This is a genomic window from Treponema berlinense (assembly GCF_052273165.1).
Classification (GTDB): Bacteria; Spirochaetota; Spirochaetia; order Treponematales; family Treponemataceae; genus Treponema_D; species Treponema_D berlinense_A.
The window spans coordinates 1-43531 of the sequence record NZ_DAVZIU010000003.1 but is presented as its reverse complement, the minus strand read 5'-3'; the positions used below and the strand labels follow the sequence as shown (position 1 = coordinate 43531).

Genomic DNA, 43531 nt, shown 5'->3' with positions numbered 1-43531 from the left:
CCCTGGTTTACACCCAGGTTGTCGGGAGTTCGAGTCTCTCAGTGCCCACTCTTTTTATCAAATGACAGCGATTTTATTCGGGCATTTAGCTCAGTTGGTAGAGCCCCTGGTTTACACCCAGGTTGTCGGGAGTTCGAGTCTCTCAGTGCCCACTCTTTTATAATTACGGGATGTAGCGCAGCTGGTAGCGCGCTTGGTTTGGGACCAAGATGTCGCAGGTTCGAATCCTGTCATCCCGATTACAGCTCACTCAAGAGAGTGAGTTTTTTTATTTTAAACGGAAACATAGAAAAAAACGTAAAGGATTCAAAGCGTAATGAGCGCGCTGGCAGGCGAAAAAGTGGCAAGAATGCCACCGTCAGCGAATACAGCCGCCTGCATAAAAAAAGGGCTATCCTGAAAAGTATGAAACTAAAACAAGGACAGCCCTATGATTTTTTATTATTTATTGCTAGCGTTTGAGCGAAAGAACTGTTTCGAGCAAGGTGTCAGCAGTCTGAATAGTTTTTGCGTTTGACTGGAAACCACGCTGTGTAACAATCATATCTGTAAACTGTTCTGAAAGGTCTACGTTAGACATTTCGAGCGCACCAGCAAGAAGACTTCCTTTTCCAGCAATTCCCGAAATACCGATGTTAGCGAGACCAGAGTTATTGCTTTCTACATAAGTATTTTCACCTGCTTTTTCAAGTCCGTTTTGGTTTGAAAAAGTTGCCAATGCAAGCTGTCCTATTGTGCGACTAGAACCGTTTGAATAAACTCCTGTAATAATTCCTGACGAATCAATTTTGAAGTTTTCAAGATACCCCATTGTGTATCCGTCCTGAAAGAAAGCCTTTGTTGATGAAGGAGAAGCGCTCTGCGTAATGGTATTTTTCTGGCTACCAATTGTTCCAAGATTGATATCCATCGTCTGACGGTATGGAGTTCCATCTTCGTTTGGATTTGCTCCAGGTACAGTGTAGCTTGCCTGAAGAATTACTTCTCCCATAGGATTTGTAAGATTTCCAGCTTCGTCTGTTACTGATTGGAGAGTTCCAGTATTATCAAAATTTACAAGAAAAGTATTACCCACTCCGTCTGTTGTTCCAAGTCCAACGCGAGTCTGGGTAAAGTCAGCATTATTTGCATCAACATTTACTTCCGCACGCCACTGGTTTGGCACTCCAGGAACGCGGGTAAGATTGATTGTAAGAAGGTGTGTGTTTCCGAAACTGTCATAAACTTTTTCTTCAATTGACCAGGTTCCCTTTGCAACATCAGCTGCATTAGCTCCTTCCTGAATTTCAGGTGTATTCTTATTAAGGTTGCAGGCATATTTTACAGAAGCAGTTGCTTTTGCAGGATCTTTTGAGCCTACAGGAATTACAAGGTCTTCTGGTGTAGCAGATGTCTGAAGAACCATTTCGCCGTTAATCTCGCGAGCCATATATCCCTGTACTTTAAAACCGTTTGCTGGATTTACGAGAGTTCCATCACTGTCGAGAGAAAAAGCTCCGGCACGAGTGTAGTATGATTTTTCACCGTTTTTTTCGAGGAAGAAGCCGTTTCCCTGAATTGCAAGGTCTGTTGCAATTCCTGTTGACTGAAGATTTCCCTGTGTAAATACGGTGTCGATTGAAGCAACTGTCATTCCAAGACCAACTTCCTTAGGATTTACACCACCCTTTTCTTCTGTCGGTTTTGCAGCTCCGGCCATCTGCTGGCTTATCATGTCCTGAAAATTAACACGGCCGCGTTTAAAACCTGTTGTGTTTACGTTGGAAACGTTGTTACCGATTACATCCATTCTCGTCTGGTGGTTCTGAAGACCAGAAACGCCAGAATAAAGTGATCTCATCATATATCTACCCTCGTTCAATGTACCGTCAAAGGTTGGTACAGTTATTTAAATTTTTATTGGTGCTACCGCAAAATGGCATTAAATGCCGTAAATTGCTTTTATTTTATCCATGCTATAATACATGCCGTTTACAAGAACCTGTGGCTGCGCTCCTCTTGTTGCCGCCTCAACCTGTCCTTTTACCGCAACATCGCCCGCTTCAATTTCAACTGTCTTTCCAAGCATTGACTGAGCTTCGCTTGAATTGATAAGTCCTGCCATTTTTTCAAAGCCCTGACTCATATTCGTCATCTGTTCCAAAGAGCTGAACTGCGCCATCTGGGCAATGAAGTCTGTATTTTCAAGAGGATTTGTCGGATCCTGATTTGAAAGCTGAGCAATCAGAATCTTCAAAAAATCATCTTTTCCCAATTCGTTACTGGTTTTACGACCGTTTACTGTCAAAGTTTTGTTAAATGAATCAACTGCATTTTGAGTATGAAACTTTTCTGTCGCATTCATTGTTGTTGTAAAACTCATTTTTTTCTCCCAGCTTTCTGCAAGCACTTATAAAATTTTTCGGCAAAATTTTTCTTCAGTTTAGTTTTTTGTTAAAATCCGTAGCAATTATGCAACAATATTCACAGCATAACTGTTATTCTCGACATAGCGGGCAACTTTTTCATCTGCTAGTGCTCCTCCGTCCGTTGTATATTCTGAATAAACCTGGTTTGCAAAAAACTGCGACTGTCCGTTTTGTGAATTTTGTTCGTGATGTTGTGCAAACTGACCGCCCTGATTTGCAAAATTCAAATTGAATTCTCCTGTTTCAAAACCACTGCCAGTAAAAGCATTTTTAAGAGCGGCAATGCTATCTTTTACGGCATTATACGCTTCCTGCGAGTGAACGGTTATCGAAGCCGAAACTGTTTTGTCCGAAAGGTTCAAGGCAATTTTTACGTTTCCGAGTTTTTCCGGATGCATTACAAGATTTATGCTTCCAGTGTTATTGTCGCGCAAAACTATATTTCCTGCTTTTACAAAATCCGGCGCATTTGCCTGAATTGCATTTGAAAGCATATTCTGAAAAGTTGAACCGTTTGCAGCGGCACTCTGAGTGTCAGAAGCCGTTATGTTCTGGCTTACAGAATTTGAAAAATCCATTGTAAATTGAACAGTATTTTCGTTCTGTTTTTTATAAGCAAGATTAAAATCCTTGCGCTCCTTTGTTTTTTCAACCTGAATTTCAGCAGATCTTGAATCGATTTTTTCTGTCCGTAAATCAGTCACCTGAATTTTTGCAGATTTTTTTGTCTGTTTTAATTTTTCTTCGTTTTCATCAGAAAGTTTTGAATTATTTTTGGAGAATTTTAATTCTTCGTTCAAAACAACCGTTTCGCCCTGAGTTTCTGAAAGATTTTCCGCATTTTTAAGAAATATTTCAGGATCTTTTAAGGCAAGATTCTGAGCTTTTTCCAAAAGTTCCTCATCGCTTGCTTGTCCCGGAATAAATTCAATGGCGCTGTCAATAAGTTCCGCAAAATCCCCAGAAGAAACTTCTTCCATTTCGTCTGTTTCTGAAACATTTTTTACAACAGGAGTTTTTAGCCATTTTAACTGTGCCTGAGAAATTTGAGTTTTTTCAAATTCAAGAGAATCTTCAAGCGAAAGATTTTTTAGTTCGTCAGTTGAATCTATTTTTTCGGCAGGAATTTCTTCTCGCTGGCCGTTTTTTAGCAAAGCCAGAACTGCATTTTCTGCATTTTCTGCATTTTTGTTTTCTGACGGAGATTTTTCAGATTTTTCAGATTTTTCGAGTTTTTCGTCTTTTTCAAAATCAGAATCCGCCCTCACACCTAAGTTTTTTTCTTTTGAAGTTTCTTCGATTTTGCTCTGCTGAGAATGAACCATTTCTAAAAACGATTCGCCTTCTTCAGAAAATTTTTGGGCAGAAATTTGCTTTGTCTGAATTTGAGGCACAAAAGAATCAAGTTGAACGCCCTGCATAATCAGAACCTCCGGTCGTAAATCAAACACCTAAAAAGTTCCGATTTTTTGCATTTTGGGCTAAAAAGGCAGGCTCAGTCGAGTTTTTCCGGCTTGCTCGCCATTTTTCGCTGAATTACCGCCGCTCTTTCCGAAGGCATATTCATAAGCCATACAGAAGTCATAGAAGCAGTGTTTGAAGCCAAAGCCTGGGCATCGGTTTTTCGGAAAATGTCGATTATATCCTGATCGTCCATTCCGAGAAGCTGCTCAACTGCCGTTTTTGGTGGCATATTCTGCAAATAGGTCGAAATTTGTTCGATGTTTGTACTTCTATCATCGTACTTTTTGACCTCATTGTTGAATGTTTTTTCTCTTTCTTCCTGAGATTTTTGCCTGTCTTCCAATTCGCGCGCAATCGCCTCATTCGCATTTTCAGAGCGCGCAATGTCCGATTCCCTCTTGTCGAGTTCCTGACTGCGAATTTCGAGGGCTTCGAGCCGTTTTGCAAGCCTGTCGTCTTCTAAATTTGCCTGCAATGGCTTTGATGAAGTTGCAGAAACAGAAGTTTGAGGTTGAAGTCCAAAAAGTTTATAAACTGGAGCAAAAATCGACTTTGCCTTGATTATTCCAAGATAATCAAACCATAAAAGTCCGCCAAGAATAATTGCCAAAATTAAAAAAAGCAATGCTATTGACTTTCCAACTCCACGACTTCTTGCCATTTTTCCCGCCCAAAATCACTTATTTTGATTCTTTTTAAAATATAAAAATGTTGCTGCCAAATAAAATAAATTCGCTTTGCATATTTTTTAGACAGCAACTCCAATGGTTTAAGTTTAACTTATTTTTTATTACCACGCAATATTTGAAAAAACCGCATAAAAACCGGCTTTCCATTTTGAATTTTTATCCGTCCTCAATAAATAATTTAAGTAAGCGCCGAGAGTAAAATTACTTGAAGATGAAGCAAAATAGCTCGTATTTGGAGCAAATGTAATTTCTCCGGAAAACCCCAGACTATCCGAAAAATCTTCGTATTTAAGTTTTTCTGCAATTTTAAATGTACGTTTTAAAGCAAAAAACTCTTCCGGTTCATATTTTACGTTTGCAGAATATGACATTTTTAAGGCAAAATGCTGGACATAAACCGAAACTGCCGGAATTCCTTTTTGAATTTCATGCGAAAAAAGCTCAACGCTGGCGTCTCCAGAAGCAAAATATTTTTTTGAAGGAAAAATTGAAGCCTTCAACTTAACAGGAAGAAAAAATGGAACAAAAATTTGAGTTTCCGCCCCGCAATTCAAATATTTTTCATTTTCATCGTAAATTTTTCCAAAAGAATCAAAATCGTACGAAATTGCAGTTTTTTCAAAATCGAAAAAGGGCTTAAAATAAAATCCTGTTTTTTGAGAATGCTTAGGTCCAAAACTTCGGACAGTCGAAAAATTCAGGAATATTTTTCCGTCAAATGAATTTCCAGTGCGACGATATTCATCTGTTTCTGTTTTTCCGTCAACCAGAATTTTTCCTTTGGAAGCTGTTTTTTCAGTTCCAGAAACCCAGGTAAAACTAAGCCCAGACGAAAAATTTGAATAAAATCCCTGCCAAAAAACCTTTGTGACAGCAGAATTTAAATACGAATTCTTAAATCCAAAAGAATCAAAACAAACATCTCCGCAAAAAGCATAATTAAAACAGTCGTTTCCTCCGGAAATTGAACCTTCAAGGGCAAAATGCTGCAAAAGCAAATCAAAACCTGCCGACAAAACCGTAATTTTATCTGTCCACGGAGTCGAAGTTATAAAAGTTGCGCCCCAAATAAAGTCATCGTCAATTTCAAAATCGTGATTATAAATTTTTGCAGTTCCAACAGGAAGAAAAGCACCGTTAAAAAAATATTTTACTGGACTGTATTTTGTTTTTTTGAAGTTTTCTTCTGTCACAAAATTTTCACGGCTTTCCAGTTCAAAAGGTTCTGCTTTTTCAGAAAAATCTGTCTTTTCAAAAAAAGTGTTTTTCTCAGAAAATATTTTACTCTCAACTGGAACAAATTCCTGCCAGTCATTTTCGTCAACTTTTACAAGGCGCAGCGGATTTGAATCGTATTCTTCGTTTATGACAAAAAAACCGTCTTTGCAGGGCACAGCCTCGATAAAAAACGCAACGCTGTCTTTTGAAACTAACTCAATTTTTGCATTCAGGGTATTTTTATCAATAAAAATTTTTCCAAGCCGTGCAAGACTCTGGCTTTGCATTTTTGCCCAGACAAAGACAAAACTCAAGATACCGTTTTCTTCTTTTTCGAAATGAATGTTGTGAATAATTCTGTCTCCGAACGTCCATTCCGCCTTTCTGCCTTTTGAATCCTCGTACAAAAGACTCCAGGAAAGACCGTTTTTTACAGGAATAAGACCGTGCGTTTTTTCAAAATTTTCACGGTTGTGTTCGATTTTCCGTTTTTTTTTGGATTTTAAATCATACTCAAAATCTTCTATTTTTATGTTTGAACGGCTGACAAACCTGTTTACAAAAATTTTCGTTCCGTCATCTGAAAAACGCAATTTTTGAACATTTTTTGCAGTAAAAAGCTTTTTTGAATCAAGATAAACCGTATTTGAAAAAAAATCGAACCAGACAGTTTTCCACTCGCCAATTTGTCTGTCAAAAAAAGAATCCAGCGTTTTTACAAGAGATTTTTTTCTGCTTTTAAAAAAAACAGAATTTTCCGCAGAAATGAATTCATTGTATTCGTCAAAGTCAATTTTTGGAACCCAAAGTTCTTCATAAAAATCGTTCCAGGCTTCATCAAGTTTTATTCCAAAAGTTTTATAAAAAATACCAGCACAAAAAGAAAAATCGGTTTTGCTTCCAGCGTTTTTCCAAAACTGCGCATATTTTTCTTTTCCGTATTTTTGAATCAGATATCCGGCAAAATGAGAGCCAAAAATATAAGCATCGTTTCCGTACGGGAAAATGTCCCTTGCTCCGCTAACATCGCGCCACGAAGGAAATTTTTTTTTGCCCGAAAGGGATTTTAATTTTGCCGCAGTAATTTTTTGAGAAAAGAACGGATCGTTCAGTCTTCCGCCCTTTTTCTGGCTTTCAAATGCAACAGCTGCTCCTTCAAACCAAAAAGAAGTAAGTGAAATTCCTGCTGGAGTAAAAAAATCCGCAAAAACCGACATTCCACGCCAAAACGGAGATTTTGAATTGAGCGAAACCGCATGAACCAATTCATGATAAAACATTGATTCCACGCTTTTTTCGTTCATATCAAGTTCGTAATTCATTTCTGTGTCGTAAAGAACAATCTGGTTGTACGGTGCCATTGAAAAATATGCATTTACCAATTCAACCTGATCCGTTATCGAAACAGGAAACCTCTGGTAAGGCTCGTAACCAAAATCCGAAGCGATTTCTTCGTAATACAAATCACAGACAGTGGCGATTTTTTGAGCAGTCTGCATACAACTGTCAGGAAAAATAATATCAAAATACTGCGTCTGGATTTCATTCAAACCGCCCTTCGTTCCGCTCATGCTTCCGCCTCTGGCAAAGAGAGAAAAACAGAAAACAAAAACGCAGATTAAGGCAAAAAAAAGTCTTTTCATTTTTCGATTTTGCAGAAAGACCTTAAATTAAAGCGGCGACCGCAGTTCCTAAAGTAATATCGTTTTCAACGCAAACTGTTTTGTAAGAAATTCCGCATTTTTTGTATGCATAATCAAAAAGATATTTTTCAATCCGCTCCTTAAGCCTGTGAGTTTTGTAAAAAGTTGTTCCGTTGCAGACGATACATACTTCTTTTGCAGGAGAATTTCCTTCGCTTTTTCCTTTTTCTGTTGCAATAAGGTTTGCCGCTAAAATCGAAGCCGCATAATGCGCGCATCTGTCCACGGCAGAATCCAAAAGCTTAAAGACAATTTTTCTGTCCTTTTCGGTAAAACAGCATTTTTCGACAGGATTTTCGTTTTTGTTCTGCAAATTTTTATCAAAGCCGTTTAAAAAATTATCCGCATCAATTGTAGAAAGCAAAGCCAGGTTTTTAAAATTTTCAGCCGCTTTTTTAGAAAAAAGATTTTCGTTTGCTGCAAATTTCAAAAAAGAAAGGCAGGTGTTTCCCAAATATGCGCCACTACAACATTTTTCCAAAGGAAACTGAACAGGAATCGCAGTTCTTTTGTCTGCATCAACGTCAAAATCGCTGAGTTTAAAACTGTTGCACTTTCCGCTTTCGCAGACAATAATCTGATTCTGCCCTTTTTCGTCCCAGATATTTCCTTCAGGAGCAACAAAGGCCGCGTTCATTCCAGTCCCAAGAATAAAGCCGATGTAAGAACCAGCATCCTTTTCCTTTACCTTTCCGGCAAGAAGAGCGCCGACAGTATCGTTTATTACAGAAATTTTGCTGACTTTCCAGCCGCGTTTTTCAAGTTCATCTTTAAGGCATTTTCCGACAGGACAGCCAAGAACGCTCCTCGCCTTAAACTCTTTGCTAAAGGCATTTGGAATTGCGTCGTGGTCTGGAGTCATATCAAGCGAATACGAAAAACAAAAACCGATTTTTTCAGCCTTACCTTTCAAATATTCAATTCTGTCAGCAATCGCGCTAAAAAATTCATCTTTAGAATATTCTTTTTCGGTCGCAGGCATAAAAGTTTTCTTAAAGTCCGAAATTTCCGCATTTTCAGAACAATCAAAACTAACAAGGCAACTTCTAAAATTCGTTCCGCCGGCATCAATTACAATAACCTTCTCATTTTCGGGATTTTTCGAAGGCGGAAGCATCCAAGTCCGGCTCATATCCATTCCGCGGTTTTCGGATTTTGGACGCCTCATATCAGTCAAAATCTCATCAACAATCATCTTCGACACAAAATTATGTCTTTTAAAAAAAAGTTTTAATTTCAAATCAGTAAACATAATTCAATTATAAACCCAAAATAAATTTTTACAAAATGGATTTACAATAACCATTATTTATTTCAAGGCAAAAATAAAAAATAAGGAGCGCAAGCCACCCTCTTATCCGGCTAACCGCCCTTTCGCTTACGCTCCATTGCTTCGCAACTTCGGGGCTAATATCCGGGCTAAGATTTTTTGTCAATAAAATTCAACTTTCCGTCTTATAAAAAAAACTTTAAGCAATACCCAAAAATCAAAAAAAATACTAAACTTCATATTCCTATGGCTACAGATTTATCAGACCTCAAAAACGAATTAAACCCGGAACAATACGAAGCTGTAATGACTATAAACGGTCCAATTTTGATTATTGCCGGAGCAGGTTCAGGAAAAACCCGCGTAATAACATTTAGAATTGCTCACATGCTCGATTCTGGAGTTCCTCAAAGCCAGATTCTTGCGCTCACCTTTACAAACAAGGCCGCAAAAGAAATGGTTGAACGTATCAAGGAACTTACTGGAAAAAAACTTCCGTTTCTTACGATTTCGACATTTCACGCATTCGGAGTAAAAGTTTTAAGGCAGGACATTGCAAAACTCGGCTGGCGCGAAAATTTTTCAATTTATGACGAAACAGACCGCAATGCGCTCATAAAAGAAACTGGCCGGGAACTACGCTATTCGCCAGAAGCGCTCGACATTTATAAAATCGGAATTTTGATTTCGGACATAAAAACTGGACGAAAACAGTGGAACGCAGAAAACGAAATGTACCGCGAACTCTACGAAGGCTATCAGGAAGGCCTAAAACTTTACAATGCCGTTGATTTTGACGATTTGATTGTACTTCCAATCCGCCTTTTTAAGGAATTTCCAGAAATTCTTGCAAGCTACAAACAGCGCTACAAATACATAATGGTAGATGAATTTCAGGACACGAGCCACCAGCAGTACGAAATGATGCATCTTCTTGCAGACCAGAATGTTGCAGTCGTCGGAGATGACGACCAGAGCATTTATTCATGGCGCGGAGCAGACTACCAAAATATAGTCAATTTTGAAAAAGACTTTCCTAATGTAAAAGAAATCCGCCTAGAGCAAAATTACCGCTCGACAGGAACAATTCTTGCAGCGGCAAACGGAGTAATCAAGCACAACACAAACCGCAAGGACAAGCAGCTCTGGTCTGGAAAAGGTGAAGGAAAACCTATTGAAGTTTATAGTCCAGACAACGAAACAGCCGAAGCCGACTTTGTCGTAGAAACAATTCAGGCAATTTCAGTCGAAGAAAAGCGAAAATATGACGACTTTTGCGTCTTATTGAGGGCAAACACTCAGTCGAGAGCAATCGAAGAAGCCTTCTTACAGGAAAACATTCCCTACACGATGAGTGGTGGAACTTCATTCTTTCAACGAAAAGAAATAAAAGACATAATCTCTTATCTCCGCGTAATTTCTAACCACGACGATGATGTAAATCTTTTAAGGATTATAAATGCGCCAAGACGGGGAATCGGTCGCGCAACAATTGAAAAATTAAATCAAATTGCAAAAAATTTAAGTTGCTCTCTTTACGAAGCCATAAACTCCCTTCTAGAAATTCCAGAAGACGAAGCAGACCTTTTTATGCAAACTTCTCCGTCAAAATATGGAATAGACGATGGTCTTGATTTTTCTGAAGGAACTAAAGATTCTCTCAAAGATTTTATAGATATTATAGATTCAAACAAAAGCATGCTCGGCGGACACGGACTTTCAAAAAAAGTGCGGAAAATGGTCGAAGACATCCACTATTTTGACTATCTTATTTCAGAAAATCCAAAATCAGAAAAAGCAGCCAGATTCAAGTTTCTAAATATCGAATCCTTAATTAATTCAATCGAAATGTGGGAAAACAACCCCGAAACTCAAGATCCGACTCTTTACAATTATTTAAACAGAATCACACTTTTGTCGCGCGACGACATGGACGACGAAGAGGATCACGGAAAAGTCAACCTTATGACGATTCACGCTTCAAAAGGACTTGAATTTCCAGTCGTTTTTATAATCGGTTGCGAAGAAGGACTTATTCCTCACGGACGCGCAGTTGACGAAGGCGGGAATGCGGCCGTCGAAGAAGAAAGAAGGCTTTTTTATGTTGCAATTACGCGTGCAAGAGACAAACTTTACATTTCTTCATGCTTAAAGCGAAGGCATATGCAGTCTGTCGTTGAATGTGCACCTAGCCGATTTCTTGAGGAAATTCCTTCAAGCCTTGTAAAATACTATGAACCTCCAGCGCCAGTTGATGATAAAACCGCTGATGAGTTTTTCGCGCAGATGAAAAGAAGGTTTTCTGCCCCGATTGTACCAGGCTTTAACAATATGCAACGTTAAAAAACAGTAAAATATCGTAATTTTACAAAATAAAGACAGGAAAAATTGTTAAAGGACGATTAGAATATAAATATCTCAATTAAGGAGGAGATATAAAAATGAAATTAGTTACAAAAGTAACAACAGCTATCGCAGCACTTGCAGCAGTTGCAATGCTCGCATCTTGTGGATCTACATCAGGAGCTTCTTCAGAGGCTTCAGCTCCAGCAGCTGCACCAGCAGCTTCAGGAAGTGCTTCTGTATGGGAATGGAAATCAATTCCACTTTCAGATATTGGTGTAAACGATACAGTAATCGATGATCGTTTCGTTCTTGACCCAGTTTCTAATCCATGTGACGCAGAATTTGCCGCAGTTGCAGGAAAAGCAAAATTCAAGACAGAAGACCTCGGAACAGCTATCTACCTTCAGAACAAAGCAGCTTCTAACAAAGACAACATCAAAGATGTTTTCCAGGCTGCATTCGAAGTAGTTGTAAAAGCTCCTGCAAAAGTTACTTTGACAATCTCTGGAAACGGCGATGCTACTCCAGCTCGTGTATTTGGTGTATTTGATCCAAGCGGAGCTATGATTGCTTCTGTAGACAATCTCGGTGGTGGTGAAAAATCAGAACTCGCATTCGATGCAGCAGCAGCTGGTGCTTACACAATTAAAGCTTCTGGTACACGTATCTACGGTGTAAAAATTGAAGCTAAATAAGTTTAGTATGTAAACTTACCGAAAGACCGGGTTTATTGAAACCTGGTCTTTTTTTTTGCATAAAAAATAGAAGGCGTTGTAAAAAAAATGATTTACATCAACCTTATTTTTAAATTTTTTGGAGAAAAAAAATGGAATTGATTTATGGAATCAAGGACAAGCCAAGTTTAGGAAAAGTAATTCTTTTTGCGCTTCAGCAGTTACTTGCAATAATGGCAGCGACAATTGCGGTTCCTGCAATCGTTGGAAACGGACTCAGTGCCTCCGCAGCCCTTTTTGGCGCCGGCGTTGGAACTTTTGTTTACCTTTTGTTTACAAAAAGTTCAAGTCCCGTATTTTTAGGAAGTTCGTTTGCTTTTATCGGCTCAATGTTCAGCGCTTTCGGCGGAGCTGCCTCTGTTACAGTCGGTTATTGGGGACTTATCATCGGTGCTGTAATGGCAGGTCTGGTTTATGTAATTATTGCAATAATCGTAAAATGCTGCGGTGTAAAATGGATTGACCGGCTTATGCCACCAGTAATCATCGGTCCAACAGTTTCTATAATCGGACTAAGTCTTTCTGCAAATGCTGTCAGCGACCTTATGAAAACTTCGGTCGAAGGCGGAAGCACCTACGTTGCGCTCATCTGCGGACTTATCACCCTTGCCGTTACAATGATGTGTTCATCTTACGGAAAAAAAATTGGCCGTCTTATTCCTTTTATCATTGGAATTCTTGCGGGTTACCTTACAGCATCAATTTTTGCGCTTATCGGCTATACAACCTCAAACCCAGCACTCATCGTAATAAATTATCAGGCTTTGCTCGGAGTAAAAAGTTTTTTTGCAATTCCTAAATTTACTTTTTTAGCAGGAGGAATCGAAGGCTTAAAGGGAATAACTCCAACTTACCTTCTTACAATTTTTGCAGCCTACGTTCCAGTTGCATTTGTAGTCTTTGCAGAACATCTTGCAGACCACAAAAACCTTTCTGCAATAATTGGCGTAGACCTTCTTAAAACGCCAGGACTTACACGCACTCTTTTAGGAGATGGAATTGGAACAATTGTTTCTACTGCATTTGGTGGCTGTCCTAACACAACCTACGGTGAGTCAATTGGCTGTGTTGCAATCACTCGCAACGCTTCGACAGTTTCTATCTGGGGTTGCGCAATTTTGTGTATTCTTTTTTCTCTTATAAGTCCGCTTGTTGCATTCCTCGAAACAATTCCAAACTGCGTAATGGGCGGCGTCTGCGTTGCACTTTACGGTTTTATTGCTGTTTCCGGATTTAAAATGTTCCAGAAAGTTGACCTGAGCATAAACAGAAATCTTTTTGTAGCTTCGGTAATCTTTATTACAGGTGTCGGCGGAATGGTCGTAAAAATCGGAGCCGTAGAAATCCGTACGGTTGCCTGCGCCCTTATTTTAGGAATTTTAACAAACCTTCTTCTCGGAGGAAATGCAAAACCTAAAAAAGATGAATCTGAAAACTAATTTGTAAAAAAAACCGCACAAAGCAAAATCTGTGCGGTTTTATTTTTTCATCACCTTGCAAAAAGCAATCCGTTCAAAATCCTGCACAATTCCATTGTCAGTTTCTACATCCTCATAATAATAGCAGTGTCCGCAGTAAATATATCCGTTTTTTTCGACTAAATGCTGCATAGGAAGATTATTGCGATGAGTATCAATTTTTATACATTTTACGCCAGGCTGATTTTCACACCAGCTAAAAATAAACGAAGCGATCCCTTTTACTTTCATTCCAGACGCAACAGAATGAATACACCAATAATCTTCTGTGTTTTCTGGCCATTTTCCGTCTTTTAAATCGTCATATGAAGGTTCTTTTTCGTGCATGAACAAAAATGTGCCTGCAACTTCCTCTGTTCCATTTTCGTTTTTATAACAGCAGATAAATTGAATTTTTTTACTGATGTTCGATTCAATATTTTCTTTGTGAGGACGGTCATTTCCCCACTGAGTAGAATTTCCATTCGTCTTCATAAAATCCCGTGCAGACTTATAGATTTTTTGAATAGAATTCAAATCTGACAATTCTGCATTTCGGATATAAAATTCAATCTGCTGTTTTTGCATTTTATGCCCCGTAATAATTTATGAGTGTCGTTACAGGAGTCGGCGACAAAACCTTTTCGTAATTCAAATCAGGAAGACCAATTACGACTGCAATTTCCGCAACTGCCGCTCCAGTCATTGCAAAAAGTTTTTTAGCAGCATTTAAAGTTCCGCCAGTTGCAATCAAATCATCAACCAAAAGAATGCGGTCAGAAGTTTTAACATCGCTTTTATGTATTTCGATTTCTGCAGAACCGTATTCAAGCTCATAAGACTGACTGTAAACTTCGCCTGGAAGTTTTCCTTTTTTGCGAATTAAAATAAGCGGAATCGAAAGTCTGTCGGCAAGAGGAGCTGCAAACAAAAATCCTCGACTTTCCGCTCCTGCAACAGCCGTGATTTCGCCTTTTTCCACAAGCGGACGATATTTTTCTTCAAAACAATCAAGGCAAAACTTAAATGCCTGAGGATTTGTAAAAATACTTGTCACATCATAAAAAAGGATTCCAGGTTTAGGAAAATCTGGAACACGACGGATTGCACGGTCTAAAACTGAATTGTCTTTCATAAAAAAAGTCCTCTATTTTTTTGCTACGGTTCTGATAGAACCCATTTTTATTCTTTTTTCGCGACTCTCTTCCATCAATTTCATAAGGCTGTCTTTGTCTTCATTTTTTATTGCATTCTTGAATTTGTTGATTTGATTTTCAAAATTTTCAATATGCTCAACAAGCTTTTCTTTATTTGAAACAAAAAGTTCAGTCCAAAGAGGAGCATTTATCATGGCAATTCTCGTTAAATCTTCAAAACTTCCTCCTCCAAAAGCTGTAATTTGTTCGTCTTTTGCGCTGTCAACAAGAGAACAGGCAATTACGTGGCAAAGCTGGCTTGTAAAACCGATTTTGTAATCATGAATATCGCAGGTCGTTTCTGTAATACGGGTAAAACCGATTTCTGAAATGAAATTTCGCATTATTTCAAGATTCTCAGCCTTGTTTTCAGGAAGCGGACACAAAATGTAATTGTGATTTATGAACATTTTTGCAGTCGAATTGACATAGCCTTCTTTTTCACCACCAGCCATCGGATGACCGATTATAAAATCAACGTCAGGACGCAAAATTTCTGGAAGTGATTTTTCAAAGATGCCTTTTACACCTGAAATATCCGTAACAATTGCTCCGCTTTTAAAAAAATTTTTGTTTTGTTCCAAAAAATCAATCGTCGCATGCGGATAAAGACAGACATAGACAAAATCACATTCAGGAAGCATTTTTTCGTATTCGTTTGAAGTAAACGCTTTGTCAGCAACTCCTTCGTTTAAAGCCTGAGTAAGACAGGAAGTGCTTCTGTTGCAAACATAAATTTTTCCTGTCGAACCGCTTTGGCACAAAATGTTTTCACGGATTGCTTTTGCGATTGATCCGCCCATTATTCCCAAACCGACAATTCCGTATGTCAAATCTTTTAAATTCCGCATTTTTTCCTCTTTTTGGCATTTTTTGTTTCGTTTTACTGAACGTTATTCCGCTAGCGTCTCCCAAAAAATTCCAGGTTCTTTAATCCGCGCTTAAACTGCGGAATTCTGGCGCTCGCAGTCGTATCAATCGGGCTTGTGTCACCGCGTTTTAAGAAATGATACGCAACACCTGCAATCATCGCTCCGTTATCGCCACAAAGTTTTAACGGTGGAAATATGCAGTTTAAATCCGTGCGTTCTGCAAGCATTGAGCGCAATCTTGAATTTGCAGCAACTCCGCCTCCAGCAACGACAGTTTTTATTCCGGTGTCGTCAACAGCACGCAAAAGCCGCGAAACAATCGTCTTACAGGCAGTCTCCTGAAAAGCGGCACATATATTTTCGTTTGTTTTTTCATATCCTGGCTTTAAAAATAAATCCGCCTGATGAATTACTGCTGTCTTTAGTCCGCTAAACGAAACGTCATAACGGTGGTCGTCGCCCTTGTCGAGTTTTGGAACAGGAAAACTAAACGCCTTAGGTTCACCGTTCTGAGCAAGACGGTCGATAATCACTCCGCCAGGATAACCAAGCCCATAAAATTTTGAAACCTTGTCAAAGGCTTCGCCAATCGAATCGTCAATTGTAGTTCCCAGAACCTCAAGGTCATCAAAACCGTTTACTTTAGCAATAATCGAATGTCCACCACTAACCAAAAGTCCAATATAAGGATAAGGAATATCATTTACAAGATGAGCAGCATACATATGTCCGAGCATGTGGTTTATAGCAATAAAAGGTTTATTTATTGCCCAGGCAAGAGTTTTTCCAAAAGTAAGGCCGACCAAAAGAGCACCCATAAGGCCAGGACGATTTGTCGAAGCAATTGCGTCAATTTCGTCCAAGGTTAAATTCGCTTCTTTTAAAGCCTGTTTTACAACCGGCAAAATCCACTCTGCGTGCTTGCGGCTTGCAATTTCTGGCACAACACCCTTATAAACCTGGTGAAAAGGAATCTGAGTAGCCACAACATTGCTCAAGATTGTTTTTCCGTCTTCAACGACGGCACAAGCTGTTTCATCACAAGAACTTTCAATTCCAAGAACCTTCATTTATTTTCTCCAATAATAGCAAAATAGCAATTCTTCATGTTAATTTTAACGAAGCGTTGAAGGAGTTGCAAACCTATAGCCTGCTTTAAGCAGGTAAGGATACATCTGTTCAAGAAGTTTTGGCAAAATTTCTGCGCTTTTATCAACATGAGCAATCACAATCACACTTCCATTTTTGTTTGCCACTTCCAAAGATTTATAGATTTCTTTGAGCATAGCTTCGCGAGAAACAATATTGTCAATATAAGGTCCTGATTTTTCAAAAATCGTCATATCCCGCTCAAGGGCAGCCTGAGGAGCCTTTGTATTGGCAGTCGTTCTGCTGTCCAAAAAATAAATTTTATTTTCAAGACAAACATCTAAAACATCCCCGATTCTCAAAACATCTTCGGTAACTTCGCTTCCCTCGTGGTTATTCAAACCTTTTACGCCAGGTCCGATTTCCGCAAGATTTTCATTTATGATTGAGCGGATTTGCGAAAAACTCATATCAACGCTGATTTTTCCAAGTCCTGGGTCAAGATTATGGTTTAAGGACTGCATCGGTTGATGCAAAATAAGTTCTTTTCCAAAAGAACGTACAATGTATGCACAATCTTTTGAATGCAAAAGTTTCGGCAAAACAGCAATTGTAAGAGGAAATGGCAACGAAGCGTATCTTTTTGTGTATTCTGCGTTCATTCCGGCATCGTCAATTACAAAAACCAAAGTCGCTCCGTTTTGCGCTGGAGGAATTAAAAACGGCAACTCCTGTTTGTTTTCTTTGTTTTGAATCTGCTCATTTTTTTTGAATTTTTCAAGATTTTCTACAGTCTTGTTTTTATTTTCGATTTTAGACTTCGTTTTTTGAATATTTTTATTTTCCGTTTGAATGTTATTTGTATTTTCTATAGATTTTGCGCAATTTTTTTTATAACCATCATTTTGTTTTTGAGAAGTTTTATTTACGTTTTTAGAATTTTCGACTTTTTTAGCAGAATCTACCGATTTTTTTAACGTTTTTGAATCAGAAACTTCCTTCTTTTTTTGAGTTTTGCCTAATTCATCTGAGTTTTGATGCCTTTGTTCTGTTTTTTTTTCGCTTTTTACAATTTCCACAACATTTTTTGACTTTGCGCTTTGAACCAAAACATTTACAGCAATACAAACACAACAAATTAAAAAAATAATTCCGCATAAAAGAGTTACTTTGTTTTTGTCGAGTTTAACCTTTTTAACTTTTCTGCGACGCACAGAAGTTTTTCTTGTTTTTTTTGAAGATGTTTTTTTTTGAGTTTTCATTGGAACAAAGATGAATTTATATCTTCGTTCATAATAAGCAATTTTTTCATCTTATGGAATACTTTAGGCAAAACTGAATTCATTCAACGAATCTGCATATTTTCTCATCTTCTTTATGGCCCTCAATTCCATCTGCCGGATAGTTTCTGCGCTCACTCCCAAATCCGCGCTTAATTCGCGCAAAGTCGGAACATGCAGCTCGTTTTTAAAATTATATCTTCCATAAATAACTTTGCGCTCAAAATCAGGAAGTGAATCAACCATCTTTTTTATCTGATTTTTTTCATGAAGACGCAGATATTCTATTTCCGGATTATAACTGTTGTCCACGATTAAATCTCCGATCGTCACATTTCCGTCTTCAGAGGCTTCAATGTCAATGCTTGTAATTGTATAAGAATACGAAAGAGCTGATTCAATCTCTTCAGGAGTTGTTCCGCAGATTTCGGCAAGTTCTAAAACAGAAAGCTCGCGATTTAAATTCTGCTTATATTCGTTTTTTGCAGCAACAATCTTACGCAAAAGCTCTTCTTTTCGATGAGGAATAGCAATCATTGATGTTTTGTTGTAAACATAGCGAAGCATATACTGCAAAATCCAACTGTATGCGTAAGTCGAAAATCTTGTATTAAAAGAATAATGATACTTAGAAGCCGCCGCCATAAGACCTAAATTTCCTTCTTGAATCAAATCCATTATCGAATTTTTTGAATTACATAAAAATTTTCTGGCAATGCTTATAACAAGTCTCAAATTTGAATTTACAAGTTGATTTACAGCTTGAGCGCTTCCTTTTTCAATCTGTTCAGAAAGTTTTTTCTCCTGCTCTGCATTTAAAAGAGGATATTTTCCAATCTGCTTTATATATGTTTCAAGAATTTCCATTTTTGGCCTCCCGTAAAAAGTCAAGATTTAAACTTCAGTTTTAGGATTGACTTTTTAAGTTGTTTCGCAACGAAGTGAGAACAACAGATGATAAGAAAGTTTACAACACAAACTTTTAAAACAAATGTCGTCATTTTATATAATGCAATAATCGTGCCAACTTTTAATCCGTTTCTAAAAACAAAAGATGTTTTTTATATTTCTCTGTAATACAAGCAATTATTTAGTTTTTTTATTCTTTGCCCTTATAACACAAAAAATAAAAATGTCCACTTTTTTACAAAAAAAATTAACAATCGTTCATTTTTTTATACAGTTTTTCAAAACCGTACACTTTTTTATACAGCAGGGAATTAACATTTTTTTTATATTTTTTTTATCTAAAACAGAAAATATGATTTATAATTAAAGAGATTTTTAGATTGTAATAAAAAATAAAAGGAGAAAAATTTATGAGTGAAGAATTGAATGCTTCTCAGAAAGAAATCAACTCTCTTGTCGAACGTGCACAAAAAGCGTTAGAAGAATACGCAAACTTTGACCAGAAAAAAATTGACTATATTGTAGCAAAAGCTTCAGTTGCGGCTCTTGACCACCACGGAACTCTTGCAAAACTTGCCGTAGAAGAAACTAAGCGTGGCGTTTTTGAAGATAAGGCAACAAAAAACTTGTTTGCCTGCGAATACGTTGTAAACCATATGCGTCACCTAAAGACAGTTGGCATTGTCGAAGACGATGATGTTACAGGAATCGTAAAAATCGCAGAGCCTGTCGGTGTTGTGGCGGGCCTTACACCAGTTACTAACCCTACTTCTACGGCGATTTTCAAGTCGCTCATCTGTCTTAAAACACGAAATCCAATTATTTTTTCGTTCCATCCAAGTGCAATAAACTGTTCAATTGCCGCAGCAAAAATCTGTTACGAAGCAGCAGTTGCCGCAGGCGCTCCAAAAGACTGTATTCAGTGGATTGAAGAGCCTTCAATGGAAAAAACTTCGCTTTTAATGAACCATCCTGGAGTTGCAACAATTCTTGCAACTGGCGGAAATGCAATGGTTAAGGCTGCATATTCGTGCGGAAAACCGGCATTAGGAGTTGGCGCAGGAAACGTTCCAGCTTATGTTGAAAAAACTTGTAATCTTCGTCAGGCAGTAAACGACATTGTAATGTCAAAGGCTTTTGACAACGGAATGGTTTGCGCTTCTGAGCAGAGTGCAATTATCGACAAAGAAATTTATTCAGATGCGCTCAAGTTATTCAAGGAATACAAGGCTTACCTTTGTTCTGCCGACGAAAAAAAGAAACTCGAAAAATATATGTTCGGTGTTGACGGTGATCCTGGCGTTGCAAAACTCAATCCAGACATTGTAGGTATGAATCCAAGAGTTCTTGCAAAAAATGCCGGATTCGAAATTCCTGCCGAAACGAGCATCATCCTTGCAGAATGTAAAGACATCGGTGTTGCAGAATGCCTTACCCGCGAAAAACTTTCTCCTGTTCTTGCAATCGTAAAGTCTAACTCGACAGAAGATGGCATTAAAAAGGCGGAAAATTCAGTAAGGTTTAACGGACTTGGACATTCTGCCGCAATTCATACAACTGATAAAAAAATTGCCGAACATTTTGGGGATGTGGTTCCTGCAATCCGCATAATTTGGAATTCACCTTCTACATTTGGCGGAATCGGAAACGTTTACAACTCGTTTATTCCTTCTTTAACCTTGGGCTGTGGCTCTTATGGACACAATTCTACAGACGACAATATCAGCGCCGTAAACCTTTTGAACATCAAAAAACTTGGACGGAGAAGAAACAATATGCAATGGTTTAAAATTCCTTCAAAAATATACTTTGAACGCGACTCTATTGAATATCTCCACCAAATGAAGGAGATCCACAAGGCGATTATCGTAACTGACCGCTCAATGGTTCAGCTCGGCTATGTTGACAAAATTACCGACCAGCTCAAACTTAACCGCAACGAAATTCAGTATCAGCTTTTCTGCGATGTTGAGCCAGATCCTTCAATCCAGACAGTTCGCAAGGGTGTTGAGCTTATGCGTTCGTTTGAGCCAGACACAATCATTGCTTTGGGTGGAGGCTCTTCAATGGACTGCGCAAAAGGAATGTGGCTCTTCTACGAAAATCCAGACGTTGACTTTAACGACCTCAAACAAAAATTTATGGACATCCGAAAACGCGCCTTCCGTTATCCAGCACTCGGAAAAAAAGCGCTCCTCGTATGTATTCCAACAACTTCAGGAACAGGCTCAGAAGTAACTCCATTTGCCGTAATTACCGACAAAGAAGAGCACAAAAAATATCCTCTTACCGACTATTCTTTGACTCCGAATGTTGCAATCATCGATCCAACATTTACTTATGGACTGCCACCAAAAATCGTTGCCGACACAGGAATGGACGTTCTGACACACGCAACAGAAGCTTACGTTTCTACGCTTGCAAACGACTTTACAGACGGACTTTGTATTCAGGCAATCAAAATGGTATTCCAATATCTTGAACGCTCTTACAAAAACGGCGCAGACGATGTAGAAGCAAAAGAAAAAATGCACAACGCTTCCTGTCTTGCAGGAATGGCCTTTGCAAACGCATTCCTCGGAATGAACCACTCAATGGCTCACAAAGTCGGAGGCGAATTTCATGTTCCACACGGACGCGCAAATGCAATCCTGCTTCCGTTTACAATCCGCTACAACGGAACTCAGCCAGAAAAACTTTCAACCTGGCCAAAATACAACTACTACAAGGCTGCAGAACGCTATGCTGAACTTGCCCGCCTGCTCGGTCTTCCAGCAAAAACAACGGCAGAAGGCGTAGAATCTTACGCAAAAGCTTGCGGAGAACTGGGAATGAAGCTCGGAATCCAGATGAACTTCAAGAGCCAGGGAATCGATGAAAAAGAATGGATGAACGCAGTTGAAAAACTCGCTTATCTTGCCTACGAAGACCAGTGTTCACCAGCAAATCCACGCGTTCCAATGGTAGAAGATATGAAAAAAATTCTGACAGAAGCATATTCTACGACAGAATTTCTAGAAAAATAAAAAAGAGGAAACGACACCTTTTTTCAAAAGTTTTCTTTTCCTCTTTCAAACTCTTTTTCTTCCAAAAAAATGGTCATTTGTCTGTCTTTTATTCAGATTTAATGACCATTTTTATTGTTTTAGAATATCTTTCAAAAACTACAGAGTTGCAATAGTTCTTTCGATTCTCTTAAGGCTACGCTCTTTTCCAAGGACGTGGATTGAACCAATAAGTGGTGGAGAAACACGGCTTCCTGTAACTGCCATACGAATCGGCATCATAAAGTCGCCAAGTTTAATGCCAAGCTCTTCTGCTTTTGCCTTTGCAAAATTTTCTGCGCCTTCGTGGTCTGTTTCAAAAACTGCTGCAACAAATTCTTTAGCAGCTTCCAAAACTTCCTTAGTTTTTGCAACATCGATTCTTTTTGGAATAATCTGGTCTGCAGGAGGAACTGCTGGTTCAGTAAACATAAAATGAACCATTTCTGCAGCTTCGGTCAAAAACTTTAATCTTTCCTGAATAAGTGGCATAAGTCCCATCAAAGTTTCTTTTACATCTGCGCTCGTCATATTCATCGACTTGTCAACGCAGTAAGGCTCGCCGTCTTCTCCCAGCGCAACTCCAGAGAATTTAGGACCAACATTTGGTTTTGGCTGCGGATTTTCAGGATTGATTTCGAGAGTTGCATCTCCTGTTCCAGTAATAAACGGCAATGTCCATTTGTAAAGGTCTTCTGTCGAAAGCTGGCGAATGTAGTTTGCATTGTAGAATTCGAGTTTTTTGTAATCAAAAACAGCGGGAGCCTTATTTAAGTGTTCAAGGCTGAATTTTTCTGCAAGTTCCTTGAGAGTGTAAAACTCTTTTCCTTCTTCGTAAGAACATCCCAAAAGAGCAACATAGTTTATAATTGCCTGAGGAAGATAACCGCGCGCACGGAATTCGTTGAGAGAAGTTGAACCGTGGCGTTTAGAAAGTTTTTTTCCGTCAGAACCGTTTACCATTGGAAGATGGCAGAATTCAGGGTGTTCCCAGCCAAAAGCCTTGTACATCTGAACGTGGAGAGGAGTTGAAGGAATCCATTCCTGTGCACGCATTACATGCGAAATCTGCATCAAATGGTCATCAACAATATTTGCAAGGTGGTAAGTCGGAAAACCGTCTGACTTGAGCAAAATCGGGTCAGGAGAAATATCCTCGTTCTTCCATACAATGTCGCCCAAAATATGATCGTGGAATTTCGTTTCGCCTTCCATCGGAACCTTTAAGCGAATTACGTGAGGAATTCCAGAAGCAAGTTTTTCTTTAACTTCTTCTTCTGTCAAATGGCGGCAGTTTCTGTCATAGCCAGGAGCCATTTTATTTTCAGTCTGGATTTTGCGGATTCTTTCAAGGCGTTCAGCGTCGCAGAAACAATAATAAGCCTCGCCTTTTTCAATCAGTTCATTTGCATATTTTTTATAAAGTTCAAAACGTTCGCTCTGAACATAAGGACCGTATTCACCGCCCTTATCGCCACCTTCGTCCCAGTCAATTCCTAGCCAGGCAAGAGTATCATAAAGATTTTTTACGTATTTTTCGTCGTAACGTGTGCGGTCAGTGTCTTCAAGACGCAAAATAAATTTTCCGCCCTTTGAACGTGCAAAAAGATAATTGAACAGCGCAGTCCTTACACCACCAATATGCTGCATTCCAGTCGGAGACGGAGCGTAGCGAACACGAACTTCTTTAATGTTTTCCATGTTATTCCTCTTAGATTCAATAAACGAATTTTATAATCGCCTGAATTCTAAATTCAAAATCCAGCATTCAGACTGTTAAAAAAAACAATTTTATCTTTTTATTATACTGAAAATAAGAACTTCTGGGCAACCACAACAAAAAAATCTACTTTTTCTTTAATTTTTTGCAGCACCAGAAAAAAACAGGAATCAAAAAACTGTCCGCCAAAAGCCAAGCCAACGGACTTGCAGCACAGGCAGCGGCAAAACCAAACATCGGAATAAAAACAATTCCGATTACGCCTCGCCCAACAAGTTCAAATGCTCCAGCAAATATAGCAACTGTCGAAAATCCCATTCCTTGAATCATAAACCTGACGACATTCACAAGAACTAAAAGAACGTAACAGGCGCTATTCACAAGCAAAAACAAACGCACATTTTTGCAGACAAGCGCTACAACTTCAGGCGCTTCATTTTTGTTCATAAAAAGATTGGTCAACGCTTCGCTTCCAAAAAACATTACGACAAATGCAAAGGCAGAATAAATAAAACCGATAATACAGGCACTAAAAAGCCCGCTGTTCAAACGTTCAGTTCTTCCTGCACCGACATTCTGTCCACCATAAGTCGCCATTGTTGTTCCCAAGGCATCAAAAGGCGTCGCAAAAAAAATATTTATTTTAGCTCCGGTTGCAATCGAAGCAACATAAACCGATCCAAGAACATTGACCGCAGCCTGCAAAATTACAGAGCCGATTGCAGTAATTGAGTATTGAAGCCCCATCGGAACTCCTGTTCCAAGAAGGCCAAGGCTCCTCTTTGAACTAAAAACTCTGTCTTCTTTATTCAATCTCAAAATTTCAAATTTTCTGTGCATATAAAAAAAACAGATTATTCCAGCGACACCCTGGCTTATTACAGTTGCATAGGCAGCACCAGGAATTCCCCAGCCAAAGCAGGCAATAAAAATCAAATCGAGAATAATATTTAAAATCGCAGAAAAAATCAAAAAATAGAGAGGAGTCTTGCTGTCGCCAACAGAACGGATTATTCCAGAAAGAAGGTCGTAGAGAATTACAACAGGAATTCCAGCCAGAATAACCACAAAATAATCATAAGCGCCATCAATAACGTCAGCAGGAGTTTTTAAAAGCAACAGAAGTGGTCTGCAAAAAATCACAGTAACCGCAGTCAGGACAATTGCAAAAATTCCGCCCAGAACAGCAGAATTAAAGACAAACTGTCTCATTCCGCAAAAATCTTTTGCACCAAACTTTTGAGCGACAGGAATTGCAAAACCCGAACAAAGCCCCATGCAAAAACCAATAATCATAAAATTGAGCGAACCTGTAGAACCAACAGCAGCCAGAGCCGAAACTCCCAAAAACTGACCGACAATAATCGTATCTACAAGGTTATAAAACTGCTGAAACAAATATCCCAAAAAAACAGGAACCGCAAAATCAAAAATAACTTTTAGTGGCCGTCCAACCGTCAAATCCTTTGTCATAACAGCAATATTATGAATAAAATTCGCGTTTTACAATCTCAAACACTTCTTTTTCGTTTCCTTCAAACAAAAAATTAGCAGATTTTTTAAAACAAAGTTCCCATTTTTTTTCTCGCTCACAAAAATACGGAAAATAATCACGGCAATTTTTTTCAAAATACAACCACAGAAAAAGCCAGATAAACTGTCCGCCGACCGTATAACAGGATTTCTCGGCTAAAGGCGAAGCAATTTCAACTTTCGAAATATAAGTCACGGCGTTTTTTCCTTCATTTTTTTTATTGAGTTCCATTGCGCCAACAAAAAGCGAATAAGCTTTAAAAAGAGCCTGCTCGTCCTCTTCAATCGAAGCCGCCCGACTCGAATTTTTACCGAGGGCAGCAAAAGGCGATTTATAAATTCTATAAGTATTTACAACGTTCGACCGCAACGCCTGCGCACTGTGCCGGATTTTTTCTTCAAGAATCTCATCTTCCGAAATATCTTTTTTTAGTCTGGCATCCGAAAAACCCGAAATTCTCTTTAATTTGTCCGAAAAAGCCGAAATAGCATCCTGAATATTTTCCGTCATAAAAATCCACCCAATTTTTAAAGATAAATTTATGCAAATTTGGAGCATAAATTTCGGTCAAACCCGCTTTTCATGGTGCTCATTCGGCAAAGCCGAACGCCTTCGGCGCCATTCCAATCGGGGCTATAATCTTATATTATAAATATAACACGATATTCGTCTTGGAGGAACAAATGAAAAAAACACTTGCTGCTATAACTGCAATTTTACTTTGCAGTTCAATTTTTGCTCAGGAAAAAGTCTGGCTCTGGCCTAAAAAAACAGGTCCAGGTTCAGAAAAATTAAAAATCGAACAAACTGTCGAAGAACGCGGAGGGGGAAATACTCACGACAGAATAATTTCCGGCGTAACCCAACCTTATTTCGAAGTCTACAAGCCGTCAAAAGAAACTCAGAATAAAAAAACAGGAATTTTAATTATTCCAGGAGGCTCGTATCAGCGTGTAGTTTACGACAAAGAAGGTGTTCACTATGTAAAAGCATACAACGACGCCGGATACACTTGTTTTGTTCTTGTTTACCGCACACCAAACGATCAGCACAAAGACAGTTCTACAGTCTCACTTGCTGACGCACAAAGAGCAATGCGCGTAATCCGCTCTCGTGCCCAAGAATTCGGTATAAATCCTGACAAACTCGGAGTAATGGGCTCTTCAGCAGGCGGACACGTCGCAGGAAGCCTTGCAGAACGCTATAACGACGAAGTTTATAAAATGCAGGACAAAGCAGACAAACTGCCAGACGGTTCATGGACAAATGCAAAACCAGCATTTCAAATGCTTATGTATCCAGTAATTACAATGCAGGACGGTCTTACCCATTCTGGAAGCCAAAAAAATCTGCTTGGAGAATCGGCAACTCAAGCTCAAAAAGACGCAGTTTCCTGCGAAAAAAACGTCAGCAAGGACAATCCTATTGCCTGGCTTTGCTGTGCAATCAACGACAAATCAGTAAATCCAGAAACCAACATCATTCCTTACTGGACAGCTCTTCGCAACGCAGGAGTCCGCACAGAACTTCACGTATTTCCAGCAAGCGGTCATGGTTTTGGAATTATGGGGGCATCAGGAACGGCAAAAAAGTGGCAGGCTATTTCAATTGAATGGCTCGACACTTATATAAAATAACAAAAAAAAACGGACAAAATTGACAGCCAAAAATTGACCTCAATTTTGTCCGCATTAAAATTTTAGAGGGCCTTGCTTTCAAGCATCATTCTGTCGTTCATTTCTCCGGCAGCACCGAATTTTGCAAGCAAGTCGTCAACCTTTAGATTCTTTTTTTCTTCACCACGAACGTCGTAAACAATTTTTCCGTTCATCATCATAATAAGGCGGTTTCCGTATTCAATTGCGTGCATCATGTTGTGTGTAACCATAAACGCAGTCAAATGATCTTCTTCGATAAATTTTTTAGTCAGTTCAAGAACGCGAGAAGCAGTTTTTGGGTCAAGAGCAGCGGTATGTTCGTCCAAAAGCAACAAATCTGGCTTTTGCAAAGTTGACATCAAGAGAGTAAGAGCCTGTCTTTGACCGCCAGAAAGAAGGCCGACCTTGCTGTGCATACGTTTTTCAAGGCCAAGTCCCAAAAGCTCAAGTTTTTCGTAATAAAGGTTGCGTTCAGAATTTTTTATTCCCCAGGCAAGAGAACGTGTTTTTCCGCGCCTAAAAGCCATTGCAAGGTTTTCTTCAATTTCCATATTTGCGGCAGTACCAAGCATCGGATCCTGAAAAACTCGTCCTAGATATTTTGCACGGCGATACTCAGGCATATTCGTCAGGTTAATACCATTCAGTTCGATTTTTCCAGTATCGCAAGAATGAACTCCAGCAATCAGATTTAAGAGAGTTGATTTTCCAGCTCCATTTCCACCAATTACAGTCACAAAATCGCCGTCTTCGAGCGTAAGATCTATTCCAAGAAGAGCTTTTTTTTCTGTAATTGTTCCTGGATTAAAAGTTTTTGTTACATTTGTAATTTTAAGCATTTTATGCTACCTACCTGTTATGCAATCTTCCAGAAAATTTTATACTCTGCTGCTTTATGATTGGAATTGCAAGCGCAATCGTGATGATGATGGAAGTCAAAAGTTTTAAATCGCTTGATTTTAATCCAAGCTGAAGAACAACAGCAATTACAATTCTGTAGACAATTGACCCCAAAACTACAGAGATAAGAGTAAACCAGAACGGCAATTTTTTTGAGAACCAGCCAAAAATCGCTTCTCCAAGGACGATAGAAGCAAGACCTATAACCAAAGTTCCTGTTCCCATTCCAACATCACCGTAACCCTGAGACTGAGCAACAAGACCGCCGCTCAAGGCAATAAGTCCGTTAGAAAGCATAAGTCCCAAAATCTTCATCTTGTCGGTATCAACGCCCATGGCACGAACCATGTTGCCGTTATTTCCGGTAGCACGGAGGGCAGAGCCAATTTCTGTCCCACAAAACCAGTAAAGAGCGAGAATCAATACAGTACAGAACAAAAGCCCAGAAATAAGGGAAGCCATATTTGGTGTCATTTTATTAAATAAATTTTGAATACGGTTCATTACAGTTTCTGCGCCGAGCAAAGGTGTATTTGAACGACCCATAATTCTGATATTAACAGAATACAAAGCTGTCATTGAGAGGATTCCTGCAAGGAGTTCCTGAATCTTCAACTTTGTGTGAAGAAAACCAGTTACGCCACCAGCCAAAAGTCCAAGAAAAAATGCAGCAAAAAGTGCAAAATACGGATTAAAATTATTCATTACCATAACGGCACATACTGAACCGCCAAGAGCAAAAGTACCGTCACATGTCATATCTGCAATGTTTAAAACCCTAAAAGTAAGGTAAACACCCAAAGTCATAACGCCCCATAAAACGCCCTGGGCAACGGCACCCTGCATAGCCATAAAGATGCTTATAATATTCATAATTATTCATTATAACTTTTAAACAAAGCCTTGCAAGGCGAAAAAACAATAATTTTAGTAAAAAACAATGGAAAAAACGCCATATTCGTTTTAAAATAACATTGTATGTTTCTAATTAAAGAAGGAAAAATAATTTTTCCGGTAAAAGTAACATTTACTCTCTTAGTGGTTTCTGCATTTTTTATAGTTTCATACGTTCATAATACAAAAATCACTCACCTGCACCAGCAGTGTGAACTAATAAGTAAAACCGCCGCAACATTATTCACTTTCTCACTAGACAAGGCTCTTCCCATAAACGAAAATATCAAAGGAATGATAATGGCAACCAACGGAGACGTAAGCGGTTTTGAAAATATTATTCCAGCATTTATTCCTCAAAGCCCTTCAATAATGTGCATTCAACTGGCACCAAAAGGAAAACCAAGCCAGTTTTTTCCGCAAATGTCAGAAGACAAGATTATTACTGATTTATACAATTCCCCGTACACAAAAAAAATTTCCTCTTTTGCAGAGATTAACAGAAAATCCTATTTAACAGGACCTTACTTTTTCGACAAAGACCAGCCCATTCTAATTCTTCAAGATCCAATCTTTCTGAGGACAAAAAAAATTCAGGGAGAATTCTGGGGTTTTTGTACAGCTTACATAAAGATAAAAGACCTGTTTGATCAGGACACATTGAATTACTTAAATTATTCAAATCCGCCATGCAGCTACAAACTTTACAAATTTGATCCGTATGTCGATGAAGAAGTTTTACTTTCTTCAAACACAAACGAAAAGTTAATCGAACCTGTAATAACAAGATTCAACGTAAAAGAATCTTCCTGGGCGCTTTATGTTGTTCCAAAAAACGGCTGGTATTCGCCTTCAAGACTCTTTATAATTAGCATAATACTCTTTTTTATATGCGTAATCATTTCAATTTTGATTGGATTCTTAGTCACAACAAAGGACAGAAACGAAAACCTTGAAAAACTGACATTTATGGATCCTCTCACAAATCTCTACAATGCACGCAAATTCTCTTTAATTTTAAAGCAATATCAAAAATTGGCATTGCAATACACGATTGTCTATCTTGATTTAAACAATTTTAAGATGATAAATGACAATTTGGGACACGACACTGGAGATAAAATTCTTACAATCGTCGCACGAAAAATTTCAAACTGTATTCGAAAAGGCGACCTTGCGTTCAGACTCGGTGGTGATGAATTTGCAATTATTTTGCCAGGCGAACATGATGAAAATTTTGTAAAAACAGTTATAGAGCGCCTGAAAGAATCCATAAAGCGCGAAACTGTCTTGGAAACAGCAAGAATGCAGGTTACGGCGAGTGTAGGTTTTGCAAGATGTCCTCAGGACAGCAGCGACTATGAAGAGGTCGTAAAAATTGCAGACAAAAATATGTACAAAGACAAAAGGCTTGCGCATTCAAAAGAAAAGCTGTAACTGTTTTCTAAAAAAAAGGTTATTTTTTTAATTATGGAAAAAATTCTAATCGTAGAAGATGATACAGGAATTTCTGACTTTGTAAACGCAGAACTCAAACACGAAGGTTACACTACCTGCACAGCATTTGACGGACGCTCAGCTCTCGAAGTTTTTAAAAAAGAAAAACCAGATCTTATTCTTTTAGACATTATGCTTCCTCAATTGAGCGGACTTGAAGTTTTAAGACGAATCAGAAAAACTTCAAACATTCCAGCCATAATTCTAACTGCCCGCGGAGAAACTTACGACAAAGTAAACGGTCTAAACGCAGGAGCAGACGACTACATTGCAAAGCCTTTTGAAATTGAAGAACTTCTTGCAAGAATGAATGCGGTTTTGCGCCGGTCAATTACTCCAAATTCAAAAAATTCTCAATTAAAAAACGGAAAACTTCTCCTCGTTCCTGACAGCATGAAAGTAACTCTTTCGGGCGCAGACTTAAATCTTTCAAAAACCGAATATTTAATGCTCAAACTTTTTATGGAAAATCAGGAAAAAGTCCTGTCACGACCTCAAATTCTTGATTCGGTATGGGGCGAAGGACATTTTATTGACGAAAATACAGTCGATGTTTACGTTGGCTATCTCCGCTCAAAAATCGACCAGACAGCTGGCACAGAATACATAAAAACAATACGCGGAATTGGCTATAAAATGCTCAAATTGGAATAAAAAATGAAAAACTCCGTTGTTTTCCGGCTTTCGATTAAATTCTCTGCAATATTAACGGCAACTGTCTTTATAATAATTTTATTGTTCTTTATGCTTTTAAGACAGTTTTCGCATCAACAAGAATACAAAGGTTTTTCGAGAACAAGCGAAATCATAGTTCAGGCACTTTCAACTGGAAATTTTAAATTTTTAGACCGCAAACTTTCTGAACTGCCATTTTTCGTTTCATATATTATTTACGACACAGAATCGGGAGAAATTTTCCGTCAAAAAAACAGCATCTTCGGAAAACTCCCAGAAACAAAAGGAAGACCCGTACGTTTTTCAACAAAAAAAGCAGCTGGTTTTGAACCAATAAGTATAATCTATATGACAACCAGATATAATTTTATCGGCGGAACAACATTTACCATACAAATCGCGCAAAAAACAAACGGTGGCGCAGGACACAGGTTTTTCCGGGAAATGTTTTCTTTAATCGCAGTTGCAACAATTCCGCTCTTAATAATCTCGTTCTTCATTTCAAGATTTTTTATACGGCAGACAATGCATCCAGTCGTAAAAATAACAAAAACTGCGGCGACAATCAGTTCAACAAATTTAAATCAGCGACTTCCAGAAACAGGAAAAAAAGATGAACTCGACAACCTCGCAAAAACATTCAACAGCCTTTTTGAACGGCTAAAGGCGGATTTTGACCGCGAACGCAGTTTTACAAGCAACGTAAGCCACGAACTAAAAACTCCAGTCGCAGTAATTTTAGGACAGGCAAATCTTCTAAGACGCTGGGGAAAAAATGACAGCGAACAGCTTGAAAAAAGCCTTAACACAATTCTTCAGGAAACCCATTCAATGGATTCTATAATTTCAAATCTTTTGCAGCTGAGCAGAATTGAAAGCGGAAAAATTATACCTGCAACCGAAAAAGTCAGTATTCAAAAAATGTTTTTTCGCTTAAAAGAAGAATTCAAGGCTATAAACAAAAATATGACAATTCAATTTGAAGAAAAACCTCTTCAAGAAATATACACCGACAACGAACTTTTACATCAAGTTTTTGTCGCAATAATTTCAAACAGCAATAAATTCATAAAGCAAAATCCGCTAATTAAACTAAAATGCACGCAAACTGAAAATCAAACAACAATCGAGATTCTGGACAACGGCCCGGGTTTTGAAGAAACCGTACTTCCCCACGTGTTTGAACGCTTTTATCGCGGAGATTCGAGCCACAACCGCTCTGCAGGAGGAAGCGGCTTAGGACTGAGCATTGCTCAGGCGATTATAAAAAGTTTAAATGGAAAAATCATAGCCTCGAACGGCAAGAATGGCGGAGCATTGATTACAATCACGCTAAAAAATTTTACATAACATAAAAACCGGCCACTCTGGGTTCGCTATACGCTCATCGTCTGCATGGCAGACGACTAAAGCCCGGCGTGTCCGGCGTAAGTTTTCCGGGAATTGCAAAAAAAACAACAATCCCAAAACTATATTTTACATATTTTCTGGAAGAGTAAGTCCAAGTGCTTTTTCAGTATTTGAGTTTTTAGAAAAGTCACATTTTTCAAGATACTGAATTGGCATGTCGGCAGGATTTGCGCCGTTCTTAAGAATTTCAACAGCCATTGCGCCAGTCTGTTTTCCAAGTTCGTAGTAATTTACACCGTAAGTACAAAGTCCACCAGACTGAACCATTCCATCTTCTCCAACGATTGTCGGAATTTTTGCCTGATTTGCCACCATTGCAACGTTTGCCATACCTGCAGCAAGCATATTATCTGTTGGAATGTAAATTGCATCAACTTTTCCAACAAGACTCTGTGTAACCTGCTGAATTTCGTTTGAATTAGAAACAGAACCTTCAACAAATTCAAGTTTCTCAGCCTTGCAAGCTTCTTTTGCAAGGTTAATCTGGAAAATTGAATTCTGCTCGCTTGAACAGTACATAAGTCCAACTTTTTTTGCAGACGGAACAATTTTTTTAAGAAGTTTAATCTGCTGAGCAACTGGTGTAAGGTCAGAAGTACCTGTTACGTTTGTTTCAGGTTTTTCGTTAGATTTTACAAGTTTAGCAGATTCTGGATCTGTTACGGCAGAAATAAGGATTGGAATATTTTTTGTAAGGTTAGCAACAGCTTGGGCAGCAGGAGTTGCGATTGCAAAAATCAAGTCATCTTTATCGTTTACAAGTTTATTTGCAATTGTTACGCAGTTTCCCTGATCGCCTTGTGCGTTGTGCATATCAATAGAAATGTTTTTTCCATCTGCATATCCGGCTTCGGCAAGGGCATCGACAAAACCTTTGCATGTTTTGTCGAGAGCAGGATGCTCAACCAACTGAATTATGCCAATTTTAATAACTTTGTCCGAAGAACCAGCCTTCTTTGAACAACCTGTAAGTGCAAGTCCTGCAACAGCAATTGCAGCCATTATACAAGCAACTTTTTTCATTTTTTTCACTCCTTTTAAAAAGTTTGCAATGCAAACAAAAAAATATAACGCTTATTATAAAATTGTAACGGCATTGCGTCAAACAATAATCACGTTTACTTTTCCGTTTGTTGCATCAAAAAGTTTGTTTTTTAGGCTTTCTGCGTCTGTTTTTGAAATTTTTCCACTTACAGATACGCCTTCTGCAAACTTTTCTTCAACATCAAAAAGAGTCCAACCTTCCAGAATTTTCTTAACAACCTGATAAGACTGATAATCCGCACTAAAACTAAATTCAGACTTTTCAACAAGTTCTTCAAAAACAGTAGTTTCAAGAGCCGCCTTTGTGCAATCTTTGTAGGCATGAACAAGACCACCCGTTCCAAGCAAAGTTCCGCCAAACCATCTGGTTACAGTTACCAAAATGTTTGTCGAGCCACTGCCTTTTAAAACATCGAGCATAGGTCTTCCAGCAGTTCCTCCAGGTTCTCCGTCATCGCTCATTCCCATAATTTCTGCATTTTTTCCAAAAACAAAAGCATGGCAAACGTGTGTCGAATCCGAATATTTTTGTTTTTGAGATTTTAATATTGACCGAACCTGGTTCTGCTCTTCAAGAATAAAAGTTTCGCCTAAAAAACGAGACCCCTTTATCAAAAGCTGGGCAGAAGAAGCTTTTACAGGAATTTTCAATTATTGACCGTCCGAATTAGTTTTATCAGGATTTTTCTTTTCCAGCAAAATTTCATCATCATTTTTTTTAAGACTTAAAACAATTTCCACAGCTGGCTGACGCAAATTTTCGTAAAAAAACGGAACAGCAAGGCTCATTAAAGAAAGCGCCTTATAAAAATTTATAAAATACAAAAAATCAAAAATCAGTGAAAAAAACTGAACCGCTCCGCCCTTCTGCGCCGCAGAAAAAGACAATGTTATTCCAAAATAAAATGCCGCAAGAATCAAATTTCTTCCACCAACCATAAAAACAAAACCGATAAGTTTAAAAATATTTTTGAACAGAAGTCTTGAACTCAAAAAAGCAAGCGAAAAAACAGGACGTTTCGGATTATCATATTTTAAGAAAAAAAGAAAAACCTGAGGAAATATCAGCAGGAAAACCAATATAAATGAAAAAATAATCAGAAGATAGAGAAAAGCGTTTTCTCCAAATTTTGACTGCAAATTTACTATAAAATCAGGATTTGACTTTGTTATAAAATACATAGTTCCAGCAACTACAGCCGCAGAAATTCCTGTAAGCAGAGTATAGAAAAACGCTGCTGGAGCAAACTGCTTAAATCGCCTGAATCCGTAAAACAAAAAACCAATTGTCACAAATTCATCTCTTGCCATACGCAAGAGCATTGTAGCAAAACCACTTAAAATCAAAAACCAGAAAAAAACTCCGCAAAACATAAGCGCGTAACTAAAAAAAGTTACGGCAAATGAATCCTGCATTGAATTTAACAGAAGCGAAGTTCCGACAAAAAGCGCCGAACACAAAGATTCGAGAATTACGATTATAAAAAGCGTAAAAAATGTCTTATTTAAATTTTTTCTTGCAACAGGTGCGAATTTTACAATAAGTTCTTTGTTTTTCAATTATTTAAACAGCTCCATCTGCGTACCGTCAACTTTAACGGATTCAACTTCTTTTGTACACAATCGAATGCCAAGGGTTTTGAGTCCTTTTTCTTCAAAATTTTGTGCCTTAAAACTTTCTTCCAAAACTTTTACACGCGGCTTTTTTTCGTAATGCAAGGTAAAAGTAAATTTTTCGCGAGTATCAACATGCAAAACTTCCATTCCGTCTGGCGCAATAAAATAATCGCGGTTTAAAATCCAGCTTGGAATTCTCGTTCTTTTTATAAAGCAGTATTTTGTTTTTGGATCGCGAAATATCACCGTAAAAAGGACCTTATTTATAATTTCTTTTTCTGCAATTTCGCAAAACCACATTCCCCTGTCAACAAACATTTTTTGAGGAACGTCGCAAACCGAATACATTCCTGTTTTTCGCATTACAAGGATTCGGTCATAAGGCGAAACTTTTTTTATTTCCTGACCACCAGAAACATTTATTCCAAGATAGCCTTTTTCGTCATAACGCAAACTTTGGTCAGATTTTGCAACAGCCTTAACGTCGACTGCAGAAAAACTCGTGACTGTCGTTTTGCGGTGCAACATCTGAGGAGAAAGTTTTTTAAATTTTTCAAGCATTGAACCAAGATAATCGATTGCGCAACCAACAAGATTTTTTAAAAGTTTTGCAATTTCTTTAAGTCTTGTATTGATTGCAGCAACCTCTTCGCGGTTTTTGTTTATATCGTAGAGCGAAATTCTTCTGATTGGAATTTGAAGCAAATGTTCAACATCTTCGTCACTGATTTCGCGCACAAGCTTAGCCCTAAACGGCACAAAACCTTTGTAAACCGCTTTTACGACATCTTCCTGTGTTTTTTTAGTTTCGATCGCTTTATAAATTCTTTCTTCAATAAAAATCCTCTCCAAAGTGCGGATATGAAGTTTTTCCATTAAAGTTCCGCGTTCAAATTCAAGTTCGTCCTTTATTATTCCCGTGAGCTTTTGTGAATAAAACTCAATTATCTGTGTTGCCGTCATTGCAACTGGCATGTTGTCTTTTATGACGAGCATTTGACAGGCAATTGTTTTTTCGCAATCAGTATAGGCGTAAAGACTGTCAATTACATCTTTTGTATAAACTCCACGCGGAAGTTTTATTTCGATACAGCAATGGTCGGTTGTAAAATTGTCAACCGAACTGATTTTTATTTTTCCAGCACGATATGCATTATCAATCGACTGGAGCAAATCCTTTGCATTTGTATCAACCGGAAGTTCTGTAATTACGATTTTTTTGTCATCGCTAATATCAAACTTTGCACGAGTAATAATTTTCCCGTTTCCGTCGTTGTAATTTGAAACATCGATTAAACCGCCTGTTGTGGCATCTGGATAAATCTTGAATTTTTCACCTTTTAAGCATTTAATTTCCGCATCTAAAACTTCTTTCAGATTGTATGGCAGAATTTTTGTGCTCATTCCGACCGCAATTCCCTCCGCTCCCATTATCAGCGTAAGAGGGATTTTTGCCCGGTAGACTTCCGGCTCGGTGTCGCGACCATCGTAATTTGGAACATAGTGAGTAATTTTTGGATTTGTGACTAAAAAATCTTTTGCAAGAGGGTGAATCCGACATTCAATGTAACGGCCAGCAGAAGGTCCGTCGCCAGTAAATTTATTTCCGAAGTTTCCCTGTTTTTCTATGAAAATTTCTTTATTTGCAAGATTTACAAGAGCTCCGTAAATTGAAGCATCACCATGAGGATGATACTTCATCGTGCGTCCGACCACAAAACTTACTTTTTGAAAATATCCGTCATCAACTTCAAAAAGAGTGTGCATAATTCTGCGCTGAACAGGCTTTAATCCGTCTTCAAGATCAGGAATTGCGCGGTCACGGATTACATACGAAGCATATTCTATAAAATTTTTGTCGAATAGATTTTTTACAAATGCCATTTTTTTTCCTATACATCAATTTCAGCGTTGCTAAGCAAGTGCTTTTCAATAAAAGAACGACGTTCGGGAGTGTTTTTGCCCATGTAAAAAGCAAGCAACTGAGGAATTACCTTAAGTTGGCTAACTTCGACCGGGGTTAAATGCATTGTCTGGGGGTCAATAAACTGCCGGAATTCGCTCGGATTGATTTCTCCCAATCCTTTAAAACGGCTGGTTTCGCAATTTTTTCCAAGTTTTTTCTGAGCCTTGTCGCGTTCATCTTCGCTATAGCAATAAATATTTTCTCTTTTTGTGCGAACCCGGAAAAGAGGAGTTTCCAAAATCCAAACTCTGCCACTTGTAACAAGTTCTTCAAAATAACCAAGAAAAAAAGTAAGAACAAGGTTTCTGATATGGAATCCGTCATTATCGGCATCGGTTGCAATTACAATCTTTGAATAACGGAGGTCTTCAACAGAATTTTCGATTCCAAGAGCGCGCATAAGCTGAAAAAGCTCATCGTTTTTGTAAATATCAGTCTGCTTTTTGCCGTACATATTTTCTGGTTTTCCACGCAGAGAAAAAATCGCCTGAGAATTTGCATCTCGGCTGTGCGTCATGACGCCAGAAGCAGAATTTCCTTCTGTAATAAAAATCATCGAATTTTCGCCTTTTGTTCCGTCTTCAAGATGGAAACGGCAGTCATCAAGTTTAGGAATTCGAATGCTCACCTTTTTGGCAGCTTCTTTTGCTTCTTTTTTTACAGCGCTTAATTCTGTACGAAGTTTTTCGTTTGCTTCAATTTTTTTCTGAAGCATTTCCGCAGCCTTTGGATTTTTATGAAGCCAATCATCAAGTCCAGACTGAACTTCGCTCACAATCCACTGCCTTATGTCAGTATTTCCGAGTTTATTTTTTGTCTGACTTTCAAAAATCGGATCTTTTACTTTTACAAGAACTGCAGCCGTAATTCCTTCGCGAATGTCTTCAGATTTATAATTTTCCTGAAAAAACTCATTCACACCTTTTATAAAGCCTTCTTTAAATGCAGTCAGATGGGTTCCGCCGTCGCTCGTAAACTGTCCGTTTACAAAAGAAAAATAATTTTCTCCATAAGCATTTGTGTGGGTAAATGCAAACTGAAGGTGAGCGCCAGTATACGAACCAATTGGATAAATCGTATCAGCTTCGAGTTCTTTCTGCAAAAGATCCAAAAGTCCGTTTTGACTTGCAAAAACCTGTCCATTAAAGTTGATTGTAAGACCTGTATTTAAATAAGCGTAATTCCAGAGCCGTTTTTCAACAAATTCCATATTAAAGCTATACTTGCCGAAAATTTCTTCATCTGGAACAAATTCAAAATAAGTTCCGTTTTTTGCAGGTTTTGAAAGTTTTACAGTATTTTTTTCTGCAACTAATTTTCCTCGCTCAAAAACCGCTTCTGTAGCATAACCATCGCGAATTGCAATTACCTTAAAATATGAAGAAAGCGCGTTTACAGCTTTTGTGCCGACGCCGTTCATTCCGACAGAAAACTGAAAAACATCGTCATTGTACTTTGCACCAGTATTTATCTGGCTTACACATTCAACAACCTTTCCAAGCGGAATTCCACGTCCGTAATCCCGAACTTTTACGCGGTTTTCAACAATCTGAATATCTATTCTATTTCCAAACCCGACAATAAATTCATCAATTGAGTTATCGATAACTTCTTTTAAGAGAACGTAAATTCCGTCATTTTGGTTTGAACCATCGCCAAGACGTCCAATATACATTCCTGAGCGTAAGCGAATATGCTCCAAAGCATCCAAATGTTTAATCTGTGAATCGTCGTAAGCTGCGAGTTTTTTTCCTTTAGTTTTTAAAGACGGATCGATTGCCTTTGCCGCGGCAAGAGCTTTTGCTGTCTGCTCTGCACTAATTCCACGTTTTGCAGGAGTTTTTTCTTCAGTTTTTTTAGGCTTAGCCTTTGTTTTAGCGTTGTCCCACGCTCGAAAAGTTCCGTTTTCGTCAATTCCAGCAACAGGCTTTTTTGCTTTTACAGAAGTTTTTGCAGTTGTTTTCTTTACAGTCATCGTTTTTTCTGTTTTTTCTGCAATTTTAGAAGTTTCAGTTTTTCCACCCATATCTTTAAGTTTAGCGGAAATTTTCAAACTCCTCAACACAAGTATCACACAAGTGTTAACACTTATGTCAGCCGATTTGCGCTTATAGCAGTTTTACAGCGCCATATTCGCTATCCTTAAAACACAAGAGATTTTGAATCATTTTTTGAGCTCTTGGACTCGCCTCCGAAACACGCTCAATTTTTCCAGAAAAATGCTTTACAAGAGGATTTATATATCTTTTCTTTACTTCAAGATTTACGCTGTAATAATTTTGTCCAGGTTCCTGGCAAAACCGTTCAATCTGCGTCATTGTCCGCCATTTTTTTATAAGTAAAGAAAGATAATCATCATTGTGAACCGCATATTCGTCAAAAATTTCAATAACTTTTTTTTCGCTCAAAGCCATGCAATCTTTTTCAGTTATAAGTTTTTTTTCAATCGCAAGATTTACGATTTTTCCAAGCATATTTAGTGCAAGTTTATTTTCGTTATGCTGCAAAATCAAAGAGCAGTCGCAAAAACCTTCGGTGTAAAGTTCTGCGAGTTTTAAATCAGAAAATCCAAGTTCATCTTTTCCGCTCTCGTTTTTTAACACACAGATATTTTTATAAATTTCTTCAGTTTCTTCAAATGTCCAGACGTGCCCATTGTTCAAAAACGCCAGGGCCATATTGCTAGGAAACATATATTCCAACCTATCTGCACTCAAACGCGGAATTTCATTGTCGCACAAAGGATAAATGTGATAATCGGCAATTTCCTCAAGTTCAATCCTGTCTTTTTTTAAAAGTCCAGCAAGTTTTTCATCGCTAGCAAGAATATTTAAAGTTTCGTTTTCACTCAATTCCTGTTTTAAAGCATCGCCCTTCCTAAAATCATTTACGTGGCTAAAAACGCCAGTCGCAATGTCATGAAAAAGTGCCGCAAGTGTCTGCTTCTTATTCTGCGAAAACTTCCAAGCAACAAGGGCTGTTCCAACACTGTGATCAAAACGGCTGTAAAAAAATCTATTTCTGTAAAGCGCAGTCCAGTCAGTTCCGCACAAAAGTCCAATACCTTTAAGTCTTTGCAAAACCGGCAGACAAACATAGCCGTAAAGCCAAGAAGGAAACTCTTTGCAGAGGATTTTATGGTATTTTAAAGTAAAATCATCCATTATATTTTAAATATTCCAGAATTTTATTTTAAAAGCGAAGGTTTTCCTGTAAATAAAATCCGTAAATTCAATTTTATGTAAGAACAAATTTCGCGCGAATAAGAATTTAAAACAAAAAGTGCTGGAGTTTTTGAGGCAACTCCGTAAACATCCGTAAAACCGATTCTTTTTGCAAGCCGTTCCGCCCTGGCAAGGTGAAAATCGCTCGTCACAACAGCGACCGGCGAATTTAAAATTTCCTGAACAGTTTTATTTTCATGTTCAGAAAGAATTTTTACGCTAAACAAAAAATTTTCAATCGTATCTTTTGCCATATTTTCCGCCAGAACCCTTTTTCCGTCAATTCCATAAGATTCAAGCGCAGGTTTTAAAACGTCAGATTCCGGACAAGGGGAAAACCTTTCTTTTCCGCCTGTTACAACAGAAATCGCCTGAGGCTGAGTTTTTAAGTATTCGCCTGCTACACGCACGCGGTTTTGAACAAACAATGTCAATTTTGCGTCTTTTGTAATCCCGCCACCCAGCAAAATCACGTACTGAACTTTTTCATTTCCGTCAGAAAGTCTCGGATTACAGATAAAAAACAAGTTTACACCGCAAATTACGGCGCCTAAAAAGACAAAAACGAGCAAAAATATTTTTACGCTACGTTTTATCCTAAAAAAAATCGTTCTTAAAAGCTTTTTTTTCTGCAAAACTGCAAGAACTGCAAAAAATACGGCGCATAAAAGCCATATAACAGAAAAACCAAAAAAAGTCCCCAAAAAAGTTCCAGGAGACGCAAGCTGCATTGCGACAAAATAAAAAAAAGACAAGGCAGAAATTAAAACAAAAATTACAAAAATCATAAATTTTAATAAAAAAATGGAGCAAACTTTTACAGTCAAGTGGCTTTCCGCCCTTCCGCTTTCGCTCCATTACATTCTGGCAATTTCGCAAAGCTCAATCGCCAGAATGTAACTTCGGGGCTACAATCCAGGCTAGGATTCACCCCAAAACATTCAGTTACCGATTAACGACCAAATCCCGGAAATCCGCCAGGAAAACCGCCACCCATTCCTGCCATTCCCTGCATAAGTTTTGCCTGCATTCCGCGATTTTTTGTAAGTTTTTTCATTGTAAGTTTAGTTTTTTCGAACTGTTTTATGAGTTTGTTTACTTCGGCTACGCTTGTTCCGCTTCCTTTTGCAATTCTCTTACGGCGACTCGGACCAATAATCAAATGATTATTGCGCTCTTTTTGAGTCATCGCCTGAATAATCGCCTTCTGCTTTTTCATTCCAGAAAGGTCGATCTTGCTTTCGTCAATTTGTCCAGAAAGTCCAGGAATCATATCGAGCAGAGAACTTACGCTTCCCATTTTTCCGACATTTTCAAACTGAGCAAGCATATCATTCAAAGTAAATTCATTGCGGGTAATTTTTGCTTGAAGTTTTTTTGCTTCCTCTTCATCAACCGTCTGCTGGGCTTTTTCAACCAAACTTACAATGTCACCCATGCCAAGGATACGGCTTGCAATCCTGTCTGGATGGAAAGGTTCAAAATCATCTGTTTTTTCGCCCGTACCGATAAATAAAATCGGTTTTCCGGTGATTGTTTTTAAAGAAAGAGCCGCACCGCCGCGAGCGTCGGAGTCAAATTTTGTAAGAATTACGCCTGTAAGTCCAAGCTGTTCATCAAAACTCTTGGCAACGTCAACCGCGTTCTGACCAGTCATTGCATCTGCAACCAAAAGCACTTCCTGAGGGTCAACTGCTTTTTTTACAGAAACAAGTTCTTCCATCATATTTTCGTCAATTTGAAGACGACCGGCAGTATCGACAATCACCGTATCAAAGCCATTCTTTTTTGCAAACGAAAGACCGTTTTTTGCAACTTTTACAGCATTTTTTTCGCCATCTTCAAAATAAACACTTACGCCAATCTTTTCTCCAAGAGTCTTTAACTGTTCAACAGCAGCAGGACGAACGAGGTCGCACGCTACAAGAACAGGCTTTCTTCCTTCTTTTAAAAGTCTGGCTGCAAGTTTATGTGCAGCAGTCGTTTTGCCAGCACCCTGAAGACCAAGCAAAAGAATTACAGATTGTGTATCAGGACCTTTTAACTGCAAGTCAACCTTCTGGTCGCCGAGCATTTTTACAATGCGGTCATAGATAATTTTTACAAACTGCTGTCCAGGATCTACAGCACGCAGAACTTTTTCGCCTTTAGCCTCTTCAATCGTTGCATTAACAAAGCGACGCACTACACGAAGATTCACATCGGCTTCAAGAAGAGCCATTTTAATCTGTTCAACTGTGTCTTCAATGTTTTTTTCTGTAATCGTAGATTTTCCGCTCACAGTGCGGACAATATTACTGAAAGTGTTTGTAATTTTTTCAAGCATTTTTTATTCCCGTAAACAATCTGCTAGTTTTTAAATTTTAGTCAATTTTTCCTGTTGTCAAAAGGCTGTTAATCAAGTCAGCAGGTTTAATTTCTTTATTGAGAATTCTATAAAGACCTTCACAAATCAAAAGTTTAATGCCAAGCTTAGCAGCAATTTCGTGCACATATTTGCAGGCAACAGCACCTTCCGACAAATAGCCGATTTCACCAATACGTGCAATAAGATCATCAAGATTTTTGAATTTTTCAAGCATGTCTGTTTTAATCATATCCTGACCAAAACGGCGGTTACGTCCATATTTTGAGCGGCAAGTTACATCAAGGTCGCCTACACCAGCAATCGAAGTAAAAGTCTCTGGATGAGTTGCTCCCATAGCCATGCCGAGGGTCTGAATTTCGTTAAGTCCAGCAGCAAGAAGCAAAGATTCTGTATTATCGCCAAACTGATCCGAATGTTCAGCAATAGCGTCCAATGCACCAAAAACAATCGCAATTACGTTCTTTGCGGCAGCACAAATCTGAACACCAATAACATCAAGTGAAGAATAAACCATAAGTCCAGGAACATGCATAAGCTCGCGAAAGCGGATAGAATTTTTTGCATTTTCAGAAGCAGCAATCAAACCTGTAAGTTTTCCCATTGCAACTTCCTCCGCATGAGAAGGTCCAGCAATATAAACAAGCTGACCTTTATAGCATGGAGGCAAAACGTTTTCCAAAGTTTCAAGAACAAGTTTTGGTCCTTCAGCAGAAGTAATAAAACCTTTTGTTATTACGCCGATAGTAACTTTTCCCTGTTTAATATCATCAACTTCAAGCAACTGCTTAGCAGTTGAAGCAAGATAAAGAGAAGGAGAAGCAAGAATCAAAAATTCTTTTCCACTGGCAACTTCTTTTATATCAGAAGAAGCAGTCATATTTTCAGAAAGCGGATACCCCGGAAGATAGCGCTTATTTTCATGATTGTTATTTATGCCGTCAACTACATCCTGTTCGCGTGCCCACATCTGAACTTTGTGTCCACCACGAGCAATTGCCTGTGCAAGACCAGAGCCCCATGCACCAGCACCAATAACACCAACACTTTTAGATACCATTTAAAACCTCGTAATTTTTCTCTAATAAAGCCAATAAACCACAGAGATAGTACTTTAATTATAGCAAGTAATTTTAATAGGGGCAATTACAGCAATTTTCTGATTATGGGCGTTCCGGCAACAAGTTGCCGTCCGGCTTTTCAGGGTTGCATTGTTTTCTTCCATTATATTCCAGAAAACAACACCTCTGGTGCCCTTACAATCCGTAACGCATTTACACTTATTCCTTAAAGTTCAGGAATAAGTCTTCCACAGCCGTAAAATGTTTTTTTCCAGTAATTTTCATTC

Annotated in this window: 34 protein-coding genes and 2 tRNA genes; 10 read left to right on the top strand and 26 right to left on the bottom strand. The window is 38.4% G+C overall.

Annotation, left to right across the window (positions count from 1 at the left end; genetic code table 11):
- Positions 1-79 precede the first annotated feature (79 nt).
- Both ACT6XC_RS02285 and ACT6XC_RS02280 read left to right on the top strand, forming a co-directional pair.
- Positions 80-152 (top strand) — tRNA-Val (locus ACT6XC_RS02285).
- A 14-nt stretch (positions 153-166) separates the two neighbouring features.
- Positions 167-239 (top strand) — tRNA-Pro (locus tag ACT6XC_RS02280).
- Between the two features lie 212 nt (positions 240-451).
- Here ACT6XC_RS02280 and flgE read toward each other — a convergent pair.
- The 6 genes from flgE to ACT6XC_RS02250 all read right to left on the bottom strand — a co-directional run bounded on the left by flgE (position 452) and on the right by ACT6XC_RS02250 (position 8734).
- A complete protein-coding gene (gene flgE / locus ACT6XC_RS02275) occupies positions 452-1843 on the bottom strand; it encodes a flagellar hook protein FlgE (RefSeq protein ID WP_443737494.1) in 1392 nt (463 codons plus the stop codon).
- A gap of 78 nt (positions 1844-1921) precedes the next feature.
- Positions 1922-2362 (bottom strand): flagellar hook assembly protein FlgD, encoded by a 441-nt coding sequence (gene flgD / locus ACT6XC_RS02270; RefSeq protein ID WP_443737493.1) that lies wholly within the window; start codon positions 2360-2362, stop codon positions 1922-1924.
- 87 nt (positions 2363-2449) lie between these two features.
- The gene (locus ACT6XC_RS02265) at positions 2450-3829 is read right to left on the bottom strand and encodes a flagellar hook-length control protein FliK (protein WP_443740655.1); all 1380 of its coding nucleotides are present in this window, start codon (positions 3827-3829) and stop codon (positions 2450-2452) included.
- A 74-nt stretch (positions 3830-3903) separates the two neighbouring features.
- Positions 3904-4533: a periplasmic-type flagellar collar protein FlbB gene (locus ACT6XC_RS02260; protein WP_287395429.1), complete on the bottom strand. Its 630-nt coding sequence runs from the start codon at positions 4531-4533 to the stop codon at positions 3904-3906.
- Positions 4534-4662: 129 nt separating this feature from the next.
- Positions 4663-7422, bottom strand: a complete 2760-nt coding sequence (locus ACT6XC_RS02255; RefSeq protein ID WP_443740654.1) for a hypothetical protein — start codon at positions 7420-7422, stop codon at positions 4663-4665.
- Between the two features lie 22 nt (positions 7423-7444).
- Entirely contained in the window at positions 7445-8734 is a 1290-nt protein-coding gene (locus tag ACT6XC_RS02250) for a hexokinase (RefSeq protein ID WP_443740653.1), read from the bottom strand.
- A gap of 264 nt (positions 8735-8998) precedes the next feature.
- Between ACT6XC_RS02250 and ACT6XC_RS02245 the strand changes: the two genes are divergently transcribed.
- The 3 genes from ACT6XC_RS02245 (at position 8999) to ACT6XC_RS02235 (ending at position 13271) form a co-directional block, all read left to right on the top strand.
- Complete coding sequence (locus tag ACT6XC_RS02245) at positions 8999-11095, top strand: ATP-dependent helicase (RefSeq protein ID WP_443740652.1); 2097 nt, start codon at positions 8999-9001, stop codon at positions 11093-11095.
- A gap of 98 nt (positions 11096-11193) precedes the next feature.
- Positions 11194-11793, top strand: coding sequence for a pre-peptidase C-terminal domain-containing protein (locus ACT6XC_RS02240; protein ID WP_443737488.1), 600 nt, complete (start codon positions 11194-11196; stop codon positions 11791-11793).
- Positions 11794-11924: 131 nt separating this feature from the next.
- Positions 11925-13271, top strand: coding sequence for a uracil-xanthine permease family protein (locus tag ACT6XC_RS02235; protein WP_443740651.1), 1347 nt, complete (start codon positions 11925-11927; stop codon positions 13269-13271).
- A 39-nt stretch (positions 13272-13310) separates the two neighbouring features.
- Here ACT6XC_RS02235 and ACT6XC_RS02230 read toward each other — a convergent pair whose 3' ends face one another.
- From ACT6XC_RS02230 to ACT6XC_RS02205, 6 genes are all read right to left on the bottom strand, one after another.
- Complete coding sequence (locus ACT6XC_RS02230; RefSeq protein ID WP_443740650.1) at positions 13311-13877, bottom strand: N-acetyltransferase; 567 nt, start codon at positions 13875-13877, stop codon at positions 13311-13313.
- 1 nt (position 13878) lies between these two features.
- Positions 13879-14424 carry an adenine phosphoribosyltransferase gene (locus tag ACT6XC_RS02225; RefSeq protein WP_443740649.1) on the bottom strand — a complete coding sequence of 182 codons (546 nt, stop codon included), beginning with the start codon at positions 14422-14424 and terminating at the stop codon, positions 13879-13881.
- Positions 14425-14436: 12 nt separating this feature from the next.
- Entirely contained in the window at positions 14437-15336 is a 900-nt protein-coding gene (locus ACT6XC_RS02220) for a prephenate dehydrogenase (RefSeq protein ID WP_443737484.1), read from the bottom strand.
- Between the two features lie 50 nt (positions 15337-15386).
- Positions 15387-16427 carry a tRNA (adenosine(37)-N6)-threonylcarbamoyltransferase complex transferase subunit TsaD gene (gene tsaD / locus ACT6XC_RS02215; RefSeq protein ID WP_443740648.1) on the bottom strand — a complete coding sequence of 347 codons (1041 nt, stop codon included), beginning with the start codon at positions 16425-16427 and terminating at the stop codon, positions 15387-15389.
- 45 nt (positions 16428-16472) lie between these two features.
- Positions 16473-17708 carry a divergent polysaccharide deacetylase family protein gene (locus tag ACT6XC_RS02210; RefSeq protein ID WP_443740647.1) on the bottom strand — a complete coding sequence of 412 codons (1236 nt, stop codon included), beginning with the start codon at positions 17706-17708 and terminating at the stop codon, positions 16473-16475.
- Positions 17709-17771: 63 nt separating this feature from the next.
- Complete coding sequence (locus ACT6XC_RS02205; protein ID WP_443740646.1) at positions 17772-18593, bottom strand: sigma-70 family RNA polymerase sigma factor; 822 nt, start codon at positions 18591-18593, stop codon at positions 17772-17774.
- A 452-nt stretch (positions 18594-19045) separates the two neighbouring features.
- Here ACT6XC_RS02205 and adhE point away from each other — a divergent pair, with 452 nt between their 5' ends.
- Positions 19046-21661 carry a bifunctional acetaldehyde-CoA/alcohol dehydrogenase gene (gene adhE / locus ACT6XC_RS02200; RefSeq protein ID WP_443740645.1) on the top strand — a complete coding sequence of 872 codons (2616 nt, stop codon included), beginning with the start codon at positions 19046-19048 and terminating at the stop codon, positions 21659-21661.
- A gap of 138 nt (positions 21662-21799) precedes the next feature.
- On the opposite strand, the gene gltX is transcribed toward adhE, so the two are convergent.
- From gltX to ACT6XC_RS02185, 3 genes are all read right to left on the bottom strand, one after another.
- Complete coding sequence (gene gltX / locus ACT6XC_RS02195; protein WP_443740644.1) at positions 21800-23380, bottom strand: glutamate--tRNA ligase; 1581 nt, start codon at positions 23378-23380, stop codon at positions 21800-21802.
- Positions 23381-23525: 145 nt separating this feature from the next.
- A complete protein-coding gene (locus ACT6XC_RS02190; protein WP_443737478.1) occupies positions 23526-24872 on the bottom strand; it encodes an MATE family efflux transporter in 1347 nt (448 codons plus the stop codon).
- Between the two features lie 10 nt (positions 24873-24882).
- Positions 24883-25443, bottom strand: coding sequence for a hypothetical protein (locus ACT6XC_RS02185; protein WP_443740643.1), 561 nt, complete (start codon positions 25441-25443; stop codon positions 24883-24885).
- A 173-nt stretch (positions 25444-25616) separates the two neighbouring features.
- On the opposite strand from ACT6XC_RS02185, the gene ACT6XC_RS02180 reads away from it, so the two are divergent.
- Entirely contained in the window at positions 25617-26570 is a 954-nt protein-coding gene (locus ACT6XC_RS02180) for an alpha/beta hydrolase (protein WP_443740642.1), read from the top strand.
- Positions 26571-26632: 62 nt separating this feature from the next.
- Here the strand turns inward: ACT6XC_RS02180 and ACT6XC_RS02175 are convergent, their stop codons facing one another.
- Positions 26633-27430, bottom strand: coding sequence for an ABC transporter ATP-binding protein (locus ACT6XC_RS02175; RefSeq protein WP_443740641.1), 798 nt, complete (start codon positions 27428-27430; stop codon positions 26633-26635).
- Between the two features lie 10 nt (positions 27431-27440).
- Positions 27441-28364, bottom strand: a complete 924-nt coding sequence (locus ACT6XC_RS02170; RefSeq protein ID WP_443737474.1) for an ABC transporter permease — start codon at positions 28362-28364, stop codon at positions 27441-27443.
- 105 nt (positions 28365-28469) lie between these two features.
- Between ACT6XC_RS02170 and ACT6XC_RS02165 the strand changes: the two genes are divergently transcribed.
- The 3 genes from ACT6XC_RS02165 to ACT6XC_RS02155 are packed head-to-tail and all read left to right on the top strand — an operon-like array spanning position 28470 to position 31907.
- Positions 28470-29822, top strand: a complete 1353-nt coding sequence (locus ACT6XC_RS02165) for a diguanylate cyclase (protein ID WP_443740640.1) — start codon at positions 28470-28472, stop codon at positions 29820-29822.
- A gap of 33 nt (positions 29823-29855) precedes the next feature.
- On the top strand, positions 29856-30536 hold the full coding sequence (locus tag ACT6XC_RS02160) for a response regulator (RefSeq protein WP_443740639.1): 681 nt from the start codon (positions 29856-29858) through the stop codon (positions 30534-30536).
- A 3-nt stretch (positions 30537-30539) separates the two neighbouring features.
- Positions 30540-31907, top strand: coding sequence for a sensor histidine kinase (locus ACT6XC_RS02155; protein WP_443740638.1), 1368 nt, complete (start codon positions 30540-30542; stop codon positions 31905-31907).
- 126 nt (positions 31908-32033) lie between these two features.
- Here the strand turns inward: ACT6XC_RS02155 and ACT6XC_RS02150 are convergent, their stop codons facing one another.
- From ACT6XC_RS02150 to ACT6XC_RS02110, 9 genes are all read right to left on the bottom strand, one after another.
- Positions 32034-32990 (bottom strand): ABC transporter substrate binding protein, encoded by a 957-nt coding sequence (locus tag ACT6XC_RS02150; protein ID WP_443737470.1) that lies wholly within the window; start codon positions 32988-32990, stop codon positions 32034-32036.
- A gap of 78 nt (positions 32991-33068) precedes the next feature.
- On the bottom strand, positions 33069-33662 hold the full coding sequence (locus ACT6XC_RS02145) for an IMPACT family protein (protein WP_443737469.1): 594 nt from the start codon (positions 33660-33662) through the stop codon (positions 33069-33071).
- Positions 33663-34571 (bottom strand): hypothetical protein, encoded by a 909-nt coding sequence (locus ACT6XC_RS02140; RefSeq protein ID WP_443740637.1) that lies wholly within the window; start codon positions 34569-34571, stop codon positions 33663-33665.
- A complete protein-coding gene (locus tag ACT6XC_RS02135; protein ID WP_443740636.1) occupies positions 34572-36512 on the bottom strand; it encodes a DNA topoisomerase IV subunit A in 1941 nt (646 codons plus the stop codon).
- 8 nt (positions 36513-36520) lie between these two features.
- Positions 36521-38620 carry a toprim domain-containing protein gene (locus ACT6XC_RS02130; RefSeq protein ID WP_443740635.1) on the bottom strand — a complete coding sequence of 700 codons (2100 nt, stop codon included), beginning with the start codon at positions 38618-38620 and terminating at the stop codon, positions 36521-36523.
- A gap of 82 nt (positions 38621-38702) precedes the next feature.
- Positions 38703-39758, bottom strand: a complete 1056-nt coding sequence (locus tag ACT6XC_RS02125) for an HD domain-containing protein (RefSeq protein WP_443740634.1) — start codon at positions 39756-39758, stop codon at positions 38703-38705.
- Between the two features lie 23 nt (positions 39759-39781).
- On the bottom strand, positions 39782-40606 hold the full coding sequence (locus tag ACT6XC_RS02120) for a YdcF family protein (RefSeq protein WP_443740633.1): 825 nt from the start codon (positions 40604-40606) through the stop codon (positions 39782-39784).
- 164 nt (positions 40607-40770) lie between these two features.
- On the bottom strand, positions 40771-42144 hold the full coding sequence (gene ffh / locus ACT6XC_RS02115; protein ID WP_443740632.1) for a signal recognition particle protein: 1374 nt from the start codon (positions 42142-42144) through the stop codon (positions 40771-40773).
- Positions 42145-42181: 37 nt separating this feature from the next.
- The gene (locus ACT6XC_RS02110; RefSeq protein WP_443737462.1) at positions 42182-43243 is read right to left on the bottom strand and encodes an NAD(P)H-dependent glycerol-3-phosphate dehydrogenase; all 1062 of its coding nucleotides are present in this window, start codon (positions 43241-43243) and stop codon (positions 42182-42184) included.
- Positions 43244-43531: the final 288 nt, after the last annotated feature.

What these genes read in the sequence shown, in the direction of transcription:
- ACT6XC_RS02205 (WP_443740646.1), bottom strand. Translation starts at nt 18,593, where the DNA reads ATGGAAATTCTTGAAACATATATAAAGCAGATTGGAAAATATCCTCTT.
- flgE (WP_443737494.1), bottom strand. Translation starts at nt 1,843, where the DNA reads ATGATGAGATCACTTTATTCTGGCGTTTCTGGTCTTCAGAACCACCAG.
- ACT6XC_RS02225 (WP_443740649.1), bottom strand. Translation starts at nt 14,424, where the DNA reads ATGAAAGACAATTCAGTTTTAGACCGTGCAATCCGTCGTGTTCCAGAT.
- ACT6XC_RS02255 (WP_443740654.1), bottom strand. Translation starts at nt 7,422, where the DNA reads ATGAAAAGACTTTTTTTTGCCTTAATCTGCGTTTTTGTTTTCTGTTTT.
- ffh (WP_443740632.1), bottom strand. Translation starts at nt 42,144, where the DNA reads ATGCTTGAAAAAATTACAAACACTTTCAGTAATATTGTCCGCACTGTG.
- gltX (WP_443740644.1), bottom strand. Translation starts at nt 23,380, where the DNA reads ATGGAAAACATTAAAGAAGTTCGTGTTCGCTACGCTCCGTCTCCGACT.
- ACT6XC_RS02260 (WP_287395429.1), bottom strand. Translation starts at nt 4,533, where the DNA reads ATGGCAAGAAGTCGTGGAGTTGGAAAGTCAATAGCATTGCTTTTTTTA.
- ACT6XC_RS02245 (WP_443740652.1), top strand. Translation starts at nt 8,999, where the DNA reads ATGGCTACAGATTTATCAGACCTCAAAAACGAATTAAACCCGGAACAA.
- ACT6XC_RS02185 (WP_443740643.1), bottom strand. Translation starts at nt 25,443, where the DNA reads ATGACGGAAAATATTCAGGATGCTATTTCGGCTTTTTCGGACAAATTA.
- ACT6XC_RS02220 (WP_443737484.1), bottom strand. Translation starts at nt 15,336, where the DNA reads ATGCGGAATTTAAAAGATTTGACATACGGAATTGTCGGTTTGGGAATA.
- ACT6XC_RS02150 (WP_443737470.1), bottom strand. Translation starts at nt 32,990, where the DNA reads ATGAAAAAAGTTGCTTGTATAATGGCTGCAATTGCTGTTGCAGGACTT.
- ACT6XC_RS02240 (WP_443737488.1), top strand. Translation starts at nt 11,194, where the DNA reads ATGAAATTAGTTACAAAAGTAACAACAGCTATCGCAGCACTTGCAGCA.
- ACT6XC_RS02230 (WP_443740650.1), bottom strand. Translation starts at nt 13,877, where the DNA reads ATGCAAAAACAGCAGATTGAATTTTATATCCGAAATGCAGAATTGTCA.
- ACT6XC_RS02120 (WP_443740633.1), bottom strand. Translation starts at nt 40,606, where the DNA reads ATGATTTTTGTAATTTTTGTTTTAATTTCTGCCTTGTCTTTTTTTTAT.
- ACT6XC_RS02235 (WP_443740651.1), top strand. Translation starts at nt 11,925, where the DNA reads ATGGAATTGATTTATGGAATCAAGGACAAGCCAAGTTTAGGAAAAGTA.
- ACT6XC_RS02125 (WP_443740634.1), bottom strand. Translation starts at nt 39,758, where the DNA reads ATGGATGATTTTACTTTAAAATACCATAAAATCCTCTGCAAAGAGTTT.
- ACT6XC_RS02160 (WP_443740639.1), top strand. Translation starts at nt 29,856, where the DNA reads ATGGAAAAAATTCTAATCGTAGAAGATGATACAGGAATTTCTGACTTT.
- ACT6XC_RS02130 (WP_443740635.1), bottom strand. Translation starts at nt 38,620, where the DNA reads ATGGGTGGAAAAACTGAAACTTCTAAAATTGCAGAAAAAACAGAAAAA.
- ACT6XC_RS02210 (WP_443740647.1), bottom strand. Translation starts at nt 17,708, where the DNA reads ATGAAAACTCAAAAAAAAACATCTTCAAAAAAAACAAGAAAAACTTCT.
- ACT6XC_RS02165 (WP_443740640.1), top strand. Translation starts at nt 28,470, where the DNA reads ATGTTTCTAATTAAAGAAGGAAAAATAATTTTTCCGGTAAAAGTAACA.
- ACT6XC_RS02250 (WP_443740653.1), bottom strand. Translation starts at nt 8,734, where the DNA reads ATGTTTACTGATTTGAAATTAAAACTTTTTTTTAAAAGACATAATTTT.
- tsaD (WP_443740648.1), bottom strand. Translation starts at nt 16,427, where the DNA reads ATGAAGGTTCTTGGAATTGAAAGTTCTTGTGATGAAACAGCTTGTGCC.
- ACT6XC_RS02135 (WP_443740636.1), bottom strand. Translation starts at nt 36,512, where the DNA reads ATGGCATTTGTAAAAAATCTATTCGACAAAAATTTTATAGAATATGCT.
- ACT6XC_RS02190 (WP_443737478.1), bottom strand. Translation starts at nt 24,872, where the DNA reads ATGACAAAGGATTTGACGGTTGGACGGCCACTAAAAGTTATTTTTGAT.
- adhE (WP_443740645.1), top strand. Translation starts at nt 19,046, where the DNA reads ATGAGTGAAGAATTGAATGCTTCTCAGAAAGAAATCAACTCTCTTGTC.
- flgD (WP_443737493.1), bottom strand. Translation starts at nt 2,362, where the DNA reads ATGAGTTTTACAACAACAATGAATGCGACAGAAAAGTTTCATACTCAA.
- ACT6XC_RS02155 (WP_443740638.1), top strand. Translation starts at nt 30,540, where the DNA reads ATGAAAAACTCCGTTGTTTTCCGGCTTTCGATTAAATTCTCTGCAATA.
- ACT6XC_RS02180 (WP_443740642.1), top strand. Translation starts at nt 25,617, where the DNA reads ATGAAAAAAACACTTGCTGCTATAACTGCAATTTTACTTTGCAGTTCA.
- ACT6XC_RS02110 (WP_443737462.1), bottom strand. Translation starts at nt 43,243, where the DNA reads ATGGTATCTAAAAGTGTTGGTGTTATTGGTGCTGGTGCATGGGGCTCT.
- ACT6XC_RS02265 (WP_443740655.1), bottom strand. Translation starts at nt 3,829, where the DNA reads ATGCAGGGCGTTCAACTTGATTCTTTTGTGCCTCAAATTCAGACAAAG.
- ACT6XC_RS02175 (WP_443740641.1), bottom strand. Translation starts at nt 27,430, where the DNA reads ATGCTTAAAATTACAAATGTAACAAAAACTTTTAATCCAGGAACAATT.
- ACT6XC_RS02170 (WP_443737474.1), bottom strand. Translation starts at nt 28,364, where the DNA reads ATGAATATTATAAGCATCTTTATGGCTATGCAGGGTGCCGTTGCCCAG.